Consider the following 41,034-nt stretch of genomic DNA (forward strand, 5'->3'; position numbering starts at 1 on the left):
AAGCGGGCCAGCGTCTCGTCGACCGAGGCGTCCAGCGGGAACACCGCAACCCGGTGGCAGTTCTGGAAGGCCAGCCGCACACCGAAGTGCCGCTGCAGGGCGCCGCGTATGGCGTCACTCGCGAGCGCGCGCAGCAGCTGACCGCGTGCCTGCTCGTCCGGCGGGGGCGTCTGGTTGTCGGCGAACTCTCCGCCGTCCACCTTCAGCTGGGCCACCAGGGAGCTGATCATCTCCCATGCGTAGGGCAGGGAGGTCCGGACGCAGTCGACGAAATCTGCTTCGTCGACCTCGCCTCGCTCGGCCTGTTCGAGTAGGGCCGGTGAGACGTCGAGCGACATGGGTTCTCCTCTCGCACCCCCGAACAGCAGGGGTTGCCGGACAGATAAGGGAGTTCGCGATACCGAACACGCTGAGTACACAACTCGCGACCTCCCGTTTACTACGGTAGGCACCGGACGGTGACCCCACCAGGAGATTGCGTATATGCGACGGTCCCTTTAGGCACACAATCGGCCAGCCTTGAACACAGGTGTGCAGGCGACTCGTCAGGACCGGTCGCGGGGGCCCGGTCGGAGGGCGGTGGGCGAATCGCGTGGAGGGCGGGGCGTCGAGTAGCGTTGCCGACCATGCGTCTCGTCATCGCCCGGTGCTCCGTCGACTACGCCGGCCGGCTCACCGCCCACCTTCCCTCGGCCCCCCGTCTGATCCTGGTCAAGGCGGACGGCAGCGTCTCGATCCACGCGGACGACCGGGCCTACAAGCCCCTCAACTGGATGTCGCCGCCGTGCACCCTCAAGGAGGAGACGGGGGAGTTTCCCGAGGGCACTGTGGGCGTCTGGACCGTCATCAACAAGGCGGGCGAGAAGCTCATCATCACGATGGAGGAGGTCCTGCACGACTCCTCGCACGAGCTGGGCGTGGACCCGGGCCTGATCAAGGACGGCGTGGAAGCGCACCTGCAGGAGCTGCTGGCCGACCGTATCGAGACGCTCGGCGAGGGTTACAGCCTCATCCGCCGCGAGTACATGACGGCGATCGGTCCGGTGGACATCCTCTGCCGGGACGCGGACGGCCAGACCGTGGCGGTCGAGATCAAACGCCGGGGCGAGATCGACGGCGTGGAACAACTCACCCGCTACCTGGACCTGCTGAACCGCGACCCTCACCTCGCCCCCGTCCGAGGCGTCTTCGCGGCCCAGGAGATCAAGCCCCAGGCCCGCGTGCTCGCCACGGACCGGGGCATCGGCTGCGCGATTCTCGACTACGACGCCCTGCGGGGCGTGCAGGACGACAAGCTGCGGTTGTTCTGAGGTCAGATCACCGTGCCGGCCGAGGTTCCGGGGGTGGTGCCCTCCGAGGCGCTCGACGTCGTGACGGTCGGGGAGCCGGTGGACGGGCCGCTTGCCGAGTTGGTCGTGGTGGGGGTGTCGGACGGGCCCGACGACGACTGTGAGGGCGACTCGGTCGGCGTCGGTGACTCGGACGACTTCGAAGGGGTCGGCGACGGCGACTTCGAAACCGAGTGTGTCGGTGTCGGCGACTTGGACGGCGAGTGGGTCGTGCCTCCGCCCGACGAGCTCTTCGTCCCCGTCGGTGTGCCCGAAGGGGACGCCTCGTCCGACGGTGGTGTCGGGTCGTCCGAGGTGCCCAGGGTGCCGTCCGGGCCGGGGTCCGTCGGTGTGGTCGTCGCCGTGCCCGTGCCCCCCGTGCCCGGTGACTGCTTGGGGTCGGCGCCCAGGCTGCCGTCGCCCGTGCCCTCGCTCGCCGACGGGTTGACGCTCACGTTGTTGGCCGGGTTGTCGGCGTTGTCCTGGGAGGTCATGCCGAGCCCCACCACCGTGCCGAGGACCGCGGTGAGGAGCACGCCCGAGCCCACCGCCACCAGGTTGCCGCGGGCCATGCGTACCAGACCGCCGCCGCCCCGGACCGGCGGCGACTGCTCCGGCACGCGGCGGGTGACCAGTGTTTCCGAGATCGGGGAGTGGACGGCCGGGAAGGGTGTCGTGACGCCGCCCGCCGGGGATATGGACTCCTCGTGGCGGGCGTCGGGGATCTCGTCGCCCGCCATCGCGGCGAGGCTGGGAAGGGCCTCGCCCGAGCGGTCGGCGACCAGCGCCAGCGCACGTCGGCCGGCTGTCGTACTCCGCTTGTCGGAGAGCGCCCCGCGCAGCCCGATGGAGGCCTCCAACTCGGCCCGGGCCCGGTCCAGCTGGCCGCCGCAGAGCGCGAGTATCCCCAACTCGTGGTGGAAATAGGCCTGATCCCCTACCTCGCCGGCGAGGCGGGAGGCCTCCGCACCGGCCCGCAGCGCGCGTTCCCAGGCGCTCCACTGCAGCCCGGCCGCGAACGCGGGGGCGGCCGTGCGGGCCAGTCGTACCGGGGTGGACTCCTCGTCCTCGGCCGGGGGCACGGTGGCGGGGACGAGGACCGCCAGGGCGGCGAGGACCGCGTCGGCCTCGGCGCACACCCGGTCCGGGGTGACGGAGGGGTGCCCGGCCCACCAGGAGTAGTGCTGGCCGGCGGTGAGCGCCTGGGCCTCGATGTCGTCGGCGTATCCGGCGGCCTCCAGCTGCTGCTGGACACCAGCGGCGAGCCGGTAGCGGGAGCCGACCGCGGAGACCAGTCCGCAGCCCGCCAGTTCACCGAGGGCGGCGTCGGCGTGGGTGTCGCCGACGAGGGCGGGCAGATGGGCCTGGTGCGGGACCTCGCCGCCGAGGGCGACCGCGAAGCGCAGGGTGGCGCGGGCGGAGGCGCTGAGGCGGGAGGCGAGCAGCGGGGCGGGTGCGGCGGCCTCGCCGAGGGACGGGAGCGGGACGTCGTCGGTCGCCTCGGTGTCGAGGGGCACGTCGACCTGGAGGTCGGACAGCTCGGAGGCGAAGACGCCGAACTCGTCGACGGCGCCCGTGCTGGCCCGCAGGTGGTCGCGCTGGCGCAGCAGCGCACCCGCTTGGACGAACCGCAGCGGCAGGCCCTCGGACTCGAACCAGAGGTCGCCGGCCCAGTTGGCCTCCTCCTCGCTGAGCACCCGGCCGACCGCGCGCTCCAGGATGTCCACGCCCCCGGCCCGCTCCAGGCCGCTGAGGAAGACCTCCTCGACGGCGGAGTCGGCGGAGGGCGCCGGCACGTCCGGGATGGCGCTGATCAGGAACGCGCACTCGGGGGTGGCGTCGATCAGCTCGTCCAGCCCGGAGCCGCCGAACTCGATGTCGTCGAGGACGACGACCGCGCCGATGTCACGGACCAGTTCGACAAGCTCGTCGGGTCCGGGGCGGTGCGCGGGCGCCTTGTAGACGGCGTAGAAGAGGTCGTGGAGCAGGTCCGCGGGTGTGCGGTGGAAGCCGTTGAGGCGGACCACGCCGTCGGGGGCGAGGTCGGCGCAGTCGTCGGCGACCAGGTCGAGAAGCGCGGTGCGGCCGGAGCCCGAGGGCCCGGTGAGGCGCACGGAGCGGCCGCGGGCGAGGAGCCGCACCAGACGCTCGCGGTCGTCCTGGCGCTCCAGGAGCGGCAGCTCGGGCCGGGCGGGACCGGGCGGTACCGGCGGCCGGGCGGCGCGCTCGTACTCGGCGCGTTCGGCGGCGGTGCGCTTCTCCGGTCTGCCGGGGCGTTCGGTCGGCGGGCAGGGTTCTATCTCGCTGCCGTCGACCGGGTTCACGGTCAGCAGGAAGTCGCCGGAGACCAGCCGCGCCGTGCGGACGAGTCCCGGCGCACTCTGGCCGAAGTCGTTGGTGAGGGATTCCCTCGGCGGGCGCTGGCGCGGCGTGCTGCCGTCGCCGTCCTGACCGTACGCCTCGGGTCCCGTGTTGATCGGGTCCATAGGTTCCTAGCCCCCCAAAAGCGTGGTGTGCCGTGAATTCGGGCCCCTCCCGGCCTGTTGCACACTGCGCTGTCGCTTCTGGTCCGGGCCCGCGCTCGAAGGGTGACAAGGCGGCGGGCGACCGAACCTTAAACCTTCGCACAGTATCTACGACAGTCCGGGGTACCGCGCCGTCCAAGACATCACAGTCTCGTGAGGATTGCGCCTGACATGCGCTTGTGCACGGTCCGTCCGGGTCACGCCCGGCGCCCGGTCCACACCGCGTCCCACCCGTTCGCCGCCGCACACCGGGTCCCGGCGTGCCTCCCCGGTCCCGGTGTCACACCCGGGGCAGCGACTCCACCCCGATACCCCCCTCGATCGCCAGGATCCGGTGCAGCCTGGTGGCCACCAGCAGGCGCTGCATCTGCGGCGGTACGCCGCGCAGCACCAGGCGGCGGCCGCAGCGGCCGGCCCGCCGGTGGGCCCCCATGATCACCCCGAGTCCGGTGGCGTCCCACGAGTCCAGCTCGGACAGGTCCAGCACCAGATCGCCGACTCCGTCGTCGACGGCCGAGTGCAGGACCGTACGGGCGTCCGCCGCGCTGCGCACGTCGAGGCGGCCCCCGACGACCAGCTCGGCGTGGTCGCCCCTGATGTGCATATGCGCTCCCCGAGAGTGCGTGTCCTACTCCGTGAAAGTGATGTCCGGTGATGCAACCTCTGACTGCGTTCGAGGGTCAGAGGTTGCCATCTGTAAGCGAACCGATACCGAATTCACCCCCAGGAGTGAAACTCCCGGGGCTTGTGCGTTTTCGGAGGCGGTTTCAGTACGTGTAGAAGCCCTGCCCGCTCTTGCGCCCGATGTCACCGGCGTCAACCATCCGGCGCATCAGCTCCGGAGGGGCGAACTTCTCGTCCTGCGACTCGGTGTAGATGTTGCTGGTGGCGTGCAGCAGGATGTCGACGCCGGTGAGGTCCGCCGTGGCCAGCGGGCCCATGGCGTGGCCGAAGCCCAGCTTGCAGGCAAGGTCGATGTCCTCGGCGGTGGCGACGCCCGACTCGTACAGCTTGGTGGCCTCGACGACGAGCGCGGAGATCAGCCGGGTCGTCACGAAGCCGGCGACGTCCCGGTTGACGACGATGCAGGTCTTGCCGGTGGACTCGGCGAACTCCCGCGCGGTGGCGAGGGTTTCGTCGCTCGTCTTGTAGCCGCGGACCAGTTCCACGAGCTGCATCATCGGCACCGGCGAGAAGAAGTGGACGCCGACGACCCGCTCGGGGTGCTCGGTGGCTGCCGCGATCTTGGTGATCGGGATGGCGGAGGTGTTGGAGGCGAGCACGGCGTCCGGGCGCACGATCTTGTCCAGCGCGCGGAAGATCTCGTGCTTGACCTCCAGCTTCTCGAAGACGGCCTCGACGACGATGTCGGCGTCGGCGACCGCGTCCAGGTCGGTGGTCGTGGTGATCCGGGCCAGGGCGGCGTCGGCGTCGTGCGCCTCCAGCTTCCCCTTGCTCACGAACTTGTCGTACGAGGCCTGGATGCCCCCCGTGGCACGGTCCAGGGCCTCGTCGGTGACGTCACGCAGGACCACGTCCCAGCCGGCCTGCGCGGCGACCTGGGCGATGCCGGAACCCATCAAGCCGGCCCCGATGACGGCAAGCTTCCGTGCCACTCCGCTCCCCTTACACGCTGTTTAGGTATGCCTCTTGGGCGGGACCCTAGCGCTCGTGAGGGGCCGGGAAACCCGGTAAGTAACGCGTGTCACGGTCTCAGGGCGTGAGACAACCGTCACGTCTCGTCAGCCGTGCCCCGCGGCAGGGTTCATTACGCGCCCCGTACCGCGCAGTTGAGCGTCTTCTCGCGCAACAACTCCTCGACGCCGCCGAGGAGAACCAGTACCTCTCGTGACACTTCGTCCGGATCACGCCCGCTGACCATTTCGCACCCGATGACCGGCATGACCGTGCTGTGCACCCAGCCGAGCTGACCGGCGATCAGCTGCGGCATCGGGTCGCCGGTCGCGGCGCCGGTGCCCTCGCGCAGCGCCTCCTCCGGGTTGGCCCGCACCTCCTGGCCGATCGCCCACACCCGGGCGCGCAGCGCGAGCGCCTCCTCGTGGACGCGACGCGCGACGCCTACGCCGGCTCGTACACGAGAGCTCACATGCTGTGCGGCGTCCTGGTCGGCGTCGCCGTGCCGACACTCACCGTGACAGTGGGCACACGCGTCTTCCGGACGGCCGGGACCTAATTAGGCTGGCCGTATGGTCAATCTGACGCGCATCTACACCAGGACCGGCGACCGGGGCACCACCGCCCTCGGGGACATGAGCCGGGTCGCCAAGACCGATCTGCGGATCTCGGCGTACGCGGACGCCAACGAGGCGAACGCGGTGATCGGGACGGCGATCGCGCTGGGCGGGCTGGACGAGGAGGTCGTCCAGGTGCTCACCCGGGTGCAGAACGACCTTTTCGACGTCGGCGCGGACCTGTCGACGCCCGTGGTGGAGAACCCGGAGTTCCCGCCGCTGAGGGTGGAGCAGTTCTACGTCGACAAGCTGGAGGCGGACTGCGACCGCTTCAACGAGCGGCTGGAGAAGCTCCGTTCGTTCATCCTGCCCGGCGGCACCCCCGGCGCGGCCCTGCTCCACCAGGCCTGCACGGTCGTCCGGCGGGCCGAGCGCTCGACATGGGCCGCGCTGGAGGCGCACGGCACCCAAGGAGAGAACGGCGGCATGAACCCGCTGACCGCCACCTACCTCAACCGGCTGTCGGACCTGCTGTTCATCCTCGCCCGGACGGCCAACAAGGACGTCGGGGACGTGCTGTGGGTGCCGGGCGGGGAGCGCTGAGTCCGCGCGCTCCCCACCCCTCCCCCTCTTCTCAGCGGTCCGTGCCGTCCTGGGCCGCGTCCTTGTCCGCCTGCGTGAGCGCCGACTCGGCCGCGGCCACCTTCTGCTGCATCTCCGGGTAGCCGGAGGGGGTCGCGGGGGCCTTCTCGGCCGTACCGCCGCCGTGGGCGCAGCCGACACAGAGCCCCGCGAGGAGGGCGACCGCGGCGGCCGCGAGCTTCAGGCGCATCAGCTCGCGCCCTCGTTGTTGTCGTGGCACCACGTCTGGACGTCGGCCAGGTCGCTCTGCCGCTGCTGGAGCGTGGTGACCAGGGACTTGCGGAAGGTCAGCCGGTCCTGGAGATAGGTGGCGATCTCGCTGTGCCCCGCCGCCTTCGCGTTGTCCACCCGCTGCTGCAACCGGGCGATCGAACCGCGCTGGTCCGCCCCGGCGTTCAGCCGCTTCAGGGCGCGGTCGATGCGCTGGTCGATCTTCGGTGCCCGCTTGCACAGCACCTGTGCGCCGTCACCGGTCGGCGTCGCCGCCGGGGCGGGCGTGCTGTCGGCCGTCGCCACGCCGGTGCCGGTCGCCAGGAGTGCCACCGCGGCCAGCCCCACGAGGAGGGTGCGGCGTCCTTCTCGTACGTACATCTCTGCCTCCGTTCCCCGAGCGGTCCCGTCGTCCGCCCGGCACGACAGAAGCTAGGGGCCTTCTTTGGGGAAACCCTGTGACCGGTTTGTCCCAGCTGTGCCGATCAGCCAGTCGCGATGGAGGGGCAGCTCGCCTCCTGTCCGCGGCAGCCTGACCTCGAAGCGGGCGCCGGTGCCGTCCGGGCCGTCCGTGACCGTGACCTGGCCCTGGTGCAGTGCCGTCTGCTGAGCCACCAGCGTCAGGCCGAGCCCCGAGCCGGTGCTGCCCGGCCCACGCCGGAACCGCTCGAAGACGCGGTCCCGTTCCTCGGGCGGCACCCCGGGCCCCTGGTCGACAACGGTGATCACGACCTGGTCGTCCGCGCCTCGCAGCCCGACCGCCACGGTCGCCCGGCCGTCCGCGTCCCGGCCGTGGGCCAGCGCGTTGGCCAGCAGGTTGTCGAGCAGCAGCCGTAGGCCTGGTTCCCAGCCGTGGACCGTGAGCCCGGGGGCCGCGTCCACGGTGATCCATGCTCGCGGCGCACGCCGCCGGGCCTCGGCCACCGCCGCGTCCGCGATCTCGGTGAGGTCCACGGTCCGGAGCGCTTCCGCCTCCACCAGGTCGCCGCGTCCCAGCTCGCGCAGCATCACGAGCAGGCCGAGCAGCCGGGCGTGCTCATGACTCAGGTCGGTGAGGACCTCGGTGCGGTCCGGCTCGGCGAGACCGGGGTGCTCGGCGAGGATGTCGAGGTTGGTGCCCATGCTCATCAGCGGGGTGCGCAGCTCGTGGGCCGCGGCCGAGGCGAAGGAGCGGGCGGTGTCGAGGGCTTCGGCGGTGCGGGCGGCCTGTTCGTCGTAGCGGGCGAGGGCTTTCTGCAGGGTGGCGGCCAGGTCGTCGACCTCGGTGACGCCGGTCCGTTCGTGATGCAGCCGGGTGGTACTGGTGCGCGGGTCGATGCCGGCGGTACGGCGGCCTAGGCGGCGCAGGGGGCCGGTGGCGCCGGTGGCGATGCCCCAGGCGAGCAGGCCGGACAGGGGCGCGGCGAGCAGGGTCGTGACCACCACGCGGCGCCGGACGAGCCGGAGTTGGGCCTGGTCGGCGGCGTTGGGCGCGAAGACCCACAGGGTGCCCGAGCCGCGGACGGTGGTGATCGGTCGCGACAGGGCGCGCCAGCTGGTGCCGCCGTCCCGGACGGTGACCGGGGTGACCGCCGCCCGCGCCGGCAGCCGGACCGAGGCGTCCGGCTGGGGCCCGCCGCTGAAGGTGGCGTCCGGTCCGACGATGCGTACGCCGACGTCGAGGGCCGCGCTGAACAGTTGCCGTTCCCTGGTGTCGGCCGCCTTGGGCCGGTCACCCGCGCTGGCCCGCAGCAGGGCACGCGCGTCCGGGGTCACTGCGGTGGCGCGGGCGCGCAGGTGGTCGTCCTCGGCGCTGTGCAGATCGCGGTTGACCAGCTGGAGCAGCAGCCAGCCGGAGGCCAGCACCAGCAGCGGCACGGTCAACCCGACGGCGAACCCGATGCGGGTGGAGAGCCTCACGACTCCTCCCTCAGCACGAAGCCCACGCCACGCACGGTGTGCACCAGCCGGGGCCGGCCGTCCGCCTCCAGTTTGCGCCGCAGATAGCTGACGAAAGTGTCTACGGCGTCGGTGCGCACGTCGAAGTCGTATCCCCACACCCGGTCCAGGAGCAGGTCGCGGGTGAGGACCACCCCGGCGTTGCGGGCGAGCACCTCGAGCAGCTCGAACTCGCGGCGGGTCAGTTCCAGGGGCCGCCCGTCCCGCTCGGCGGTGCGGGCCGCCGGGTCGATCACAAGGCCGGCCACCCGAAGCACCTCCCGCCCGCCGGGCGGGCGACGGCGCAGCAGCGCGCGCAGCCGCAGCACCAGTTCCTGCAGGGCGAACGGCTTGACCAGGTAGTCGTCGCCGCCCGCCTGGAGCCCGGCTATCCGGTCGGCGGTCTCGTCGAGCGCGGAGAGCATGAGGACGGGGAGGTCCTGGCCGTCGTCGCGGAGCCGTTCGCAGACCTCGATGCCACTCATGCCGGGCATCGACACGTCGAGGACGAGCACGTCCGGCGGGGCGTCCCGGACGGCGGCCAGGGCCTGCGGGCCGCTCTCCGCGGTGCGCACCGCGAAGCCGCTCAGCCGCAGCCCGCGCTCCAGCGAGCGCCGGATGGCCGCGTCGTCGTCCACGACCAGCACGGCCCCCGGCCGGTCCGCCTCGCTCATGCCTGCCTCCCTCGCTCAGTGCACGGCCAGCGTACGGTCCGCTTCCGGGCGGGCGGCAGCGGTGTGCTGCTCGTGCGCGGTGCAGCCGACGCCCGGGGGTCCATCGGGCGGCGGTGGAAAAGTTGGTCGGTCCTCGTCGGGGGCGAAACGCTGTCCTGCGCCGGTGTCACGGCCCGGCGGAGTCGGCCGGACCCGTGGTGAAGACGCACGTCAATCGGCTGCCGGGCGGGCCGGAGCCACACGGCGGGGTGCAAGCGGCGCCACTGACAGGGGAGTTGGTGATCTGTCACCTGCGTCTGGATGGTGGTCCAGACCTATTGACCGGTGGTCCAGACCTTTCTATTCTCGCGGCACTGTGGGCGCGAAGGCTCAGTCGTGCCCCCCCAACTCCCCATAGGAGGCGCAGGATGCGCTTCAGACACAGAGCCGCGGCAGGGTTCGCGACCCTGTTGCTCCCGCTGGCCGGTCTGGTCGGCCTCGCGGGTCCCGCCCAGGCCGCGACGACCGCCACCGCCACCTACACCAAGACCCAGGACTGGGGTACCGGCTTCGGCGGCCAGTGGACGGTCAAGAACACCGGTACCACGTCGATCAGTTCCTGGACCGTCGAGTGGGACTTCCCCTCCGGGACCTCGGTCACCTCCGCCTGGGACGCGGACGTCACCTCCTCCGGCACCCACTGGACCGCCAAGAACAAGTCCTACAACGGCTCCATCGCCCCCGGCGCCTCGGTCTCCTTCGGTTTCAACGGCGCGGGTTCCGGCTCCCCGAGCAACTGTCTGCTCAACGGCGCCAGTTGCGACGGCGGCACCACCGTCCCAGGTGACGCGGCCCCCTCCGCGCCCGGCACCCCGACCGCCTCCGCCATCACCGACACCTCGGTGAAGCTGAGCTGGTCCGCCGCCACCGACGACAAGGGCGTCAAGAACTACGACGTGCTGCGTGACGGCAAGGTCGTCTCGACGGTGAGCACCACGTCGTACTCCGACACGGGTCTCACCGGCGGCACCGACTACTCCTACACCGTCCAGGCCCGCGACACCGCGAACCAGACGGGCCCGGCCAGCGGGGCGGTCGCCGTCCACACCACGGGCGGTACGACCACTCCCCCGCCCACCGGCTCCAAGGTCAAGCTCGGCTACTTCACCGAGTGGGGCATCTACGGCCGCAACTACCAGGTCAAGAACCTGGTGACGTCCGGCTCCGCGGCCAAGATCACGCACATCAACTACGCCTTCGGCAACGTCACCAACGGCCAGTGCGCCATCGGCGACGCCTACGCCGACTACCAGAAGACGTTCACCGCCGACCAGTCGGTCAGCGGCGTCGCCGACACCTGGGACCAGCCGCTGGCCGGCAACTTCAACCAGCTGCGCGAGCTGAAGGCCAAGTACCCGAACATCAAGATCCTTTGGTCCTTCGGCGGCTGGACCTGGTCCGGCGGCTTCGCGCAGGCGGCGGCCAACCCGACCGCGTTCGCCGACTCCTGCTACAACCTGGTCGAGGACCCGCGCTGGGCCGATGTCTTCGACGGCATCGACATCGACTGGGAGTACCCGAACGCCTGCGGGCTGAGCTGTGACACCAGCGGGGCCGCGGCCTACAAGAACCTCATGGCCGCGCTGCGCGCGAAGTTCGGCCCGAACAACCTGGTCACCGCGGCCACCACCGCGGACGGCACCTCCGGCGGCAAGATCGACGCCGCCGACTACGCGGGCGCGGCCCAGTACGTCGACTGGTACAACGTGATGACGTACGACTTCTTCGGCGCCTTCGACGCGGACGGCCCGACCGCCCCGCACTCCCCGCTCACCACGTACACCGGCATCCCGACGCCCGGCTTCACCACGGCCGACGCGATCGCCAAGTACAAGGCGAAGGGCGTCCCCGCGAGCAAGCTGCTGATCGGCATCGGCTTCTACGGCCGCGGCTGGACCGGCGTCACCCAGTCCGCACCGGGCGGCACGGCGACCGGCCCGGCGGCGGGCACCTACGAACAGGGCATCGAGGACTACAAGGTCCTCAAGACGTCCTGCCCGGCCACCGGCACCGTCGCGGGCACGGCGTACGCCTACTGCGGCAACAACTGGTGGTCGTACGACACCCCCTCGACGATCGCCGGGAAGATGAGCTGGGCCAAGTCCCAGGGTCTCGGCGGTGCGTTCTTCTGGGAGTTCAGCGGTGACACCAGCGACGGCGAACTGGTGAGCGCCATCAACTCGAACCTGTAAGACCGTCAAGCAACGTTCACTCTCCTCCGGACTTCATTCGTCTGGGGGAGAGTGAATGTGGCTACGCCACATTCACTCGCTGCCCGGGCGGGGCTGCTTCCAGCCACGCGAGGAATCCGGTCAGCGCGTCGTCGCTCATGGCGAGTTCGAGGCGGGTGCCCCGATGGGTACAGGCGAGGATCACGGCGTCGGAGAGCAGCGCCAGCTCCTCCTCGCCCTCGGGGAGACGGCGGCCGGCCACCTCGATCCGGTGGCGGGACAGGACCCGGCGGGGGCGGTAGGCGTAGGAGAAGACGCGGTACCACTCGACGCTGTCGCCGTTGTAGCGGGCGACGCCGTAGCTCCAGCCCTTGCCGCTGTTGTCCGGTTTCTCGGGGATGTCCCAGCGCAGAGAACAGTCGAAGGTGCCGCCGGAGCGCTGGATCAGTCTGCGCCGCAGTCCGAACAGGAAGAGTCCCACCACCACGAGCGCGACCACGATTCCGCACACAGTCAGAGCGAGGACCATCGGCACCGACCTCCTCGTCTCCTAGGTAATGGAACGTAAAAAGACCCAGATCTACCTCAGCCGCGGCTGGGACCGGATTGGCTCCGGTCCCAGCCGCGGCTGAGTTACGTCAACGCATACGCGCAGTGTGTCAGCGCGCCGTCGCCGCCCGCAGACGGACGTCGGCGCGTCGCTCGGCGGTGGCGTCGCCTTCCGCCTTCGCGCGCTCCAGCTCCCGCTCCGTGCGCTGGACGTCGATCTCGTCCGAGAGCTCGGCGATCTCGGCCAGCAGCGACAGTTTGTCGTCCGCGAACGAGATGAAACCGCCGTGCACCGCGGCGACGACCGTCCCACCTTCACTCGTACGGATGGTCACCGGGCCCGACTCCAGCACACCCAGCAGCGGCTGGTGACCGGGCATGACGCCGATGTCGCCGGACGTGGTGCGCGCGACGACCAGGTTGGCCTCGCCGGACCAGACCTGACGGTCGGCGGCGACCAGCTCGACATGCAGCTCAGCAGCCAAAGGTGGCTCCTCGGGTCACCACCCGGTGATTCCACCGGGTGTTGGATACAAGTCTAATGGGCGTGAGTGAGGGGGCGGGACGCGCCCGCCCCCTCACACGAACTCAAAGAGTTCAGGAGACGCCCAGCTCCTTGGCGTTCGCCTTCAGGTCCTCGAGACCACCGCACATGAAGAACGCCTGCTCGGGGAAGTGGTCGTACTCGCCGTCGCAGATCGCGTTGAACGCGGCGATCGACTCGTCGAGCGGCACGTCCGAGCCGTCCACGCCGGTGAACTGCTTGGCGACGTGGGTGTTCTGGGACAGGAAGCGCTCCACGCGACGGGCACGGTGGACGACGAGCTTGTCCTCCTCGCCGAGCTCGTCGATACCGAGGATCGCGATGATGTCCTGCAGGTCCTTGTACTTCTGCAGGATCGTCTTCACGCGCATGGCCGCGTTGTAGTGGTCCGCGGCGATGTAGCGCGGGTCCAGGATCCGGGACGTGGAGTCCAGCGGGTCCACGGCCGGGTAGATGCCCTTCTCCGAGATCGGACGGGAGAGCACCGTCGTCGCGTCGAGGTGGGCGAAGGTGGTGGCCGGGGCCGGGTCGGTCAGGTCGTCCGCGGGGACGTAGATCGCCTGCATCGAGGTGATCGAGTGACCGCGGGTCGAGGTGATGCGCTCCTGGAGGAGACCCATCTCGTCGGCCAGGTTCGGCTGGTAGCCCACCGCGGACGGCATGCGGCCGAGCAGGGTGGAGACCTCGGAACCGGCCTGCGTGAAGCGGAAGATGTTGTCGATGAAGAACAGCACGTCCTGCTTCTGGACGTCACGGAAGTACTCGGCCATGGTGAGGCCGGCCAGCGCGACGCGCAGACGGGTGCCCGGGGGCTCGTCCATCTGACCGAAGACCAGGGCGGTCTTGTCGATGACGCCCGAGTCGGTCATCTCCTCGATGAGGTCGTTGCCCTCACGGGTGCGCTCACCGACACCGGCGAACACGGAGACACCGTCGTGGTTGTTGGCGACACGGTAGATCATCTCCTGGATGAGCACCGTCTTGCCGACGCCGGCACCGCCGAACAGACCGATCTTGCCACCCTTGACGTACGGGGTGAGCAGGTCGATGACCTTGACGCCGGTCTCGAACATCTCGGTCTTCGACTCGAGCTCGTCGAAGTTCGGGGCCTTGCGGTGGATCGGCCAGCGCTCGCCGTCGTACTGCTCGTCGACGTTGAGCACCTCACCGAGGGTGTTGAACACCTTACCCTTGGTGAAGTCGCCGACCGGGACCGAGATGGCGGAGCCGGTGTCGGTCACCTGGGCCTGGCGGACCAGACCGTCGGTGGGCTGCATGGAGATGGTGCGGACCAGGCCGTCACCCAGGTGCTGGGCGACCTCCAGGGTCAGCGTCTTCCGCTCGCCGTCCTTGGCCGGGTCGGCCACCTCGACGTGCAGGGCGTTGTAGATCTCCGGCATCGCGTCGACGGGGAACTCCACGTCGACGACCGGGCCGATGACCCGGGCGACGCGGCCCGTAGCCGTCGCGGTCTCAACAGTGGTGGTCATTTATCGGTCACTCCCCGCGGTCGCGTCGGCCAGGGCACTGGCGCCACCGACGATCTCGCTGATTTCCTGGGTGATTTCGGCCTGGCGGGCCGCGTTGGCAAGCCGGGAGAGCGTGTTGATCAGATCTCCCGCGTTGTCGGTGGCCGACTTCATCGCGCGCCGCGTGGCGGCGTGCTTCGAAGCGGCCGACTGGAGCAGCGCGTTGTAGATACGGCTCTCCACATAGCGCGGCAGCAGGGCGTCGAGGACGTCCTCCGCCGAGGGCTCGAAGTCGTACAGCGGGAGGATCTCGCCCTGGGGCTTCTCCTCGGCCACCTCTTCGAGACGCAGCGGCAGCAGCCGGGCGTCGAGTGCGGTCTGGGTCATCATCGACACGAACTCGGTGTAGACGATGTGGAGTTCATCCACACCGCCGTCCTCGGTCGGCGTCTCGATGGCCTCGATCAGGGGCGCCGCGACCTTCTTGGCGTCCGCGTACGACGGCTCGTCGGTGAAGCCCGTGAACGATTCCGAGATCTTGCGCTCACGGAAGTTGTAGTGGGCGACACCGCGGCGGCCGACGATGTACGTGTCGACCTCCTTGCCCTCGCGCTCCAGGCGCTCGGTCAGCTGCTCCGCCGCCTTGATGGCGTTGGAGTTGAAGGCACCGGCCAGACCGCGGTCGCTCGTGAGGAGCAGAACCGCGGCGCGGGCCGGGTTCTCCGCCTCCGTGGTGAGCGGGTGCTTGGTGTTCGAACCCGTACCGACCGCCGTGACCGCGCGGGTGAGCTCGGTCGCGTACGGCGTGGAGGCCGCCACCTTGCGCTGCGCCTTGACGACGCGCGAGGCGGCGATCATCTCCATCGCCTTGGTGATCTTCTTGGTCGCGCTGACGGATCGGATGCGACGCTTGTAGACCCGGAGCTGAGCTCCCATGAGTCAGGTCCCTTCCTTACGTCACTTGGCGGCAGCGGCAGGAGTGTCCTCGCCGAGCAGCCTGCCGTCCGAGGTCTCGAACTGCTTCTTGAACTCGGCGATGGCGTCCGCGATGGCCGTCAGGGTGTCGTCGGACATCTTGCCGCCCTCGCGGATGGAGGCGAGCAGGCCCGACTCCTTGCGGTGCAGGTAGTCGAGGAGCTCGCGCTCGAAGCGGCGGATGTCGGCGACCGGAACGTCGTCCATCTTGCCGGTGGTGCCGGCCCAGACCGAGACGACCTGGTCCTCGGTGGACATCGGCTGGTACTGGTCCTGCTTGAGCAGCTCGACCATGCGCTGTCCGCGCTCCAGCTGCGACTTCGACGCGGCGTCCAGGTCGGAACCGAAGGCGGCGAACGCCTCCAGCTCACGGAACTGGGCGAGGTCCACGCGAAGACGGCCGGAGACCTGCTTCATCGCCTTGTGCTGCGCGGAACCACCGACTCGGGAGACGGAGATACCGACGTTCAGCGCGGGGCGCTGACCGGCGTTGAACAGGTCCGACTCCAGGAAGCACTGGCCGTCGGTGATGGAGATGACGTTGGTCGGGATGAACGCCGAGACGTCGTTGGCCTTGGTCTCGACGATCGGCAGACCGGTCATCGAGCCCGCTCCCATGTCGTCGGAGAGCTTGGCGCAACGCTCAAGGAGACGGGAGTGCAGGTAGAAGACGTCACCCGGGTAGGCCTCACGGCCCGGCGGGCGGCGCAGCAGCAGCGACACGGCGCGGTAGGCGTCGGCCTGCTTCGACAGGTCGTCGAAGATGATCAGGACGTGCTTGCCGGCGTACATCCAGTGCTGGCCGATGGCCGAACCGGTGTACGGCGCCAGGTACTTGAAGCCGGCCGGGTCGGACGCCGGGGCGGCGACGATGGTGGTGTACTCCAGCGCGCCGTTCTCCTCCAGCGAGCGGCGGACCGACGCGATGGTCGAGCCCTTCTGGCCGATGGCGACGTAGATGCAGCGGACCTGCTTCTTCGGGTCGCCCGAGCGCCAGTTGTCGCGCTGGTTGATGATGGTGTCGACGGCCAGGGCGGTCTTGCCGGTCTGGCGGTCGCCGATGATCAGCTGACGCTGGCCGCGGCCGACCGGGGTCATGGCGTCGACGGCCTTGTAGCCGGTCTCCATCGGCTCGTGCACCGACTTGCGCTGCATGACCGTGGGAGCCTGCAGTTCGAGGGCGCGGCGGCCGTCGGTCTCGATCTCGCCGAGGCCGTCGATCGGGTTGCCGAGCGGGTCGACGACGCGGCCGAGGTAGCCCTCGCCGACCGCGACGGAGAGGACCTCACCGGTGCGGTGCACCGGCTGCCCCTCCTCGATGCCGCTGAACTCACCGAGGACGACGCAGCCGATCTCGCGCTCTTCCAGGTTGAGCGCGAGGCCGAGGGTGCCGTCCTCGAACTTCAGCAGTTCGTTGGCCATGGCCGAGGGCAGGCCCTCGACCTTCGCGATGCCGTCGCCGGCAAGGGTGACCGTACCGACCTCCTCGCGCGAGGCCGCGTCCGGCTTGTACGACTGGACGAAGTTCTCCAGCGCGTCCCGGATCTCCTCCGGCCGGATCGTGAGCTCCGCCATCTGGGTTCCCTGCTCTCCTTGTTGGGCCCGAAGTTTCACTTGGGGGGTCTGGGGGCGACCCCCAGGATTCTTCATGTACGGCCCAACCCGGGCCGTCGTAAGTACGTACTGCTTGTTCTCGACTACCGAGGTGCTAGCTCGCCATGCGGCGGGCCGCGTCCTCCAGCCGGTCCGCGATCGAACCGTTGATGACCTCGTCACCGACCTGCACCCGGATCCCGCCGACGACCGCGGGGTCGACGTCGAGGTTGAGGTGCATCTTGCGGCCGTAGAGCTTCGCGAGGGCGGCGCCCAGGCGCTGCTTCTGCGGCTCGCTCAGCGGAACCGCCGAGGTGACGACGGCGACGACGCGGTTGCGGCGCTCCGCGGCGAGCTTGGAGAGGGCGTCGAGGCCCGCTTCCAGGCTACGTCCCCGCGGCGCGGTCACAAGGCGCGTGACCAGACGCTCGGTGACCGGCTTGGCACGGCCGCCGAGCAGCCGGTGCAGCAGCTCGGTCTTGGCTGCGGCGCTCGCCTTGCGGTCGGTGAGCGCGGCGCGCAGCTCGGTGTTCGAGGAGACGATCCGGCCGAACCGGAACAGCTCGTCCTCGACGTCGTCCAGCGTGCCGGACTTCTCCGCGGCCGTCAGGTCGGCGATGTTCGCCAGCTCTTCCAGCGCGTCCACCAGGTCGCGGGGCTGCGACCAGCGGGAGCGGACCATGCCGGAGAGCACGTCGGCGGTGGCCTCGCCGACCTGGCCGCCGATCAGGCGCCGGACCAGCTCGGCCTTGGCCTCGCCGGACTGCGCCGGGTCGGTGAGGACCCGGCGCAGGGCTCCCTCGCGGTCGAGCAGCGCGGTGACGGCCGCCAGCTCGTCCGCGAGCCGCGTCGCGTCCACGGACGTGGAGTCCGTCAGCGCGTCGAGACGCTCACGTGCGGCTGCCAGTGCCTCGCGGCTCGCTCCGTGCGCAGTCATCGAGCCGCCTCGGCCTTCTCCTCAAGCTCGTCGAGGAAGCGGTCGATCACGCGGCTCTGCCGGGCGTGGTCCTCCAGGGACTCGCCGACGAGCTTGCCGGCCAGGTCGGTGGCCAGGTGGCCCACGTCCTGACGCAGCGCCTGCGCGGCGGCCCTGCGGTCGGCCTCGATCTGGGCGTGACCGGCGGCGATGATCTCCTCACGCTGCCGCTGGCCCTCGGCACGCATCTCGGCGATGAGCGCGGCGCCCTGCTCCTGAGCCTCCTGGCGCAGGCGCGCGGCCTCGTGCCGGGCCTCGGCCAGCTGCGCCTTGTACTGCTCAAGGACGCTCTGGGCCTCGGTCTGCGCGGCCTCGGCCTTCTCGATACCGCCCTCGATCGCCTCGCGGCGCTGCTCCAGAACCTTGTTGATGTTCGGAAGGAGCTTCTTGGCGAGGAAGCCGAAGACGATGACGAAGGCGAGCAGGCCGATGACGAGCTCGGGGATCGGCGGGATGAGGGGGTTTTCCCCGCTCTCGGCCGCCGTGATGAGCAGCTGGCTCATGTCAGTGCCTTTCGTCTAGGGGGCTATCGCTGATCGGGGGATCAGGTGCCGTAGACGAACGGCATGACCAGGCCGATCAGGGCGAGCGCCTCACAGAAGGCGAAGCCGAGGATCTGGTTGGCGCGGATCAGACCGGCGGCCTCGGGCTGACGGGCCAGGGCCTGGGTGCCGTTACCGAAGATGATGCCGACGCCGACGCCGGGACCGATGGCCGCGAGGCCGTAGCCGATGGAGCCGAGGGAGCCGTGGACGCCGGCGGCAGCAAGGGTCTGCAGAGCGGACATGCCGATTCTTCCTTCTTCTTTACGGACCGGTGGGGGTTGGCCACCGGACGATCAGGGGGTGGGTGGGGCGACGCTCAGTGGTTCTCGGCGAGGGCGCCCTGAATGTAGGTGCACGTCAGGAGAACGAAGACGTAGGCCTGCAGTGCCTGGATGAAGAGCTCGAAGACCGTCATCACGAGGGTCATGATGAACGAGACACCGGCGTAGGCGATTCCGATGCCGTTCAGCAGGTACCAGCTGGCGATCGTGAAGAGCAGCAGCAGGGTGTGACCGGCGAACATGTTCGCGAAGAGTCGCACGGCGTGGGTGAAGGGCCGCACGAGCAGGTTCGAGAAGAACTCGATGACCATCGCGAGGGGCAGCACCGCGCCGAGCGACTTGTCGTAGCCGGTGACGTTCTTGAAGAAGCCGACGAAGCCGTGGCGCTTGAAGGTCAGCGAGACCCAGAGCACGTAGACGATGAGGGCCAGAACGAGCGGGTACGAGATGATCGCCGTCACCGGGAACTGGGCGACCGGGATGACCGACCAGAGGTTCATCATCCAGACGAAGAAGAAGAGCGAGACGACGAGCGGTACGTACTTCTCGCCTTCCTTCTTGCCGATCGTCTCGTAGACGACGCCGCGCCGGATGAAGTCGTAGCCGGCCTCGGCGACCATCTGAAGCTTGCCGGGGACGACCTTCGGCCTGCGGAAGGCGGCCCAGAAGAAGCCGACGATGATGACCGTGCCGAGCAGCGCCAGCAGCATCGTCTTGTTGAAGTACAGGTTGCTGTTGGCGTCACCCCACAGGGGCTTGAACAGGAACGAGTGCAGGCCGGGAGCCGGGAAGCCACAGCCGTCGAAGATGTGGCAGTCGGTCTCGAAGGCGAGCACCTGCGTCGGGTCAGCACTCACCGCGGGCTCCTTCAGCGTGGCGCATAGGTACGGCAACCTCGTTGTGTCGGCGCGGCGCGCGGCCGCGGTTCGGCACGGGACTGGTGTTACGGATGTGGGGGCGGCTGGGGGGCATCTCGCCTCGCGAATGAGCAGGCGTCAGCTCAGATGCCCGCGCCCGCGATGCCGCAGTTGGCACCGGACGATAGCAGCATCTCTCGTGCGCCTTTATCCCGGGCCTACCTCTCACGACGGCTGCCCGGTCTTCTCGGGCTCGACGTAGAGGATCTTGGCCTTCATCTGGGCGCGCGCCTGGGCGGCGATCCACGTCAGGGTGCACGCCACGAGCGCGATGGCGAACGCCCGGGGGTTGAACAGCGTCGTGTCCTTGAAGGCCGCGACGAAGACGAACAGCAACAGCAACTGCGCGGTGTAGAGCATGAGCCCCATGGCCTGGAACAGATGCGGAAGCGATTTGGCAGTGCGCTGCAGAACATAGAGGCCGATCCCCATGAAGAGGATCACCACCATCGTCGCGACAACCGCCCCGATCGCCCCCTTGCCGCCCGCGACCACCCCACTGACTACAGCGGCGAGCACGCCGACGGCGGCCGTGGGTACGGCGGCCTGGGCCAGGATCCGGGCGTCATTGGACGGCATGGCGGCAACTCCGCTTTCGCAGGGGGCAGGGTGTCGTCATGGACGAGCGTAGTCCCGGTCGGAGGGTCGAAGACCTCACGCCAATGGACCATCGCACTTGGGTCCTTCGGCTCTGTCCGGGGTTCTCGTGAACCGTATCACAAACTATTTGATGAGGTCTTTACCTGCTAGGTGTGCTCGCTGTCACACATGAGAGTGAACCGGCCCGTCTGAGCGAAAACCGAGCCGTTCTGTCTGGTATTAGGGGTCTTTGCTACCCCACGACTTGGCAATGCTCTAGTCAGATTCTTACCTTGCAAGGGTCAGTGCGAGGTCTCGGAAGTGTGCCGGTCGAGGATGCGCGAACGGGGGCCGATTGCCGTCGCGCCGTTGACCCGGGCCACGCCGGCGGTCACCGCGGGGCGGTGCCCGTCGCACGGTTCCCCGGCCTTCTCCGGCACAACGGGGGTGGCCGCCTGGGCAGTTGCGGCGGTCGGCTCGGCGGCCTCCGGGACGGGCTCACGGCGCCGGTAGCGCGGCGGCACGAACCCCTGGGCCCACGCCGGCACCCGCGGGGTGAACCGCGGCAGCAGAAGCAGCCCCAGGCCGATCGCGCTGAGGAATACCACCCCGAGCACGATCCACATGGACGCGGAGTTCACCGAGTAGGCCAGCGCCCCGAAGGCGATCAGCGCCGACCAGAAGTACATGATCAGCACGGCCCGGCTGTGCGAGTGGCCGATCTCCAGGAGCCGGTGGTGAAGATGTCCCCGGTCGGCGGCGAACGGCGACTGGCCGCGCCAGGTGCGCCGCACGATCGCCAGCACCAGGTCCGCGGCCGGCACCGCGATGATGGTCAGCGGCAGCAGCAGCGGGATGTAGACCGGGACCATCTGGTGCACGGTGTTGCGCTCGGAGCCGGCGAACAGGTTCATCACGTCCGGGTCCAGCTGGCCCGTGATCGAGATCGCACCGGCGGCCAGCACCAGGCCGATCAGCATCGAGCCGGAGTCGCCCATGAAGATCCGCGCCGGGTGGATGTTGTGCGGCAGGAAGCCGAGGCACATGCCCATGAGGATCGCCGAGAACAGCGTGGCCGGGGCGGCGGCCTCGATGCCGTACGAGTACCAGATCCGGTAGGCGTACATGAAGAACGCCGCGGCCGCGATGCACACCATGCCGGAGGCCAGGCCGTCCAGGCCGTCGACGAAGTTGACCGCGTTGATGGTGATGACCACGAGCGCCACCGTCAGCAGGGTGCCCTGCCACGGGGTCAGGGCCACCGTGCCGACGCCCGGGATGGGCAGCCACAGGATCGTCAGACCCTGCATGACCATGACGCCCGCGGCGATCATCTGACCGCCCAGCTTGATCAGGGCGTCGATCTCGAACTTGTCGTCGAGCACACCGATCAGCCAGATCAGTGCGGCACCGGAGAGCAGCGCCCGCGGCTCGTTCGACTTCTCGAAGACCTCGTTGAGGTTGGTCAGGTGGTCGGCGACCAGCAGACCCGCGCACAGCCCGAAGAACATCGCGATCCCGCCGAGCCGCGGAGTGGGCTCCCGGTGCACGTCACGGGCCCGGATCTCCGGCATGGCCCCGGCCACGATCGCGAACTTCCGCACCGGCCCTGTCAGCAGATACGTCACCGCGGCCGTGATGCAGAGCGTCAGCAGGTATTCACGCACAGGCTTCCCCACAGGTCTCGCTGGCCATCACAGCCCCACACCCTAGCGACGGTCGCATATGTATGGGGACTTCCGGGTAGCGACGATGGTTGCACGCGCGGCTGTGAGCCGGGTTTACAACGGCGGTACGACGCTGCGCCTACCCCGTCTCAACCGGGGTACGGCGGAAATCTACCGGTGAGCTCGCGCACCTCGTCACGCACCCTCCCCGCGTCCGCCGTACCGCGCAGCACGCCCGCCAGCAAAGCCGCGATCCGGGTCATCTCCGCCTCGCCCATGCCCTGTGTGGTCACGGCGGCGGTGCCCAGACGCAGGCCGCGCGCATCACCGTGCGGCAGGGCGCAGCTGTCCAGGACGATCCCGGCGGCGACGAGCCGGCCCCGGGCGGTGCGCCCGTCGACGCCGAGCGGGGCGGGGTCGGCGGTGATCAGATGGGTGTCCGTGCCACCCGTCGTGACCACCAGCCCCTGCTCGGCCAGGCCGGCCGCGAGAACCCTCGCATTGGCGACCACCTGATGGGCGTACGCGGTGAACGCCGGAGTTGCCGCCTCTCCGAACGCGACCGCCTTGGCGGCGATGGTGTGCATCTGTGCGCCGCCCTGTGTGAAAGGGAACACGGCCCGGTCGAGACGCTCGGCCAGCTCGGGCGAACCGCACAGAAGCATCCCGCCGCGCGGTCCGCGCAGCACCTTGTGCGTGGTCGCGCACACGACGTCGGCGTACGGCACCGGGTTCGGCGCCGCTCCCCCGGCGACCAGCCCGATGGGGTGGGCGGCGTCGGCGATCAGATACGCGCCCACCTCGTCGGCGACCTCGCGGAAGAAGGAGTAGTCGATGTGCCGGGGATACGCGATGGACCCGCACACGATCGCCTTGGGCCGACGGCCGCGGGCCAGCGCCCGCACCTGGTCGTGGTCGATCAGCCCGCTCTCCGCGTCGACGCCGTACCCGACGAAGTCGAACCAGCGGCCGGAGAAGTTGGCCGGCGAGCCGTGCGTGAGGTGACCGCCGTAGGGCAGGCCGAGGGCGAGCACGGTGTCACCGGGGCGCAGCAGGGCGGCATAGGCGGCCAGTACCGCGGACGACCCGGAATGGCACTGCACATTCGCGTGCGCGGCGCCGAACAGGGCCTTGGCGCGGTCGACGGCGAGCCGCTCGGCGACGTCCACGATCTCGCAGCCGCCGTGGTGCCGGGCGCCCGGATACCCCTCGGCGTACTTGTTGGCGAGCGGCGAGCCGAGGGCGGCCAGCACGGCCGGGGAGGTGAAGTTCTCGGCGGCGATCAGCTGCAACGACGTCGACTGCCGCGCCAGCTCCCCCAGCAGGATCTCCGCCAGCTCCGGATCCTGCCGCCGCAACGGGTCGGCCTCGACGAGGGTAGGGCTGACCGACATGACGGGCTCCGGGCGATCGACGGTGACGTAAATCCAATGTAGGCCGGGGGCAGAGGGGACGCGCGATGTGTACGGCGCCTCGGGCTACATCCGCGCCGGCACGCCCGTCAGCGCCGTGACCACCGGGTCCAGTGCCTCGTGTATCTCGTCGCCGACGGAGCGGAAGAACGGCAGCGGGGCGCCGTACGGGTCGTAGACCTCGTCCGCCTCCGCCGTGGGGGCCAGCAGCCATCCGCGCAGCGCGGCCGCCGCACGGACCAGCGCGCGGGCGCGGGTGACCACGCCGTCCGTGAGCGGCGGCAGCGTCGCCGGGTCGATCGCGCGGACCAGGCGGGTGAACTCCTTCAGCGTGAAGGTGCGCAGGCCCGCCGAGTGGCCCATGGAGATGACCTGGGCGCGGTGGTCACGGGTCGCGGTCAGGACCAGGTCGGCGCGGATGACGTGCTCGTCGAGCAGCTCACGCCCGACGAACCCGGTGGCGTCCGCGCCGTAGTCGGCGAGGACGGCCTCCGCGTTGGCCTCCATGGGCGCGCCCTCGTGGCCCCAGGTGCCCGCGCTCTCCACGATCAGCCCGCCGCCGAGAAAGGTGCCGAGCCGGTCCGTCACGAGATGGCGGGTCAGCCGCTCGGTGATCGGCGAGCGGCACACGTTTCCGGTGCTGACGTGGAGGATGCGGAAGCTGTCGCGCGGGAGCCCCACGAACGTGGTCGTGATCTCCGCCGCGCGCTCCCCGTTGCCTATGCCACGCCCCGCGTCAGGGGCTGTCAATTCGCCACCTCGAGGTCGGGTACGACCTTGCGCAGCTCTTCGGCCGAGATCGCGCCCGCGCGCAGCAGCACCGGCACCTCCCGGCTGACGTCGACGATCGACGAGGGCACGTTCCCCGGGGTCGGACCGCCGTCGAGGTACACGGAGACGGAGTCGCCGAGCATCTCCTGCGCGGCGGCACAGGTCTCCGGGGACGGGTGGCCGGTGAGGTTGGCGGAGGAGACGGCCATCGGGCCGACCTCGGTGAGCAGCTCGATGGCGACCGGGTGCAATGGCATGCGCACGGCGACCGTGCCCCGGGTGTCACCGAGGTCCCACTGCAGGGACGGCTGGTGCTTGGCGACCAGGGTGAGGGCGCCCGGCCAGAACGCGTCGACCAGCTCCCAGGCCAGCTCGGAGAAGTCGGTGACCAGACCGTGGAGCGTGTTCGGGGACCCGATCAGCACAGGGGTGGGCATGTTGCGGCCCCGGCCCTTGGCGTCGAGCAGGTCGGAGACCGCCTCAGCGGTGAACGCGTCGGCGCCGATGCCGTACACCGTGTCCGTGGGCAGCACCACCAGTTCGCCCCGGCGGACGGCGGACGCGGCCTCACGCAGACCCGTCACGCGGTCGGTCGCGTCGTTGGTGTCGTATCGCCGTGCCATGTCTAGCGGGCCTCCTCGTACACGAAGTACACGTACTTCCGGGACTTCCCGGCCTCGTCGGGCTTCCCGGGCTTCCCGGGCCTCCGGGAAAGGGTCTGGGGGGTGCTCACGGCAGCGCCTTGCGGGCTGTCGCGAAGCGGGGGCGCTTGTTGAGGTCCGGGTGGTCGGCCGCGTCGGCCCAGCCCCGCTCCTCGGTGAAGATCCACGGCACCTGGCCACCCTGGGTGTCGGCGTGCTCGATGACGACGACACCGCCGGGGCGCAGCAGCCGGTGCGCGGTGCGTTCGATGCCCCGGATGAGGTCGAGACCGTCCTCGCCGGAGAACAGGGCCAGTTCCGGGTCGTAGTCGCGCGCCTCGGGGGCGACGTACTCCCACTCGGTGAGCGGGATGTACGGCGGGTTGGAGATGACCAGGTCGACATGGCCGTCGAGGTCGTGGAAGGCGTCCAGGGCGTCTCCCTGGCGCAGGTCGACCCGGGAGCCCGCCACGTTCTTACGGGTCCACTGGAGCGCCTCCTCGGACAGCTCCACGGCGTGCACGCGCGAGCGCGGGACCTCCTGGGCGAGGGCGAGCGCGATGGCGCCGGAGCCGGTGCACAGATCGACGATGCACGGCTCGACCACGTCCATGGCGCGCACGGCGTCTATGGCCCAGCCGACGACGGACTCGGTCTCCGGGCGCGGTACGAAGACGCCCGGCCCCACCTGGAGTTCGAGGTAGCGGAAGTAGGCCCGCCCGGTGATGTGCTGGAGCGGCTCGCGCTGCTCCCGCCGGGCGATGACCTCCCAGTAGCGGGCGTCGAAGTCGGAGTCCTTGACGGAGTGCAGCGCGCCCCGCTTCACGCCGTGCACGAACGCGGCGAGCTCCTCCGCGTCGTTGCGTGGCGAGGGCACGCCGGCGTCGGCCAGCCGCTGGGTGGCCTGGGCCACCTCGGCGAGCAGCAGGTTCACGCTGGTCCTCCGTGTCGTACTCAGTCGTCCATGCCGTAGCGGGTGTCCATGGGTCCGGCCGGGGTCGCGGGCCCTGGCACGCGCAGCTCAGCTAATCAGGTTCTGCATCTCTCCTCCGCCCGGACCCACGAGACACCCCTACGCGGCCGCGAGCTTGGCGGCCGAGTCCGCGTCGACGCAGGCCTGGATCACCGCGTCGAGCTCGCCGTCCAGGACCTGGTCCAAGTTGTACGCCTTGAAGCCGACCCGGTGGTCCGAGATGCGATTCTCCGGGAAGTTGTACGTGCGGATCTTCTCGGAGCGGTCGACGGTGCGGACCTGGCTGCGGCGGGCGTCGGCGGCTTCCTTCTCCGCCTCCTCCTGTGCCGCGGCGAGCAGCCTGGAGCGCAGGATACGCAAGGCCTGCTCCTTGTTCTGCAGTTGGCTCTTCTCGTTCTGGCAGGAGGCGACGACTCCGGTGGGCAGGTGCGTGATGCGCACGGCGGAGTCGGTGGTGTTGACGGACTGTCCGCCCGGTCCTGAGGACCGGTAGACGTCGATCCGGAGGTCGTTCGGATTGATCTCGACGTCGACCTCCTCGGCCTCGGGGGTCACGAGGACGCCGGCCGCGCTCGTGTGGATCCGCCCCTGCGACTCGGTCGCGGGCACGCGCTGCACACGGTGCACGCCACCCTCGTACTTCATCCGCGCCCAGACGCCCTGCCCGGGCTCGGTCGCGCCGTTGCCGCCCTTGGTCTTCACGGCGACCTGGACGTCCTTGTAGCCGCCCAGCTCGGACTCGGTGGAGTCGATGATCTCGGTCTTCCAGCCGACGCGCTCGGCGTACCGCAGATACATCCGCAGCAGGTCGCCGGCGAACAGCGCCGACTCGTCGCCGCCCGCACCCGCCTTGATCTCCAGGATCACGTCCTTGTCGTCGGACGGGTCCCGGGGCACGAGCAGCAGCCGCAGCTTCTCGGTCAGCTCCTCGCGCTGCTTGTCCAGCACCTTGACCTCGGCAGCGAAGTCGGGGTCGTCGGCGGCCAGTTCACGCGCGGTCTCGATGTCGTCGCCGGTCTGCTTCCAGGAGCGGTACGTGGCGACGATCGGGGTGAGTTCGGCGTAGCGCTTGTTCAGCTTGCGCGCGTTGGCCTGGTCGGCGTGGACCGACGGGTCGGCGAGCTTCTTCTCCAGGTCGGCGTGCTCGACGACGAGTTCCTCGACGGCCTCGAACATTTTGGGCTCCTGATACTGCGTACGGAAGGGAAGGCGGGCGACCAAAAACGCCGGTCCCGGGCGTGCCCCCGTAGGGACACGGCCATGGACCGGCGAAATGGGGCTCGCTACTTCTTGGAGCCGGCGGCAGCCTTGCCGAAGCGGGCCTCGAAGCGGGCCACACGGCCACCGGTGTCGAGGATCTTCTGCTTGCCCGTGTAGAACGGGTGGCACTCGGAGCAGACCTCGGCCCGGATGGTGCCGGACGAGATGGTGCTACGGGTGGTGAACGACGCGCCACAGGTGCAGCTGACCTGCGTCTCGACGTACTCGGGGTGGATGTCGCGCTTCAAGGTGTCTCCTAGATTTCGGGAGGGCACCGGGTCGCTACCGCGGGCTGCGGGGCGTGAACCGGGGCCGACGTACCAGTCTGCCAGGGCTGGCCGCATCTGCCCAAACCGGGGGCTCCGGTGATCTATTCCCCGCGGGTGCGTGGGAGCTCGTCGCGCCCACGCGGCGGAGCCGCAAATCGATACGGCCGCGACTCGTCGGCACCCTCAGGACGACGTCACGACCCCCTTGGCCTTCCCCGTCGCCGTCCCCTTCGTGGCGCTCGCAGGGATCGGCCTGTCGTTCTTCAGTGCCGTCCAGACCTGCTTGGCCTTGGCCTCGGCCACGATCACGCGGTTCGGGTTCGACGGGTCGTACTCGACCGGCATCGTGACCATGTGCATGTTCTTGGAGCCGATGGACTTCAGGCCGTTCGCGAAGTCGACCAGGGAGTTCACCGAGCCCAGGTCGGAGTCGGTGGTGACCGTCTTCGTCGCGGTGTCGGCCAGGTCGTACAGCTTCTTGGGGCTGGTGAAGACGCCCACCTGCTCGACCTGGTCGATCAGGGCCTTGACGAACGCCTGCTGGAGCTGGATACGGCCCAGGTCGGAGCCGTCGCCGACGCCGTGCCGGGTGCGGACCAGGCCGAGCGCCTGCTCACCGTCGAGCGTGTGGGTGCCGGCCTTGAGGTCGAGGTGGCTCTGCGGGTCGTCGATGTTCTTGGTCGTGGTGACCTTGACCCCGCCGAGCTCGTCGATGAGCTTCTGGAAGCCGGAGAAGTCGACCTCCAGATAGTGGTCCATACGGACACCCGTGATGGACTCGACCGTCTTGACCGCGCAGGCCGCGCCTCCCGTGGAGTACGCGGAGTTGAACATCACGTCGGTCGCCGCGTCGTGCGCGACACCGTTCGCGTCCGTGCAGGAGGGGCGGTTGATCAGGGTGTCCCGGGGGATGGAGACCACGCTGGCCCTCTTGTGGCCCTTGTACACGTGGACGATCATCGCCGTGTCGGAGCGGGCGCTGCCGTCGTCCGCGCCGCCGCCGAGCTTCTTGTTGGCACCGGAACGCGTGTCCGAGCCGAGGACCAGGATGTTCTCGGAGCCGTTGTCGACCTTGGTGGGCCGGTTGCTGCCGAGCGCCTGGTTGATGTCGACGGTCCTGAGGTTGCCGTTGAGCTTGAAGTACACGTAGCCGAGGCCGGTGCCACCGAGGACGAGGATGCCGGCGGCCGTCCAGGCCGTGACGAGGAGCGCCCTGTGGCCCCTGCGGGGGGCCTTGCGGCGGCGGCCCTTGCCCCGGCGACCCGGGACCTGCGGACCGGCCTCGGGTATACCGGGCTCCGGCGTGCTCTCGGCGGACATGGGCTCCTCGGTTCTCGTACGGCTGCTCGATTACCCCCTGCTTTCAGGGTCAGGCCCGGCGTACCAGGATCATCGGCACGTACCGGACCATCGTCGCTCCACCTGGTCAGACGGCGAAACTCGGGAAAGGGTTGCACAACGCAGTGTGCCCACCGCGTAGGGCGATGGGCACACCGTGTCACCGGGCAAGTGGGGCCGAACCCCGCTCACCAGGCGTTTCAGCCGAAGATGTCGTACTGCTGGAAACCGGTACCGAGCGACTTCCTTGTGCCGAAGATCTCACTGGTCGCCTTGCCGGTGCCCGGGTAGAGGTACAGCGTGCCGCCGGTCGTACGAGCCACCAGGTCGGCCTTGCCGTCACCGGTCATGTCGCCGACCGCGGCGAGGGTGTTGAAGCCGGTCCAGGCGGAGCGGACCTTCACCCGGGCCGAGAAGAGGCCGGTGCCGGACTTGCCGGTGCCCTTGTAGAGGTAGAGGTCGCCGCCGCTGCTCCTGCGGGCCAGCAGGTCGGCCTTGCCGTCGCCGTTGAAGTCGCCGACGCCGCGCAGCTGGTTGTACTGGCTCCAGCCGGTGCCGACCTTCACGCGGGCGGCGAAGGTGCCGTCGCCCTTGCCCGGGTACAGCCACAGCGTGCCGCCGGAGTCCTCGGAGAGCACGTCGGGCAGGTAGTCGCCGGTGAGGTCCCCGGGGATGACCGTGGCCCTGCGGGTCTTCCAGTTGGTGAAGATCTTCTTCGTGGCCCAGGAGCCGCTGGTCTGGGCGCTGTTCAGCACGAAGTGGTCCCAGTAGACGTCACCGGTGGACGCCACCCGGTAGACGAGGTCCTGGAAGCCGTCGCGGTTGAGGTCGGCCTGCAGGATGACATTGACGCCGGACCAGTCGCCCCAGGAGGCACGGGAGGCGAGCGAGGTGCCCTTCGAGTCCAGCTCGTAGCCGACGTGGGTCGACGACTTGCGGGCGAACAGGTCGGCCTTGCCGTCGTTGAGCCTGTTGAACAGGCTCAGGTTGGTGTCGGCGATCTGCGCGTAGGCGGCACCGACGTAGGTGCTGACCTTCGAGAAGACGCTGTAGGCGCCCTTCTCCACGCAGTCCTCGACGCCCCAGGAGACGACGCCGACGATCCGGCCACCCACGACCAGCGGGCCGCCTGAGTCGCCGTTGCAGGCGGAGGTGGTGCCGGTGTCGGAGCCGGTGGCGGGCTTGCCGGCGCAGACCATGTGGCCCTTGACGAACAGGCTGCCGTAGGCGTTCGTGCAGGTGGTGTCGGACTGGACGGGCAGCGTGGCCGTCTTCAGCGTCTCGGAGATGTCGTCCGAGGTGGAACTGGTGCGGCCCCAGCCGTACAGCTTGGCGCTGGTGCCGGCCTTGTAGGAGGCCGTGTCGGTGTTGGTCGTCGCTTGATCGGCGTGGCCTTGACCGGGGCGGCCAGGGTGAGCACGGCGATGTCGTTGTTGATGGCCGACGGGCTGTACGACGGGTTGTTCCACTGCCGCAGTACGCCGGTAAGGCTGCCGCCGTGCACACCGGTGCTGTCGGGGAGGCTCGCGGTGCCGGTGATGACTGTGCCATAGGCCGCCCAGTTGTAGGCCTTGCCGTTCTCGTCCTTGACGCAGTGCGCGGCGGTGAGGATCTTCGTCGGCGAGACGACCGAGCCGCCGCAGAAGAAGCCGATGTCATCGCTGGTGCTGGTGGTGCCCTTTGTGTCGTCGTACCAGAGCTGGGCCATCCAGGGCGCCGAGGAGATGGTGGTCGTACCGCCACCGATGATCTTCGGCGAGACCGCGGAGCCGATGCTCGACGCCTTCGTCGTGGTGGCCTTGCTGTCGACGACGGCGACCGCGTCGGCGACGCGCTGCTTCAGCGTGGCCTGCGACGGCGCGCTGACGGACGGCTTGACCGTGGGCGTCGGCTGGGTGGCCGCGCTGGCGGAGGTCGAGATCAGTGCGGCGGTGACGGCCGCGGCGATTCCGGCCGCTGCGACGGGCAGCGCGAACCGTATCCGACGTCTGTGCCGACCGCTCCCGGACGTGGGTGTACCCACCTAAGTCCCCCCTCGGGATCAGGATTTCGAGATTCGGTCAATTGACCGAAGGGCGAGATCGTACACCGAGGAGAGAAACGGAAAAGGACGGTCCCCCGCGATCGCGGGGGACCGTCCTTACCCAAGGGCAGCGGCCGAACGGTCAGTCGCCGTTACCCGGCGTCGGCGTCGTCTTCTGAATCTGCATCAGGAACTCGGCGTTCGACTTCGTCTGCTTCATCTTGTCGAGGAGCAGCTCCACCGCCTGCTGCTGGTCGAGGGCGTGCAGCACCCGGCGCAGCTTCCAGACGATGGCGAGCTCGTCGGGGGCGAGCAGGATCTCTTCCTTACGGGTGCCGGACGCGTCGACGTCCACCGCGGGGAAGATGCGCTTGTCGGCGAGCTTGCGGTCGAGCTTGAGCTCCGCGTTGCCGGTGCCCTTGAACTCCTCGAAGATCACCTCGTCCATGCGGGACCCGGTGTCCACCAGGGCGGTGGCGAGGATGGTCAGCGAGCCGCCGTCCTCGATGTTGCGGGCCGCACCGAAGAAGCGCTTCGGCGGGTACAGGGCGGTCGAGTCGACACCACCGGACAGGATGCGGCCGGAGGCCGGCGCCGCCAGGTTGTACGCACGGCCCAGACGCGTGATCGAGTCGAGCAGCACGACCACGTCGTGACCCAGCTCGACGAGACGCTTTGCGCGCTCGATGGCCAGCTCGGCGACCGTGGTGTGGTCCTCGGCCGGACGGTCGAAGGTCGAGGAGATGACCTCGCCCTTGACCGACCGCTGCATGTCGGTGACCTCTTCCGGACGCTCGTCGACGAGGACGACCATCAGGTGGCACTCGGGGTTGTTGTGGGTGATCGCGTTGGCGATCGCCTGCATGATCATGGTCTTGCCGGTCTTCGGCGGGGCCACGATCAGACCGCGCTGGCCCTTACCGATCGGCGACACGAGGTCGATGATGCGGGTGGTGAGCACGCCGGGGTCGGTCTCCAGGCGGAGCCGGTCCTGCGGGTAGAGCGGGGTCAGCTTGTTGAACTCCGGGCGGCCACGGCCGTGTTCGGGCGCCATGCCGTTGACGGAGTCGAGGCGGACCAGCGCGTTGAACTTCTCGCGGCGCTCACCCTCCTTCGGCTGACGGACCGCACCGGTGACGTGGTCGCCCTTGCGCAGGCCGTTCTTGCGGACCTGGGCGAGGGAGACGTACACGTCGTTCGGGCCCGGCAGGTAGCCGGAGGTCCGGATGAACGCGTAGTTGTCGAGGATGTCCAGGATGCCCGCGACGGGGATCAGGACGTCGTCGTCGGCCAGCTGCGGCTCGGCACCCATCTCGTCACGGCCACGACGGCCACGACGGTCCCGGTAGCGGCCGCGACGGCCACGGCGGCCACCGTCGAAGTCGTCGTCGTCCTGCGGGCCGGCGCTGCGGTCCTGACGGCCGCCGCCCTGCTGCTGCGGCTGCTGCTGGCGGTCCCGGTCCTGGCGATCCCGGTCCTGACGGTCCTGACGGCCGCCCTGGCCGCCGCCCTGCTGCTCGTCGCCCTTGTTACGTCGGTCACGGTCCCGGCCGCGCTCACGGCGGTCACGGCGGCCGCGCCCCTCACCGTCGGCGTCGCCCTGCGGCTGCGTCTGCGGCTGCGCGGCAGGCGTCTCGGCCTTCGGCTCGGTCTTCGCCTCGGCGACGACGGTCTCCGCGCCGCTCGCGGTGGGGCTGCCTGCCTCGGCGGTGGCCCGGCGACGGCGGCGCTCGGCCGGCGCGTCGTCGCTGGCGGGCTGGCCGGGAATCTCGATCTGCTGCTGGGCCACGGCCTTCTCGGCGGGGGCCTCGACGGGCTGCTCCGCCTTCTTCTCGGCGGCCTCGTCGCCCGTACGGGCCTTGGAGGTGGCCCGGCGCTTCGGCTTGGTCTCGGTGGCAGCCTCGGCCTTGGGGGCGGCTCCGCCGCCGGCCTGCGCCTCCTTGATGACCTCGATCAGCTGGCTCTTGCGCATACGCGCCGTGCCCCTGATGCCGAGGCCGGATGCGACCTGCTGAAGTTCGGCCAGCACCATGCCCTCGAGGCCGGTACCGCGGCGCCGCCGGGAGCCGGCACCGGTGGCAGGCGCGGAGGCGTCCGTGGCGGGCGCGGCAGCGGTCTCCTCGACACGTGCGCCCATCAGATCGGTGGTGTCGCTCACGAAGGGTCCTTCCCTGGAGCGGACGTCGGCCTGTCTGGCTCGGCGACCGGTTGTGCTGTCCGGCTGCGGTCCTTGCTGTGTGGACCGGGCCGGGGCGGTGGTCCGCCAAAGCGGCGGAGAGAATTTCTGGTGACGGCGCTTCCTCAGCCGTGGCACCCGGTGTCACGTGGCGTGGTAGCACCAATTCCGGAGCGTGCCCAGCGGCCCGCTCAGTGCCCGCGTACGACGTACTGCCCAGGTACGACATACGGAACGCTGAGTGGCTTGGGAGACTCCCGGAAGAATGTCTGTCCCGGACGGGGACACGAAGCACCTCGCCATGGTGGGGTCGGGTGCAGACTTGAGATTAACACTACCGGATCCAACAAACATTCCCCCTCTCCAAATCCGGCAACCGAGTGTCAGGGCGCAAGCGGCAGCACGCTCGCCCCCTGGACGTCGAGGTTCAGCCGGTTGGCGGCCCAGTCCGAGCCGGCCAGGGCTTCTACCTTGTCGGCGCTGGCGGCATCGACCAGCGCCATGACGGTGGGTCCGGCACCGGAGATCACGGCCGGGATCCCGTCGCCGCGCAACCGCTCCACCAGCGCGGCGCTCTCCGGCATGGCGGGGGCGCGGTACTCCTGGTGCAGACGGTCCTCGGTGGCGGGCAGCAGCAGCTCGGGGCGCCTGGTGAGGGCCTCGACGAGCAGCGCGGCACGGCCCGCGTTGGCGGCGGCGTCGACGTGCGGCACGGTGCGCGGGAGCAGTCCGCGCGCGGTCTCCGTGAGGACCGGCTTCCCGGGCACGAAAACCACCGGAACGATGGAATCGGCGGGCTCCATCCTGATCGCGCGGGCTGCGCCGGACTCCATCCAGGAGAGCGTGAAGCCGCCCAGCAGACAGGCCGCGACGTTGTCGGGGTGGCCCTCGATCTCGGTGGCCAGTTCGAGGAGCGCGGCGTCGTCGAGCCTGGCCTCGCCGCCTATGGTCACGGCACGCGCGGCGACGATGCCGGCGCAGATGGCGGCGGAGGAGGAGCCCAGGCCGCGACCGTGCGGGATGCGGTTGGCGCACACGATCTCCAGGCCGCGGGGCTGTCCGCCCAGCAGGTCGAAGGCGGTGCGCAGGGAGCGTACGAGGAGGTGGCTCTCGTCACGCGGCAGCGTTTCGCTGCCCTCACCCGCGATGTCGATGTGCAGCCCGGAGTCGGCCACCCGGACGACGACGTCGTCGTAGAGCCCCAGCGCGAGGCCCAGGGCATCGAAGCCCGGACCGAGGTTGGCGCTGGTGGCGGGGGTGCGCACCCGGACGGCGGCGGCGCGGAACGCTGGACCGGCCATCGCTCGATGACTCTCCTTGAGCTGCGTGATGGTCGAATGACACTCGATAGGTACGGGAGGGAACCTCGGGCCGCGGAGGCGGCGCGGCACCGCGCCATATGCGGAGGCATATGCAGCGGGCGGGTTCGGTACAGCCTATCGAAGGAAGGTTCTGTGGCGACATAGGGCGCACAGGAGGCGCACGATGCGTGTCGTAAGCCCCCTGTGCTCCTTCCTTAGGGAGTCCCCCGTTTAGGACGCCACAGTCCGTTCACCGGTTGCCCGGCGGGGGTTGGCCGAATGTTGCCCGAGCGCCGCTCGTGCGGTTCTCGAGCGACGCTCCAGCGGTCCTCTAGGCGAGCCCGAGCCGCTCGGCCGCGGCGGCAGCGTCGACGGGCACGGTGACCGGCTGCGGAGCGCCGGCGACGGCCCAGTCGGGATCCTTCAGGCCGTTGCCCGTGACGGTGCAGACGATCCGCTGACCGGGGTCGACCTTGCCCTGCTCGGCGGCCTTGAGCAGACCGGCGACGGAGGCGGCGGAGGCGGGCTCCACGAAGACGCCCTCCTGCGCGGCCAACAGCCGGTAGGCGCGCAGGATCTCACGGTCCGTCACCTCGTCGATGAGGCCCTCGGACTCGTCCCGGGCCGCGAGCGCGAACTGCCAGGAGGCGGGGTTGCCGATCCGGATCGCGGTGGCGATGGTCGACGGGTCCTTGACGATCTCCCCGCGCACGATCGGGGCACTGCCGGAGGCCTGGAACCCCCACATCCGGGGCGTCCTGGTGGAGACGCCGTCACCGGCGTACTCCTTGTACCCCTTCCAGTACGCGGTGATGTTGCCCGCGTTGCCGACCGGCAGGACGTGGATGTCGGGCGCGTCGCCGAGCATGTCCACGATCTCGAAGGCGGCGGTCTTCTGGCCCTCGATGCGCACCGGGTTGACCGAATTGACCAGCGCCACGGGGTAGTTGTCGCTCAGCGAGCGGGCGAGGGTGAGGCAGTCGTCGAAGTTGCCGTTGACCTGGAGGATCTTGGCTCCGTGCACCAGCGCCTGGCCCATCTTGCCGAGCGCGATCTTGCCCTGCGGGACGAGGACGGCACAGACCATCCCGGCCCGTACGGCGTAGGCGGCCGCGCTCGCGGAGGTGTTGCCGGTGGAGGCACAGATGACGGCCTGCGCGCCCTCCTCCTTCGCCCGCGTGATGGCCATGGTCATACCGCGGTCCTTGAAGGACCCGGTGGGGTTGGCACCCTCCACCTTCAGGTGGACCTCGCACCCCGTGCGCTCGGAGAGCACCTGCGCGGGCACGAGGGGCGTGCCGCCCTCGCGGAGCGTCACGACCGGCGTGGTGTCGGACACCGGCAACCGGTCCCGGTATTCCTCGATGATTCCGCGCCACTGGTGGGTCATTGCTGGTTACTCTCCTTCAACCCGCATGATGCTGGCGACACCCCGCACGGTGTCGAGCTTGCGCAGCGCCTCGACGGTCCCGGACAGGGAGGCGTCGGACGCGCGGTGGGTGACGACGACAAGGGAGGCCTCGCCGTCCTTGCCCTGCTGGCGAACCGTATCGATGGAAACCCCGTGCTCGGCGAACACGGTGGCAACCTGGGCGAGAACACCCGGTTTGTCGGCGACGTCGAGGCTGATGTGGTAGCGCGTGACGACATCGCCCATCGGCGACACGGGCAGGGCGGCGTACGCCGACTCGCCGGGCCCCGTTGCCCCGCTGAGCCGGTTGCGGCAGACGGCGACCAGGTCGCCGAGGACCGCGGAGGCGGTCGGGGCGCCGCCGGCCCCGGGACCGTAGAACATCAGCTGTCCGCTCGCGTCGGACTCCACGAAGACGGCGTTGTACGCGCCGCGCACGGAGGCGAGCGGGTGGGTCAGCGGAATCATGGCGGGATGCACACGGGCCGTCACCGATCCGCCGTCCCGGGCGCGCTCGCAGATGGCGAGCAGCTTGATGGTGCAGCCCATGTTCCTGGCGGAGGCGAAGTCGGAGGCGGTGACCTCGGTCATGCCCTCGCGGTAGACGTCGTCGAGGCGCACCCGGGAGTGGAAGGCGATCCCGGCGAGGATGGCGGCCTTGGCGGCGGCGTCGAAGCCCTCGACGTCCGCGGTCGGGTCGGCTTCCGCGTACCCGAGGGCCGTGGCCTCGTCGAGGGCTTCCTGATAGCCGGCCCCCGTGGAGTCCATCTTGTCGAGGATGAAGTTGGTGGTCCCGTTGACGATCCCCAGCACGCGGTTGACCTTGTCGCCGGCGAGGGACTCGCGCAGCGGCCGGATCAGCGGGATGGCACCGGCGACGGCGGCCTCGTAGTAGAGGTCCTTGCCGTTCTGCTCGGCGATCGCGTGCAGGGCGGCGCCGTCCTGGGCGAGCAGCGCCTTGTTGGCGGAGACGACGGAGGCGCCGTGCTCGAAGGCGGTGGTGATGAGGGTGCGGGCGGGCTCGATGCCCCCGATGACCTCGACGACGACGTCGATGTCCCCCCGCTTGACCAGGGCGGTCGCGTCCGTGGTGACCAGAGTCGGGTCGATGCCCTCACGCACCTTGGAGGGCCTTCGTACGGCGACACCGGCCAGCTCGATCGGGGCGCCGATCCGCTGGGCGAGGTCGTCGGCGTGCGTCGTCATGATGCGCGCCACCTCTGAGCCGACAACCCCACAGCCCAGCAGCGCCACCTTCAGCGGACGCGTACGCATCATCCGACCTCGTTTCCTCATACCGTCTACGGTTGGACCAGTCTCACTCACCGGACGGGAGTTTCTACCCTTCGTCCGGATCGTGAGACATCTATTTCATTTTGTGAGGGTGGCAGACAGGAGATCTTCCACCCCGTCCCTGCGCCCCCGTTCTTCCACCCCGTGCCGTGCCGCTCAGCCGACGTCGAGACGCAGCAGGTCCTCCTCTGTCTCCCGGCGGACGATCAACCGGGACTCGCCGTCGCGCACCGCGACGACGGGCGGCCGGAGCACATGGTTGTAGTTGCTCGCCATGGACCGGCAGTAGGCACCGGTGGCCGGTACGGCGATCAGGTCACCGGGTGCCAGGTCGCCCGGCAGGAACGCGTCCTTCACGACGATGTCCCCGCTCTCGCAGTGCTTGCCGACGACACGGGCGAGCATCGGCTCCGCGTCACTCGTCCGCGACACCAGAGCGACGCTGTACTCGGCGTCGTACAACGCGGTCCGGATGTTGTCGGACATACCGCCGTCGACGGAGACATACGTCCGCAGCCCGTCGAGGGGCTTGATGGTGCCGACCTCGTAGAGGGTGAAGGCGGTCGGCCCGACGATGGCCCGCCCCGGCTCGACGGAGATACGCGGGGTCCGCAGCCTGGCGGCCTCGCACTCCCGGGTGACGATCTCGGTGAGTGCCTTGGCGATCTCGTGGGGTTCGCGGGGGTCGTCGTCGCTGGTGTAGGCGATACCGAGCCCACCTCCCAGATCGATCTCGGGCAGCTCGACACCGTGCTCGTCACGGATGTCCTTCAGCAGCCCCACGACCCGGTGCGCGGCGACCTCGAAGCCCGACATGTCGAAGATCTGCGACCCGATGTGCGAGTGGATGCCGATGACCTCCAGCCCGTCCAGCTGCAGCGCCCGCCGTACGGCCTCCGCGGCCTGCCCCCCGGCCAGCGGAATCCCGAACTTCTGGTCCTCGTGGGCGGTGGCGATGAACTCGTGCGTATGCGCCTCGACGCCGACGGTGATACGAATCTGCACGCGCTGCCGCTTGCCGAGGGACGTGGCGACGTGGGCGACCCGCACGATCTCCTGGAAGGAGTCGAGCACGATCCGCCCCACACCGGCGCGCACGGCCCGCTCGATCTCCTCCGTGGACTTGTTGTTGCCGTGGAAGGCGATGCGGTCGGCGGGCATCCCGGCGGAGAGGGCGGTGGCCAGCTCGCCCCCGGAGCACACATCAAGATTGAGCCCCTCCTCGTGCAGCCAGCGCACGACGGCCCGCGACAGGAAGGCCTTCCCGGCGTAGAACACGTCGGCGTCCGGGCCGAAGGCGGTGCGCCAGGCCTGCGCCCGGGCCCGGAAGTCGGTCTCGTCGAGGATGTAGGCGGGGGTGCCGTGCTGCTCGGCGAGGGCCTTCACGTCGACACCGCCGACGGTGACGACCCCCTCGGCGTCACGGGTGACGGTCTGGGCCCACACCTTGGAGTCGAGGGAGTTCAGGTCGTTGGGCGGAGCGGTGTAGTGCCCCTCGGGCAGGACATCGGCGTGCCGGGGCCCGGCGGGGTGTGCGGAACGGCTCATTGCTCTTCTGGCGCTCTCTTCAGAGGTGATCGGGTGCGTCGATGCCGAGCAGGGACAGGCCGCCGGCCAGCACCGTCCCGGTGGCTTCGGCGAGGGCGAGCCGGGCGCGGTGGGCGGCCGAGGGTTTCTCCTCGCCCTGAGGCAGCACGGTCGGCAGGAACGGCAGGGCGGCATCGGCGACGGTGACGAGATGCCGGGCGAGCCGGTCGGGAGCGCGGTGGGTGGCCGCGGCGGTGAGGATGCGGGGGTAGTCGGCGAGGGCGGCGACGAGGGCGCCCGGGGCGCCGGGCACGTCGCCGGGTTCGGCACCGAAGCCGAGCCGTCCGGCACCACGGCCGACGGCTCGCGCCCGGGCGTGGGCGTACCGCACCCGGAAGAGCGGGTTGCTCTCGCGCTGCACCAGGTGGTCGGCGGTGATCCGGGGCCGGTCGTGGGCGGCGGGATACAGCAGGGCCCACCGGGCGGCGTCGAGCCCGAGCGGGGCGGGGTCCTCGGGCGCCGGAACGGGCCGGAGGCTGACGGGCTCACGGTGATCGACCTCACCGCGGCCGCCCTGGGTCGCGACGATCCGTACGACGGCGTCCGCGACGACCACGGCCCGGACGTCGTACGGCACCCGCAACGCGACCACCTGCCCGACGAGGGCATCGCCGTGGCCGTAGCCGGACCCGAGGGCACGGATCTCGGCGACCAGGGTCGCGGTGGGTGACACGGTGGGGCTGAGGCTGATGTTGAGGAACCCCGGCTCGGTGACGACGACGTCACCGACACCGTCGGAATCCGCGAGATGGGGCACCAGAATCTCGGCGACACGCATCGGCGGCTGCCCGGCCGGGCGGGCGAGCCGAAGCGCGATGTTGGTGGCGTAGTCCCCACACCCACCGGGCCCTGGCGGCGTGACCACGACCCGCTCCGGCACGCTCACACTCAGCTCCCCCTCATCAACAGCACGACGCACCGCGCGCAGCACGGTACGGGAGAGCTCGACGGGGGTCACGGGTCAAGCGTAGGGGAGGAGGGGGGCGGGTAGGCGAGCCGGTTTGGGAGGGGGTCCGGGATGTGGACGGTGGGGGGCACCGGCTTACCGGTCTGCGGGTCTACGGGTCTACGGGTCTACGGGTCTACGGGTCTACGGGTTGATGCGACCGCAGGGCCACCGCTCGCACACCGTCTAAGGGATTCGAACTAAGGGATTCGAACTCACGGGTAGACGCGGTTACCCCCGGCCCACTCCCCGGAGAACTCGACCTCGACCTCGTCGCCCTCTCCCCCGCGCTCCCGCTCCTCCGTCCCCTCCGGCCCCTCCGGCCCTCTCCGCCGCTCCACCAACTCCCTGACCAACCGTACGAGTTCGGCGGGCTCGAAGGGCTTGGCGAGGAAGGCGTCGACGCCGACGTCAAGGCCGGTCTCGACCTCGTACTGGGTGCAGGCGCTGACGATGGCAAGGGGAAGGTCGCGGGTGCGGGGGTCGGCACGGAGCTGGGCGGCCGTCCGCAGACCGTCGAGCCGGGGCATGACGACGTCGAGGGTGATCACATCGGGCCGCACCTGATGAACGACATCCAGACACTCGACACCATCGGCCGCGGTCACGACCTCGAGACCCTCCAGTTCGAGATTGACCCTGATCAGCTGCCGGATGACCTTGTTGTCGTCCACAACAAGCACCCGGCCCGACGCCCCTGGCACAACTCGAGAGTAGGTCCGGACCGGCCACCGCGTCCGGGTTTTCCCGACTTCCGCCCCCTGCGGGGGAACGACCCCCAGGAAACCCGTTCATGAACACCCCGGGCGAGCTGGTAGTGTTCTACCCGTCGCCGCGAGCAATCAGCTCAACGCCAGACGCCCCCGTAGCTCAGGGGATAGAGCAACGGCCTCCGGAGCCGTGTGCGCAGGTTCGAATCCTGCCGGGGGCACTCGCCTGGGAACAGCAGAAATCAAGCGCTGACCAGGGCGGATGCCAGTGCAAAAGAGCGGGAACCAGTCTCACTGGGTCCCGCTCTTTGTCGTTGGTAGCAGCCGTTGCGATAGACCTGCGATAGAGGTCGGTCACGGGCTGCCGCAAGCTAGCCCGAGCGCCCCAGCACGCGACCGCCGCCGACGCACCGGTATTCGCGTCGTCCACCGAGGGTCGGCGTAGTTCTGACTGCCAGTCCCAAGGATCAGACAGGTCTCGCTACGGACTAGTGCCGCATCAGGCAACGTTCGCCCTGGCGACCACCTCAGGTAGCCATTCGTCGGCGGCGTGCGGCCGGGCCGGTGGGTCCCAGGGGAACCGAATTACCGCGTCGGGTCGGGGTGCGGCGAGACGCGCGGAGTCGTCTTCTTGCCGGGCTCGGACTCGGCATCGCCGAGGTAGTAGACAGCTCCGGATTCACGGCGCAGCGTGCTCACGATCAGCCAGCCGACGATCTTCCCCTGCGTGTCGCGAACTTGCCAGGGATCGAGACCTTCCCCCCAGGACACCTGCTGGTCGGTGCGTTCTCCGGGGGCGAGTCGACCGCTCATGTCATGGCAGTCACGTCCGCGGCTGTCACCGCACTCGAACAGGACAGCTGGGGAGCCGGTGTCATTGACGAAGGCGACGGAACTGAAGTTGGCGGGGTCCGTGGGGTCCATGCTCGCCGGATCGCAAGCACTCAGAACTCCCACGACAAGTGCGGCGACCGGCCAGGCTCTGTGCGGACGAGTACCCAAGTCGAACCTCCCGTTCGGCGACGAGATGAGGTTCCCGAGATGCGGGGCGAGGTGACAGAGGGTCAGATGGGTCTCGTGAGAGGAGACCAGAGGATGCCTGCGCCGAGGAAGTACCCGCTGGAGTTGCG

Annotated in this window: 38 protein-coding genes, 1 tRNA gene and 3 pseudogenes (1 of these 42 only partly in view); 5 read left to right on the forward strand and 37 right to left on the reverse strand. The window is 69.7% G+C overall.

Annotation, left to right across the window (positions count from 1 at the left end; genetic code table 11):
• A protein-coding gene (locus tag ABTY98_RS32720; protein WP_093499046.1) for an SCO5389 family protein crosses the window boundary here: on the reverse strand, positions 1–338 show its 5' portion. 55 nt of this gene lie to the left of the window's left edge; only the first 338 of its 393 coding nucleotides appear in the window; the start codon lies at positions 336–338; the stop codon falls past the left edge of the window.
• Between the two features lie 288 nt (positions 339–626).
• Between ABTY98_RS32720 and nucS the strand changes: the two genes are divergently transcribed.
• A complete protein-coding gene (nucS, locus tag ABTY98_RS32725) occupies positions 627–1,310 on the forward strand; it encodes an endonuclease NucS (RefSeq protein ID WP_352224688.1) in 684 nt (227 codons plus the stop codon).
• A 2-nt stretch (positions 1,311–1,312) separates the two neighbouring features.
• Here the strand turns inward: nucS and ABTY98_RS32730 are convergent, their stop codons facing one another.
• The 4 genes from ABTY98_RS32730 to ABTY98_RS32745 form a co-directional block, all read right to left on the reverse strand.
• The gene (locus tag ABTY98_RS32730) at positions 1,313–3,814 is read right to left on the reverse strand and encodes an ATP-binding protein (RefSeq protein WP_352224689.1); all 2,502 of its coding nucleotides are present in this window, start codon (positions 3,812–3,814) and stop codon (positions 1,313–1,315) included.
• 319 nt (positions 3,815–4,133) lie between these two features.
• Entirely contained in the window at positions 4,134–4,457 is a 324-nt protein-coding gene (locus tag ABTY98_RS32735; protein ID WP_186284954.1) for an STAS domain-containing protein, read from the reverse strand.
• Positions 4,458–4,620: 163 nt separating this feature from the next.
• Entirely contained in the window at positions 4,621–5,469 is an 849-nt protein-coding gene (locus tag ABTY98_RS32740) for a 3-hydroxyacyl-CoA dehydrogenase family protein (RefSeq protein WP_352224690.1), read from the reverse strand.
• A 152-nt stretch (positions 5,470–5,621) separates the two neighbouring features.
• Positions 5,622–5,960: a hypothetical protein gene (locus tag ABTY98_RS32745; protein ID WP_352224725.1), complete on the reverse strand. Its 339-nt coding sequence runs from the start codon at positions 5,958–5,960 to the stop codon at positions 5,622–5,624.
• On the opposite strand from ABTY98_RS32745, the pseudogene ABTY98_RS32750 reads away from it, so the two are divergent.
• Positions 5,904–6,047, forward strand: a pseudogene (locus ABTY98_RS32750) (ABC transporter permease); the annotation flags it as partial. The gene ABTY98_RS32745 and the pseudogene ABTY98_RS32750 overlap by 57 nt on opposite strands.
• Positions 6,048–6,060: 13 nt before the next feature.
• On the forward strand, positions 6,061–6,648 hold the full coding sequence (locus tag ABTY98_RS32755) for a cob(I)yrinic acid a,c-diamide adenosyltransferase (protein WP_352224691.1): 588 nt from the start codon (positions 6,061–6,063) through the stop codon (positions 6,646–6,648).
• 31 nt (positions 6,649–6,679) lie between these two features.
• Here ABTY98_RS32755 and ABTY98_RS32760 read toward each other — a convergent pair whose 3' ends face one another.
• Genes ABTY98_RS32760 through ABTY98_RS32775 form a run of 4 tightly spaced genes read right to left on the reverse strand, consistent with a single transcriptional unit; the run spans position 6,680 to position 9,488 of the window.
• Complete coding sequence (locus ABTY98_RS32760) at positions 6,680–6,877, reverse strand: hypothetical protein (RefSeq protein WP_352224692.1); 198 nt, start codon at positions 6,875–6,877, stop codon at positions 6,680–6,682.
• Positions 6,877–7,278 (reverse strand): hypothetical protein, encoded by a 402-nt coding sequence (locus ABTY98_RS32765; RefSeq protein ID WP_352224693.1) that lies wholly within the window; start codon positions 7,276–7,278, stop codon positions 6,877–6,879. The genes ABTY98_RS32760 and ABTY98_RS32765 overlap by 1 nt, the downstream gene beginning before the upstream one ends.
• A gap of 51 nt (positions 7,279–7,329) precedes the next feature.
• Positions 7,330–8,796: a sensor histidine kinase gene (locus ABTY98_RS32770; protein WP_352224694.1), complete on the reverse strand. Its 1,467-nt coding sequence runs from the start codon at positions 8,794–8,796 to the stop codon at positions 7,330–7,332.
• Positions 8,793–9,488, reverse strand: coding sequence for a response regulator transcription factor (locus tag ABTY98_RS32775; protein ID WP_352224695.1), 696 nt, complete (start codon positions 9,486–9,488; stop codon positions 8,793–8,795). The genes ABTY98_RS32770 and ABTY98_RS32775 overlap by 4 nt, the downstream gene beginning before the upstream one ends.
• A 407-nt stretch (positions 9,489–9,895) precedes the next feature.
• Here ABTY98_RS32775 and ABTY98_RS32780 point away from each other — a divergent pair, with 407 nt between their 5' ends.
• Positions 9,896–11,719 (forward strand): glycosyl hydrolase family 18 protein, encoded by a 1,824-nt coding sequence (locus ABTY98_RS32780; RefSeq protein ID WP_352224696.1) that lies wholly within the window; start codon positions 9,896–9,898, stop codon positions 11,717–11,719.
• Between the two features lie 61 nt (positions 11,720–11,780).
• On the opposite strand, the gene ABTY98_RS32785 is transcribed toward ABTY98_RS32780, so the two are convergent.
• From ABTY98_RS32785 to ABTY98_RS32915, 27 genes and pseudogenes are all read right to left on the reverse strand, one after another.
• Positions 11,781–12,227: a DUF2550 domain-containing protein gene (locus ABTY98_RS32785; RefSeq protein ID WP_352224697.1), complete on the reverse strand. Its 447-nt coding sequence runs from the start codon at positions 12,225–12,227 to the stop codon at positions 11,781–11,783.
• A 130-nt stretch (positions 12,228–12,357) separates the two neighbouring features.
• Complete coding sequence (locus ABTY98_RS32790; protein ID WP_352224698.1) at positions 12,358–12,732, reverse strand: F0F1 ATP synthase subunit epsilon; 375 nt, start codon at positions 12,730–12,732, stop codon at positions 12,358–12,360.
• Positions 12,733–12,844: 112 nt separating this feature from the next.
• Positions 12,845–14,281, reverse strand: coding sequence for a F0F1 ATP synthase subunit beta (gene atpD, locus ABTY98_RS32795; protein WP_352224699.1), 1,437 nt, complete (start codon positions 14,279–14,281; stop codon positions 12,845–12,847).
• The gene (locus ABTY98_RS32800) at positions 14,282–15,196 is read right to left on the reverse strand and encodes a F0F1 ATP synthase subunit gamma (protein ID WP_352224700.1); all 915 of its coding nucleotides are present in this window, start codon (positions 15,194–15,196) and stop codon (positions 14,282–14,284) included.
• 21 nt (positions 15,197–15,217) lie between these two features.
• A complete protein-coding gene (gene atpA, locus ABTY98_RS32805; protein ID WP_352224701.1) occupies positions 15,218–16,810 on the reverse strand; it encodes a F0F1 ATP synthase subunit alpha in 1,593 nt (530 codons plus the stop codon).
• A 133-nt stretch (positions 16,811–16,943) separates the two neighbouring features.
• The gene (locus tag ABTY98_RS32810; protein WP_352224702.1) at positions 16,944–17,765 is read right to left on the reverse strand and encodes a F0F1 ATP synthase subunit delta; all 822 of its coding nucleotides are present in this window, start codon (positions 17,763–17,765) and stop codon (positions 16,944–16,946) included.
• Positions 17,762–18,307, reverse strand: coding sequence for a F0F1 ATP synthase subunit B (locus tag ABTY98_RS32815; RefSeq protein WP_352224703.1), 546 nt, complete (start codon positions 18,305–18,307; stop codon positions 17,762–17,764). Before ABTY98_RS32815 ends, ABTY98_RS32810 begins: the two co-directional genes overlap by 4 nt.
• A gap of 41 nt (positions 18,308–18,348) precedes the next feature.
• Complete coding sequence (locus ABTY98_RS32820; protein ID WP_352224704.1) at positions 18,349–18,591, reverse strand: ATP synthase subunit C-like protein; 243 nt, start codon at positions 18,589–18,591, stop codon at positions 18,349–18,351.
• A gap of 74 nt (positions 18,592–18,665) precedes the next feature.
• On the reverse strand, positions 18,666–19,487 hold the full coding sequence (gene atpB, locus ABTY98_RS32825; RefSeq protein ID WP_352224705.1) for a F0F1 ATP synthase subunit A: 822 nt from the start codon (positions 19,485–19,487) through the stop codon (positions 18,666–18,668).
• A gap of 225 nt (positions 19,488–19,712) precedes the next feature.
• On the reverse strand, positions 19,713–20,126 hold the full coding sequence (locus tag ABTY98_RS32830) for a Cg1360 family ATP-synthase-associated protein (protein ID WP_352224706.1): 414 nt from the start codon (positions 20,124–20,126) through the stop codon (positions 19,713–19,715).
• A gap of 302 nt (positions 20,127–20,428) precedes the next feature.
• Positions 20,429–21,793 (reverse strand): MraY family glycosyltransferase, encoded by a 1,365-nt coding sequence (locus ABTY98_RS32835; RefSeq protein WP_352224707.1) that lies wholly within the window; start codon positions 21,791–21,793, stop codon positions 20,429–20,431.
• 149 nt (positions 21,794–21,942) lie between these two features.
• The gene (gene glyA / locus ABTY98_RS32840) at positions 21,943–23,187 is read right to left on the reverse strand and encodes a serine hydroxymethyltransferase (RefSeq protein ID WP_352224708.1); all 1,245 of its coding nucleotides are present in this window, start codon (positions 23,185–23,187) and stop codon (positions 21,943–21,945) included.
• 84 nt (positions 23,188–23,271) lie between these two features.
• Positions 23,272–23,955: an arsenate reductase/protein-tyrosine-phosphatase family protein gene (locus ABTY98_RS32845; RefSeq protein WP_352224709.1), complete on the reverse strand. Its 684-nt coding sequence runs from the start codon at positions 23,953–23,955 to the stop codon at positions 23,272–23,274.
• Positions 23,952–24,599, reverse strand: a complete 648-nt coding sequence (locus ABTY98_RS32850) for an L-threonylcarbamoyladenylate synthase (protein ID WP_352224710.1) — start codon at positions 24,597–24,599, stop codon at positions 23,952–23,954. The genes ABTY98_RS32845 and ABTY98_RS32850 overlap by 4 nt, the downstream gene beginning before the upstream one ends.
• A 106-nt stretch (positions 24,600–24,705) precedes the next feature.
• The gene (gene prmC / locus ABTY98_RS32855) at positions 24,706–25,551 is read right to left on the reverse strand and encodes a peptide chain release factor N(5)-glutamine methyltransferase (RefSeq protein WP_352224711.1); all 846 of its coding nucleotides are present in this window, start codon (positions 25,549–25,551) and stop codon (positions 24,706–24,708) included.
• Between the two features lie 138 nt (positions 25,552–25,689).
• Positions 25,690–26,766 (reverse strand): peptide chain release factor 1, encoded by a 1,077-nt coding sequence (prfA, locus tag ABTY98_RS32860; protein WP_352224712.1) that lies wholly within the window; start codon positions 26,764–26,766, stop codon positions 25,690–25,692.
• Between the two features lie 107 nt (positions 26,767–26,873).
• Positions 26,874–27,098 (reverse strand): 50S ribosomal protein L31, encoded by a 225-nt coding sequence (rpmE, locus tag ABTY98_RS32865; RefSeq protein WP_019753312.1) that lies wholly within the window; start codon positions 27,096–27,098, stop codon positions 26,874–26,876.
• Between the two features lie 204 nt (positions 27,099–27,302).
• The gene (locus ABTY98_RS32870; RefSeq protein ID WP_352224713.1) at positions 27,303–28,439 is read right to left on the reverse strand and encodes an LCP family protein; all 1,137 of its coding nucleotides are present in this window, start codon (positions 28,437–28,439) and stop codon (positions 27,303–27,305) included.
• Between the two features lie 218 nt (positions 28,440–28,657).
• Entirely contained in the window at positions 28,658–29,524 is an 867-nt protein-coding gene (locus ABTY98_RS32875) for an FG-GAP repeat domain-containing protein (protein ID WP_352224724.1), read from the reverse strand.
• Positions 29,525–29,536: 12 nt separating this feature from the next.
• Positions 29,537–30,165, reverse strand: a pseudogene (locus ABTY98_RS32880) (S1 family peptidase); the annotation flags it as partial.
• 457 nt (positions 30,166–30,622) lie between these two features.
• Positions 30,623–32,638, reverse strand: a complete 2,016-nt coding sequence (gene rho / locus ABTY98_RS32885; RefSeq protein ID WP_352224714.1) for a transcription termination factor Rho — start codon at positions 32,636–32,638, stop codon at positions 30,623–30,625.
• A 401-nt stretch (positions 32,639–33,039) separates the two neighbouring features.
• Positions 33,040–33,957 carry a homoserine kinase gene (gene thrB / locus ABTY98_RS32890; protein WP_352224715.1) on the reverse strand — a complete coding sequence of 306 codons (918 nt, stop codon included), beginning with the start codon at positions 33,955–33,957 and terminating at the stop codon, positions 33,040–33,042.
• A 331-nt stretch (positions 33,958–34,288) separates the two neighbouring features.
• Positions 34,289–35,347 carry a threonine synthase gene (thrC, locus tag ABTY98_RS32895; protein ID WP_352224716.1) on the reverse strand — a complete coding sequence of 353 codons (1,059 nt, stop codon included), beginning with the start codon at positions 35,345–35,347 and terminating at the stop codon, positions 34,289–34,291.
• A gap of 6 nt (positions 35,348–35,353) precedes the next feature.
• Positions 35,354–36,646, reverse strand: a complete 1,293-nt coding sequence (locus ABTY98_RS32900; protein WP_352224717.1) for a homoserine dehydrogenase — start codon at positions 36,644–36,646, stop codon at positions 35,354–35,356.
• A gap of 171 nt (positions 36,647–36,817) precedes the next feature.
• On the reverse strand, positions 36,818–38,209 hold the full coding sequence (lysA, locus tag ABTY98_RS32905; RefSeq protein WP_352224718.1) for a diaminopimelate decarboxylase: 1,392 nt from the start codon (positions 38,207–38,209) through the stop codon (positions 36,818–36,820).
• Positions 38,210–38,228: 19 nt separating this feature from the next.
• On the reverse strand, positions 38,229–39,206 hold the full coding sequence (gene nrtL / locus ABTY98_RS32910; protein WP_352224719.1) for an ArgS-related anticodon-binding protein NrtL: 978 nt from the start codon (positions 39,204–39,206) through the stop codon (positions 38,229–38,231).
• 219 nt (positions 39,207–39,425) lie between these two features.
• Positions 39,426–39,976: pseudogene (locus ABTY98_RS32915) on the reverse strand (response regulator).
• Between the two features lie 77 nt (positions 39,977–40,053).
• Here ABTY98_RS32915 and ABTY98_RS32920 point away from each other — a divergent pair.
• A tRNA-Arg gene (locus ABTY98_RS32920) sits at positions 40,054–40,125 on the forward strand.
• A 364-nt stretch (positions 40,126–40,489) separates the two neighbouring features.
• On the opposite strand, the gene ABTY98_RS32925 is transcribed toward ABTY98_RS32920, so the two are convergent.
• Positions 40,490–40,828 carry a hypothetical protein gene (locus ABTY98_RS32925; RefSeq protein ID WP_352224721.1) on the reverse strand — a complete coding sequence of 113 codons (339 nt, stop codon included), beginning with the start codon at positions 40,826–40,828 and terminating at the stop codon, positions 40,490–40,492.
• Positions 40,829–41,034 lie beyond the last annotated feature (206 nt).

The organism is Streptomyces sp. NPDC096040, assembly GCF_040303265.1.
In the GTDB taxonomy this organism is placed as follows: Bacteria; Actinomycetota; Actinomycetes; order Streptomycetales; family Streptomycetaceae; genus Streptomyces.

Excerpts from the sequence above, each read along its gene's own strand:
- nucS (WP_352224688.1), top strand. The coding sequence starts at position 627 with ATGCGTCTCGTCATCGCCCGGTGCTCCGTCGACTACGCCGGCCGGCTC.
- ABTY98_RS32730 (WP_352224689.1), bottom strand. The coding sequence starts at position 3,814 with ATGGACCCGATCAACACGGGACCCGAGGCGTACGGTCAGGACGGCGAC.
- ABTY98_RS32735 (WP_186284954.1), bottom strand. The coding sequence starts at position 4,457 with ATGCACATCAGGGGCGACCACGCCGAGCTGGTCGTCGGGGGCCGCCTC.
- ABTY98_RS32755 (WP_352224691.1), top strand. The coding sequence starts at position 6,061 with ATGGTCAATCTGACGCGCATCTACACCAGGACCGGCGACCGGGGCACC.
- ABTY98_RS32760 (WP_352224692.1), bottom strand. The coding sequence starts at position 6,877 with ATGCGCCTGAAGCTCGCGGCCGCCGCGGTCGCCCTCCTCGCGGGGCTC.
- ABTY98_RS32765 (WP_352224693.1), bottom strand. The coding sequence starts at position 7,278 with ATGTACGTACGAGAAGGACGCCGCACCCTCCTCGTGGGGCTGGCCGCG.
- ABTY98_RS32775 (WP_352224695.1), bottom strand. The coding sequence starts at position 9,488 with ATGAGCGAGGCGGACCGGCCGGGGGCCGTGCTGGTCGTGGACGACGAC.
- ABTY98_RS32780 (WP_352224696.1), top strand. The coding sequence starts at position 9,896 with ATGCGCTTCAGACACAGAGCCGCGGCAGGGTTCGCGACCCTGTTGCTC.
- ABTY98_RS32785 (WP_352224697.1), bottom strand. The coding sequence starts at position 12,227 with ATGGTCCTCGCTCTGACTGTGTGCGGAATCGTGGTCGCGCTCGTGGTG.
- atpD (WP_352224699.1), bottom strand. The coding sequence starts at position 14,281 with ATGACCACCACTGTTGAGACCGCGACGGCTACGGGCCGCGTCGCCCGG.
- ABTY98_RS32800 (WP_352224700.1), bottom strand. The coding sequence starts at position 15,196 with ATGGGAGCTCAGCTCCGGGTCTACAAGCGTCGCATCCGATCCGTCAGC.
- atpA (WP_352224701.1), bottom strand. The coding sequence starts at position 16,810 with ATGGCGGAGCTCACGATCCGGCCGGAGGAGATCCGGGACGCGCTGGAG.
- ABTY98_RS32810 (WP_352224702.1), bottom strand. The coding sequence starts at position 17,765 with ATGACTGCGCACGGAGCGAGCCGCGAGGCACTGGCAGCCGCACGTGAG.
- ABTY98_RS32815 (WP_352224703.1), bottom strand. The coding sequence starts at position 18,307 with ATGAGCCAGCTGCTCATCACGGCGGCCGAGAGCGGGGAAAACCCCCTC.
- ABTY98_RS32820 (WP_352224704.1), bottom strand. The coding sequence starts at position 18,591 with ATGTCCGCTCTGCAGACCCTTGCTGCCGCCGGCGTCCACGGCTCCCTC.
- ABTY98_RS32830 (WP_352224706.1), bottom strand. The coding sequence starts at position 20,126 with ATGCCGTCCAATGACGCCCGGATCCTGGCCCAGGCCGCCGTACCCACG.
- glyA (WP_352224708.1), bottom strand. The coding sequence starts at position 23,187 with ATGTCGGTCAGCCCTACCCTCGTCGAGGCCGACCCGTTGCGGCGGCAG.
- ABTY98_RS32850 (WP_352224710.1), bottom strand. The coding sequence starts at position 24,599 with ATGGCACGGCGATACGACACCAACGACGCGACCGACCGCGTGACGGGT.
- prfA (WP_352224712.1), bottom strand. The coding sequence starts at position 26,766 with ATGTTCGAGGCCGTCGAGGAACTCGTCGTCGAGCACGCCGACCTGGAG.
- ABTY98_RS32870 (WP_352224713.1), bottom strand. The coding sequence starts at position 28,439 with ATGTCCGCCGAGAGCACGCCGGAGCCCGGTATACCCGAGGCCGGTCCG.
- thrB (WP_352224715.1), bottom strand. The coding sequence starts at position 33,957 with ATGGCCGGTCCAGCGTTCCGCGCCGCCGCCGTCCGGGTGCGCACCCCC.
- thrC (WP_352224716.1), bottom strand. The coding sequence starts at position 35,347 with ATGACCCACCAGTGGCGCGGAATCATCGAGGAATACCGGGACCGGTTG.
- ABTY98_RS32900 (WP_352224717.1), bottom strand. The coding sequence starts at position 36,646 with ATGATGCGTACGCGTCCGCTGAAGGTGGCGCTGCTGGGCTGTGGGGTT.
- lysA (WP_352224718.1), bottom strand. The coding sequence starts at position 38,209 with ATGAGCCGTTCCGCACACCCCGCCGGGCCCCGGCACGCCGATGTCCTG.
- ABTY98_RS32925 (WP_352224721.1), bottom strand. The coding sequence starts at position 40,828 with ATGGACCCCACGGACCCCGCCAACTTCAGTTCCGTCGCCTTCGTCAAT.